Source organism: Variovorax sp. J2L1-78, assembly GCF_030317205.1.
In the GTDB taxonomy this organism is placed as follows: domain Bacteria; phylum Pseudomonadota; class Gammaproteobacteria; order Burkholderiales; family Burkholderiaceae_C; genus Variovorax; species Variovorax arabinosiphilus.
On sequence record NZ_JASZYB010000004.1, the window covers coordinates 108883 to 165134 of the forward strand.

The window sequence follows — 56252 nt, forward strand, 5'->3', positions numbered from 1 at the left end:
GTTGGGCGCATTGCTGGCCTCCATGCTGGAAGCACGCCTCCAGGTCATTGCACGGAGGCTGGCCGGCTCGCTCAAGGAAGCCAACACCCAGCTGGAATTTGCCAACGAAGAGCTTACCCGACGTGCCTTCTCCGACGCACTGACCGGGCTGCCGAACCGCCGCCTGTTCGAAGAGCGTCTGACGCACGCGGTTCAGCGCCTCAGGCGCCCAGGCGTGTCGGCGGAGGGGCGGCTGGCTGTTTTCTTCATCGATCTCGACGGCTTCAAGCCCGTCAACGATTCGTTCGGGCACGCGGCCGGCGACGAGGTTCTCAAGGCCACCGCCTCGCGCCTGACCGGACTGGTCCGAAGTGGCGACACCGTGGCTCGCATCGGCGGCGACGAATTCCTGGTCCTGCTCGACGAACTGGCCGACCGGGCGGCGTGCGAGCGGTTCGCCGGGCGCATCCTGGAGGCCATCGCGGAGCCCTTCATCGTTGCAGGCCAAGCGGTGAAGATCGCGTGCTCCATCGGTGTGGCGACCATGGAACGGGATGCCGAGGACGTCCGGCTCATCACGAATGCGGACGCCGCAATGTACGCCGCCAAGCGCGTCGGTGGCGCGGGCTTTGCGCTTTTCGAGGATGGCATGGTCGTGGATGCGGCGCTGCAGCTCACGCTGCAAAGCGACCTGCGCGGTGCGCTGGACCGCGGTCAGTTCGAGCTGTACTACCAACCGAAGATCGATGCCCGCAAGAATGTGGTCACCGGGGTCGAGGCGCTGGTGCGCTGGAATCATCCGACGCGCGGTGTCGTCGGCCCGCAGGAGTTCATTCCGACCGCGGAGCGAAGCGGGCTCATCGTGCGCCTCGGTCGGTGGGTGCTGGACGAGGCATGCCGACAGATCGCCGACTGGCAATCGCAGGGGCGCGACTTGAATGTGGCAGTGAACCTCTCCGTGATTCAACTGGCGGACGCCTCGCTGCTGGACGATGTGCGGGAATCGCTGGCCAGGCACAACGTGCCGGCATCGCGGCTGCTCTGCGAAGTGACGGAATCCCTTCTTCTCGAGAACACCCAGGCGACTGCCAGAACGCTGGTCGGCTTGCGCGCCCTGGGCGTGCACCTCTCCGTCGATGACTTCGGCACGGGCTATTCCAACCTGACCCAGCTCAAGGATCTCCCGGCCCGGCAGTTGAAGATCGATCGAACGTTCATCCAGGAACTGGAAACGCGGAGCGAGGCCCGTGCCGTGGTGGCATCGGTGATTCAGCTGGCGCACGCGCTGCATCTGACCGTTGTGGCCGAAGGTGTCGAGACCGCCGGCCAGCGAGACCTCCTCAAGGCGATGGGTTGCGATGAGCTGCAGGGCTACTTCTACGCCAGACCGATGCAGGCAGCGATGATGCAGTCCTGGTCGATCGATGCACCGTTGGCCCTCTCGCGCACGCTGATCGCCCCGCCGCTGGCCACGCCTGCCTGAGGCGTCGGCCCGCGCAGCCACCGGGCCCCGCCAGCGTCGGCGCTATCATCCCAACCATGCGTCTGCTGGTGCTCGTCCTCGCCATCGTCCTGCTGCCCCTGCGCGGCTGGCTGGGCGACGCCATGATGCTCGCGCCGGTGCAGCCGGCCACAGCCGGCCACGCGATGCACGCCACGGCCGATGGCGCCATGGCAGCGCATGCGATGCATGGCATGCCGTCGCCCGACAGCCATGACATGCATGCAGCCCATGCCGCGATGGACCCCGGTGCCACGCATGACGGCACCGACAGCCCCCACGCCGCGCACACCACTTGCGACACCTGCCAGTTCTGCCATTCCGTCGCGGTGACGGCCTGGCCCGAGGTGCCGATGCCGGCCGCAGCGCCGGCCCATGCGCCGATCGCAGGCACCATGCACTTCGCCAGCGCCGAAGCCGTTCAGGGCTTCAAGCCGCCCATTTCCTGATCTCCCTGCCCGCAGTCCGTCCGCAGTTCGCCCGTTCGGGGTGGCATGCGGCCGCTTCCTCGCTCGTGGAGATCCATCGTGTCCCTTGTTCATCGCCCCTTCCGGGGCCGGCCGCGCCGTTCTGACGGCGACCGTCCCCCGCTTTCCCTCACGCATCGTGCGGCGGCGGCCGCGCTCGCGCTCTCGCTGGCGGGGTGCGCCAGCGTTTCGCCCGACGGGGGCGAGCGCGACGTGCAGGCGCTCGTCGCGCGCAACCCCATCGTCGGCGACGCCGCACCGCGCCGCGCCCCCGACGACGCCAGTCGCCAGGCGGTCGACGCCCTGCTCGCGCAACCGCTCGACGCGCAGGCCGCCGTGCGCATCGCGCTGGCCCACGGCCCGCGAATGCAGGAGGCCTTCGCCACACTGCAGCTGAGCGACGCCGACCGCGCGCAGGCGGCATCGTTGCCCAACCCGGTGTTCGCCTTCGGCCGTCTGCGCGAAGGGCGCGAGCTGGAGCTGGACCGTGCCTTGAGCTTCAACGTGCTGGGCCTGCTCACCCTGCCCTGGCAGGCCCGCTGGGCCGGCCAGCGCCACGAGGTCGCCAAGCTGCAGGCCGCGCAAAGCGTGCTGCAGCTGGCGGCAGACACCCGCCGCGCCTGGGTGCGCGCGGTCGCCGCGCAGCAGGCGGTGGTCTACCTGCGCGACGGCCAGGCCGCGGCCGAGGCCGGCGCCGATCTGGCACATCGCATGGCACGGGTCGGCAACTGGAGCGCGCTGCAGCGCACGCGCGAACAGCTGCTGCTGGCCGACGCATCGGCCCAGCTCGCGCGCGCCGAGCAAAACGCGCTCGCCAGCCGCGAACAGCTGACCCGCCTGATGGGCCTGACGAGCGCGCAGTCGGCGTACCGCCTGCCCGACCGTCTGCCACCGCTGCCGGTTTCGATGCCCACGCTGACGGACGTGCAGGCCAGCGCGCTGCGCGACCGACTCGACGTGCGCGCCGCGCAGGCGCAGGCCGCGGCCACCGCCGATTCGCTCGGCCTCACGCAGGCCACGCGCTTCGTCGATGCGCTGGAAATCGGTGCCGTGCGCAACACCACCTTCTCGAACGACGCTGACGGTGGCCGCAGCACGCAGCGCGGCGTCGAACTCGCGCTGCCGATCCCGCTCTTCGACTGGGGCCTGGCGCGCAACGCACGCGCCGAGGCGCTCTATGGCCAGTCGGCCGCCCGCGTGCGCGCCACCGGCCTTCTGGCCGCGAGCGAGTCGCGCGAAGCCTACGGCGGCTGGCGCAGCGCCTGGGACGTGGCGCATCGCTACCAGACCGAGGTGCTGCCGCTGCGCCAGAAGGTCAACGACGAGATGCTACTGCGCTACAACGGCATGCTTTCGAGCGTGTGGGAACTGCTCGCCGAGACACGCGCCAGCATGTTGGCCGTGAACGCGGCCATGGACGCGCAGCGCGATTTCTGGCTGGCCGATACCGACCTGCAACTCGCGCTCACCGGCAGTTCGCCCGCAGGCCTCAACGCCCTGCAAACCTCCGGCGACAGCGTCGCCACCAACCCCGCAGGAGCCCACTGATGGACCGCCGCCACTTCTTCACCGGCGCGGCCACGGCCGTGGCCGCCGCCAGCGTCAGCCGCGTCGCGCTCGCTGCCTTGCCCGACGCGCACACGCAGTCGTCGACCGCTACCGCTGCCCCGCTGCTGCCGCCCGACGGCCGCCCCTACAACCCGGTCGTCACACTCAACGGCTGGACGCTGCCTTGGCGCATGAACGGCAACGTCAAGGAATTCCACCTGGTCGCCGAGCCGGTGGTGCGCGAGATGGCGCCCGGCTTCAAGGTCAACATGTGGGGCTACAACGGCCAGTCGCCCGGCCCGACGATCGAGGTGGTCGAAGGCGACCGCGTGCGCATCTTCGTGACCAACCGGCTGCCCGAGCACACCACCGTGCACTGGCACGGCCAGCGCCTGCCCAACGGCATGGACGGCGTCGGCGGCATCACGCAGCCGCACATCCCACCGGGCAAGACCTTCGCCTACGAGTTCGTCGCGCGCCGGCCCGGCACCTTCATGTACCACCCGCATGCGGACGAGATGACGCAGATGGCGATGGGCATGATGGGTTTCTGGGTGACGCATCCGAAGGCGCGGCATCCGCTGATCGCCGAAGTGCAACGAGACTTCTGCTTCCTGCTCGGCAGTTTCGACGTCGAGCCCGGCAGCGCGACACCCAAGGTCAACACCATGACCGACTTCAACACCTGGGCCTTCAACAGCCGCGTGTTCCCGGGCATCGACTCGCTCAACGTGCGCCGCGGCGACCGGGTGCGCATCCGCGTGGGCAACCTCACGATGACGAACCACCCGATCCACGTGCACGGCCACGAGTTCGAGGTGACCGGCACCGACGGCGGCCCGGTGCCGAAGACGGCGCGCTGGCCCGAGGTGACGACCGACATCGCGGTCGGCCAGATGCGCCAGGTCGAGTTCATCGCCGACGAGGAAGGCGACTGGGCACTGCATTGCCACAAGAGCCACCACACGATGGGGCCGATGGGCCACGAGGTGCCGACCATGATCGGCGTCGACCACCGCGGCATCGCCGAGAAGATCCAGAAGCTGGTGCCCGACTACATGGTGATGGGCGACAAGGGCATGGCCGACATGGGTGCGATGGAGATGCCGCTGCCCGACAACACGCTGCCCATGATGGCCGGCCAGGGCCCCTTCGGCCCTGCCGAGATGGGCGGCATGTTCACGCTGCTGAAGGTGCGGCGCGACCAGCGGCCCGGCGACTACCGCGACCCCGGTTGGTTCAAGCACCCGGCCGGCACGGTCGCGCGCGAAGTGCCCGGCGACAGCGCGCCGCCCGCCGCCTCACCGGCCACGCCCCCCGCCACGGGGAGCCCCGACGCCACGGTGCGCAGACCCGCCGGCCATGGCGGCCACGCGCATTGAACCCCTCCACTTTTTTCTCGAAGGATTCCAGATGAAGCTCTTACGAACACTTGTCGCGAGTGCCCTGCTCGCCGCGCCGGCCTTCGCCCTGGCGCATGAAGCGCACACGCCCCGCGCCGCGCAGGCCGCGCTGCCGCCCGAGCAGCAGGCCTGGGGCATCGCCGGCGAGCCCGGGGCCGTGCGCCGCACCATCGACATCGCCATGACCGACGACATGCGCTTCACACCGTCGGTGATCGAGGTGCGCGAAGGCGAGACCGTTCGCCTGCGCCTGCGCAACCGTGGCAAGGAACTGCACGAGCTGGTGCTCGGCACCCGCGCGACCATCGACGAGCACGCCGAACAGATGAAGAAGCACCCGACCATGGAGCACGACGACCCATGGATGGCGCATGTGAAGGCCGGTCAAACCGGCGAGCTGGTGTGGCACTTCAACCGCCCCGGCGACTTCGACTTCGCCTGCCTCGTCGACGACCACTACGAACTCGGCATGGCCGGGCGCGTGCACGTGCGGCCCGCCCGATGAAGCCGCCAATCGATACGGAGATCCTCATGAAAAGACGCGCGCTTCTGCGCCACACGCCCCTCGCCCTGCTCGCCGTCGGCACGCTGCTGTCGCCCCGCGCCTTTGCGGCCGCACCGATGGTCGACATCTGGAAAGACCCCAACTGCGGCTGCTGCCTCGACTGGGTCAAGCACCTCAACGCCAACGGCTTCGCCACACGCGTGCACGACGAAGGCAATGCCGCGGCGCGCCAACGCCTGGGCATCCCCGCAAAGTTCGGCTCCTGCCATACCGGCCAGGTCGACGGCTACGCCATCGAGGGACACGTGCCCGCAGCCGACCTGCGACGACTGCTCAAGGAGCGACCCCGCGCCGTGGGCCTCGCCGTGCCCGGCATGCCGATCGGCGCGCCGGGCATGGACGGCGCGGCGTACGGCGGCCAGCGCGACCCCTACGACGTGCTGCTGGTGCTGGCCGATGGTGGCTCGCGTGTCTTCAGCAGCCACCGTTGAACCCGCCGACGAAAAGACCCTCCATGACGCGACGATTCATCACGCCCCTGGCCCTCGGCCTGGCCACCCTGTCCCTCGCCGCCTTCGCCCAGGCGCCGCTGCCCGTGGTCGACGCCGAGGTGCGCAAGATCGACACCGAACAGCAGAAGATCACGCTGCGCCATGGCGAGATCGCCAACCTCGACATGGCGCCGATGACCATGGTGTTCCGGGTCAAGGAGCCGGCGCTGCTGCAGAAGCTCAAACCCGGCGACAAGGTGAGGTTCACCGCCGACAAGGTCGACGGCGCGCTCACGGTGATGACACTCGATCCGGCGAACTGAGCCTCAGGCCGCGGCGCGCCTGCGGCCGAAGCGCTGCGGGTCGAAGGGCGCCAGCGGCGTCTCCGGCGTCTGGCCGGCGAGCAGCTGCGCCGCCAGCCGGCCGGTGCGGGCCGAACCGCCCAGCCCGACATGGCCGTGGCCGAAGGCCAGCACCACGTCGGGCGTCGCAGCCGCCGGCCCGATGCAGGGCAGGCCGTCGGGCATGCTCGGCCGGTGGCCTAGCCAGTGGCGCACGCCGGCTGCCTGTGCATCGCGCGGCAAGGCAGGGAACATCGAGCGCAGGTGGCGATACAGGATGTCGGCACGACGCCAGTCGGGCGCCGCGTCGAGCCCGCCGATCTCCACCTGGCCCGCGGCGCGCAGGCCGCCGTCCATCCAGTGCGCGATCAGCTTGCCATCGGCTGCCATCATCGGCGTGCGCGGACCGACCCCGGGCGCGCCGACCATCACGTGGTAGCCACGCTCCGACTCCAGCGGCACCGGCGAGCCCGCCGCACGCGCGAGCCCGGCCGAGTGCGCGCCAGCGCAGATGGCGGCCGCGTCGCAGGCAATCTCGCCGTGGTCGGTCCGCACGCCCCGCAGCCGGCCACCCTCGATGCGAAAACCCGTGGCGCGCGCCACCACGCGCTGCGCACCCTGCTGCACGGCATGGCGCGCGAGTGCCGCCACGTAGGCACCCGGGTCCCGGCAGTGCCCGGCTTCCGCCACGAAGATGCCGAGCGTGTAGCGCTCGTCGAGGTCGGGCTCGTGCGCGCGCAGTTGCGCCGCTTCCCACTGCACCCAGCGCACCCCTGTGCGCTCGCGCACGCGCCACCCCAGCGCATCGCCCATGAACTCGGCCTGCGAGCGATAGACGTGCAGCAACCCACGGTGTTCGATCAGCTGCGGCACGCCGGCCTCGCGCGCCAGGTGCTGATGCAGCTGCGGCGCATCGACGAGCAAGGTGCGCAACGCATCGGCCGTGCGCTGCACCCGCGCCTCGGTGGAACCCGACAGCAGATAGCGCAGCAGCCAGGGCGCAGCGCGCGGCAGGTGGCGCCAGCGCACCGCCAGCGGACCGAGCGGGTCGGCCAGCCAACCCGGCACCTTGCGCCAGGCGCCCGGCAAGGCCGGCGGCACGACCGAATGGGAGGACAGCCAGCCGGCATTGCCGTAGCTGGTGGCGTGCTCGGCGCCGGGCTCGCCAGGCTCGATCACGGTGACGCGCAACCCCGCGCGCAGGGCTTCGATGGCGGTTGCACTGCCGACCGCACCGGCGCCGATGACGGCGACATGGCGCCCGGCTTCCGGGGATCGATGGCGCTCTGGATGTTCACGTACCTTCATCACGCCGATCGTACGTGGCGATCGACGATCGAACCGGTGCGCTGAACCTCAGTCGCGCAGGGCACGCACCAGCAGCACGGGCACCGGTGCCAGGCGCACGACCTGCTCGGCGTCGCTGCCGATGAGCAGGCGGTCGACCCCGCGCCGGCCGTGCGTGCCGAGCACGATCAGGTCGGCGCCCGACGTCGCGGCATGCTCGACGATGCGTTCGGACACCCGGTCACCGCAGCACTCGACCAGCACGGTCTCGACCGCGACCGGTGTGGCGGCCAGCCCGGCCTTCGCGGCGTCGAGCAGCGCCTGGCCGGCCGCGAGGAAGCGCGGGCGGATCTCCTGGACGTAGACCGCCGGCCGCTCGAAGCCGTTGACATGCGCGGCGTCGTCGACGATGTGCAGCAGCACGAGCGATGCGCCGCACAGCTGCGCCAGCTGCGCGGCCTCGGCCAGCGCGCGCTGCGACATCGCGCTGCCATCGAGGGGGACCAGGATCTTTCGGTACATGACAGAGGCCTCGGTAGGCCGGGATGCGGCGGTGGATGAAGGGCGTTCGCCCCCACTCTAGGGGGGGCGCCTCGGCGCGCGCTTGATGGCGATCAAGTCCGCCGAGCGGCCTCCCGGGCCCGGGACGGCCACGAGGCTTGCGGCATGATCGGCGCCATGCATGCTTCCGCGCTCCTCGAGCACTACGGCTTGCTCGCGGTGTTCATCGGCGGGCTGTTCGAAGGCGAGACGATCCTGATGCTCGGCGCCTATGCGGTGCACCAGGGCTACCTGTCGCTGTGGCCCCTCATCGCCTGCGGCGCTGCCGCGGCTTTCCTGGCCGACCAGTTCTACTTCCATCTCGGGCGGCGCCAGGGCGCCGCCCTGCTGGCGAAACGCCCGGCGATGGCCCGGCACATCGCGCGCGTCAACGGCTTCGTGTCGCGCCATCCGGTCGCCACCGTGTTCCTGATGCGCTTCGCCTGGGGCCTGCGGATCGTGCTGCCCGCCACCCTGGGCATGGGGCCGATGCGGGCACCGGTCTTCGCGGCACTGAGCATTCCTGCGTCGCTCGTGTGGGCCGCGGTCGTCGCCCTGTTCGGCCTCCAGCTCACGCAACTGCTGCACGGGCTCGTCGGCCATCTGCGACCGTACGAGCATGGCCTGATCCTGGCGGCGCTGGTGATCGCGCTGTCGGTCGCGCTGGCCCGGCAGTGGCGGTCGCGGCGATGAACGACCGCGCCGCCCGAAGGCCGCTGCGCCGCGCGAGCGGCCGGGCCACGGCGCGATTCAGTGCGCTGCAGATGCCAGCGCCGCGGCCACCGAGACCGCCAGCGGCGTCGTGGGGCGGCCGATGAGCGACGACAGGGCGCGACCGTCGTCGAACAGCGCGCCCTTCGACACCTCCACGTCGATCGCCGCCAACGCCTCCGGCCACGGTGCCGGGACGCCAGCGCCGCGCAGCGCCGCCGCGAAGTCGGCTTGCGGCAGGTTCCTGTAGGGAATGTCCTTGCCCGTCTGGCGCGCGATTTCCGCGGCGAGTTCGGCCAGGGTGTAGGCCGAATCACCGGCGAGTTCGTACGTCTTGCCCTCGTGTCCCGGCGTGGTCAGCACGGCCACCGCGGCAGCGGCATAGTCGGCACGCGCCGCCGAGGCGATGCGGCCGTCGCCCGCGCTGCCGATGAACGCGCCGTGGGCGACGGCAGCGCCGACGGAGCCCGTGTAGTTCTCGGTGTACCAGCCGTTGCGCAGGATCGTGACGACGAGGCCCGAGGCCTGCAGCAGCGCCTCCGTCTCGACGTGCTCGGGCGCCAGGCCCAGGGTCGAGCGGTCGGCACGGAGCAGGCTGGTGTAGACCACGCGCGTGACGCCCGCTGCCTTGGCCGCGTCGATGACATGGCGGTGCTGCGCCACGCGCTGGCCGACTTCGCTGGAGGAGATGAGCAGCAATGTCTCCACCCCGGCCAGCGCCCGGCTCAGGGTTTCCGGGCGGCTGTAGTCGGCCTCGCGGACGTCCACCCCCAGGTCGGCCGCCTTCGACGGGGTGCGAACCAGGGCGACGATGTCGGCCGCCGGCCGCTTGGCGCGAAGTCCCTCGATGACGAGGCGACCGAGTTGGCCGGTGGCGCCGGTGACTGCAACTTTCATGAGATGTCCTGTGAAGTGGTGAGAGCAGGCACTGTAGGATCTGCACGAACTTTTTGTAAGTACGCACATGAACGTAAGTATCCCAACCGTTCCACCGTCGCCCACCCAGGACACGTCGGCGCTGCTGGGCGCCATGCGTCGCGGCGAACTGCTGGTCGCCACCTGCCCGTCGCGCCAGGTGCTTCAGCACCTCACGAGCCGGTGGGGCGTGCTGGTCCTGCTGGTCCTGGAAACACGCATGCACCGCTTCAGCGCGCTGCGCCGGGCGATCGGCGGCGTCAGCGAACGCATGCTGGCCCAGACGCTGCAGTCGCTCGAGGGCGATGGCCTGGTCGACCGCACCGCCTTGGACGTCGTGCCGCCCCACGTCGAGTACCGCCTCACGCCCCTCGGCCTGGAGGCCGCAGAAAAGGTCCGGGGCCTGGCCGACTGGATCGAGACCAGCCTGCCCCGGATTCTTCAGGCCCAGACCGACCGTCGGCCGTAGCGCGGGACGGCGTCAGCCGGACGAGCCCTCGGCGCGGGTGAAGGACAGCAGCGCCGCGGCGTCGCGCGCGGCGATCCATTCCTCGTTGGTCGGTTCCACCGCCACGCCCACGCGGCTTTGCGCGGCGCTGATCCAGGGGGCATGGCGCGCATTGGCCGCATCGTCCAGCACCAGGCCGAGGTAGCCGAGCGCGGCACAGACGCGCTGGCGGATCGCCGCGCTGTGCTCGCCCACACCCGCCGTGAAGACCAGCAGGTCCAGCCCGCCGAGCACCGCCACCAGTGCGCCGATCTCGCGCACGATGCGGCGAACGTACAGCGCCAGGGCGGCACGCACGCGCACGCCGACCTCGTCGTCGCGGCCTTCGGCGGCCAGCAGCACGCGCGGCTCCGACGAGACGCCCGACACGCCCAGCAGGCCCGACGCGTGGTACAGCAGCTGCCCGACCTGCGCGACGCTGAGGTGCTCGACCTCCATCAGGTAGAGCACGACGCCCGGGTCGAGTGCGCCGGTGCGCGTGCCCATCATCACCCCGTCGAGTGCGGAGAAGCCCATCGTCGTGGCGACGCTGCGCAGGCCCTGCATGGCGCACAGGCTCGCGCCGCTGCCCAGATGCGCGGCGATCGTGCGGCCGCGCGCGCGCTCGCCATGCCGCTCGGGCAAGGCCACCGACAGGTACTCGTAGGACAGGCCATGGAAGCCGTAGCGACGCAGCCCCCGCTCCCACGCGGCGTACGGCAGCGGCAGCATCTGCTCGACCTCGGGCAAGGTGTGGTGGAACGCCGTGTCGAAGCAGGCGACCTGCGGCAGGGCCGGGTCCGACCCCAGCAGCGCAGCCATCGCCTCCAGCGCAAAGGGCTGGTGCAGGGGCGCCAGGGGAACGAAGGCCCGCAGGTCGGCCAGCACCGCGGCATCGATGCGTACCGGCGCCGCGTATTTGCGGCCGCCATGCACCACCCGGTGCGCCACCGCCGCCAGCGGGCGGCCGGCCAGCCGAGCGGTCACACGCTCGCGGATGTGCGCCAGTGCCGCGTGATAGGGCTGCTGCGCATCGAGGGCGACCGGCACCGGTGCGATGCCGGTCTCGCCATAGGTCGGCGCCGGGCCGCCGATGTCCTGCACCTTGCCGTTCCAGGCCGGCACGCGCGGCAGCGGCGACAGGCCGGCATCGAACAGCGCGAACTTGATGCTCGACGAGCCGCAGTTGAGCACCAGGACCAGGCGGCCCGCCGGTGGCGGGGCATCGGCGGGGTGGCGCGTGTCAGTGACGGCCATGGCCATGCTCGGAAGAGGCCGGTGCGCCAGCCGGCGTCGCCGTATGACCGGCGGCGTCGTGCCGGCCGCGCAGGCGCAACGCATTGCCGACCACCGATGCCGAACTCAGGCTCATGGCCAGCGCCGCCACCATCGGCGAGAGCAGCCAGCCGGTCCACGGATACAGCAGCCCCGCAGCCAGCGGCACGCCCAGGCCGTTGTAGACCAGCGCGAACGCCAGGTTCTGGCGCATGTTGGCGACGGTGGCCTGCGACAGCGCGCGCGCGGAGGCAATGCCGCGCAGGTCGCCCTTGACCAGGGTGAGCTGCGCGCTGTTCATCGCCACGTCGGTGCCGGTGCCCATCGCGATGCCGACATCGGCACGGGCCAGGGCCGGCGCATCGTTGATGCCGTCGCCGGCCATCGCGACGACACGGCCTTCGCGCTGCAGGCGCTCGACCAGCGCGAGCTTGTCGGCCGGCTGCACTTCGCCGTGGACCTCGTCGATGCCCAGGCGCGCGGCGACCGAGCGCGCGGTGGTGAGGCCGTCGCCGGTGGCCATCACGATGCGCAGGCCCGCCGCACGCAGCGTGGCCAGGGCCTCGGGCGTGCTGGCCTTGACCGGGTCGGACACCGCCAGCAGCCCGGCCAGCCGTCCATCGACGGCCAGGAACATCACGCTCGCGCCCTCGGCACGCAGCGCCTCCGCCTGCGGCAGCAGCGCATCGACCGCCACCTGGCCCTGGGCCATCAGCACCGTGTTGCCCAGCGCCAGCCGGCGCCCCCCGACGCTGCCCTGCACGCCGATGCCGGAGCCGGAGTCGAAGCCTTCGGGCGTGTCCAGCACCAGGCCGCGCTCGCGGGCGGCCTGCACGATGGCGGCCGCCAGCGGATGTTCGCTGCCCTGGTCGAGGCTGGCCGCCAGGCGCAGCACCTCGTCGGCCTCGAAGCCGTCGGCCGGCTCCGCGCGGTGGAAGGCCGGGCGGCCCTCGGTCAAGGTGCCGGTCTTGTCGACGATCAGCGTGTCCACCTTGCGCAGGTTCTCGATGGCCGCCGCGTCGCGGAACAGGATGCCCTGCGTAGCACCGCGCCCGGTGGCCACCATGATGGACATCGGCGTGGCCAGCCCCAGCGCGCAGGGACAGGCGATGATCAGCACCGAGACGGCGTTGATCAGCCCGAACACCCAGCGCGGCTCCGGCCCGAACAGGCCCCACGCGAAGAAGCTCAGCACGGCGATGGCCACCACCGCCATCACGAACCAGCCAGCCACCTCGTCGGCCATGCGCTGCATCGGCGCGCGCGAGCGCTGGGCCTGCGCCACCATCTGCACGATCTGCGACAGCACGGTGGCGCCGCCCACCTTCTCCGCCCGCATCACCAACGCGCCACCGGTGTTCAGCGTGGCGCCGATGAGCCGGTCGCCGGGGCGCTTGCTCACGGGCAGAGGCTCGCCGGTGAGCATCGATTCGTCGACCGCGCTGGCGCCCTCCTCCACCACGCCGTCCACCGGCACCTTCTCGCCCGGGCGCACGCGCAGCCGATCGCCGACATGCACGTGGGCCAGCGGCACGTCTTCCTCGGTGCCGTCGTCGCGCAGGCGGCGTGCGGTCTTGGGCGCCAGGCCCAGCAGCGACTTGATGGCCGCCGAGGTCTGCGAGCGCGCCTTGAGTTCGAGCAGCTGCCCGAGCAAGGTCAGCGAGATGATGACCGCCGCGGCCTCGAAGTAGACGGCCACGCGGCCCATGGCGACGAAGGACGCGGGGAACCAGCCGGGCGCCACCGTGGCGACCACGCTGTAGACGAAGGCCGCGCCCGTGCCGAGGCTGATCAGCGTCCACATGTTCGGACTGCGGTGCACCACCGATTGCCAGCCGCGCACGAAGAAGGGGCCGCCGGCCCACAGCAGCACCGGCAGCGACAGGACCAGTTCGACCCAGCTCTGCGTCGCCATGTCCATGAGACCGAGCCGGTGCCCGGCCATCGCGAGCACGAAGACGACGAGCGTCAGCGGCAGGGTCCACCAGAAGCGCCGCGAGAAGTCGCGCAATTCGGGGTTGTCGTCCTCCAGGCTAGGCAACTCGGGCTCCAGCGCCATCCCGCACTTGGGGCAGTGGCCCGGGCGGTCGCGTCGGATCTCCGGGTGCATCGGGCAGACGTAGACCGTGCCCGGGGTCGGCGCAGCGCCCGGGTGCGATGGGCGGGGGGATGGATGGTTCACGATGCTCCTCTGTGGTCGGTGCGCATTCAAGGGCGCGCGCTGCGGTAGCGATGCGCCAGCATCAACGCGATGGCGCACGAGGCGATGCGCGTCTCGCGCGAATCGGCACGGCTGGTCAGCACGATGGGCACCTTCGCCCCCATCACGATGCCGGCCGTCGCCGCATCGCCCATGTACTCGAGCTGCTTGGCCAGCATGTTGCCGCTTTCCAGGTCGGGCACCACCAGCACGTCGGCCTGGCCGGCCACCTCGGAGCAGATGCCCTTGACACGCGCGGCGGCGATGGAGACCGCGTTGTCGAACGCCAGCGGCCCGTCGAGCACGCCGCCGGCGATCTGGCCGCGGTCGGCCATCTTGCACAGCGCGGCGGCATCGAGCGTGGCGGGCATGGCCGGGTTGACCGTTTCCACCGCCGCCAGGATGGCCACGCGCGGCACGGCCACGCCGATGGCATGCGCCAGGTCGATGGCGTTGCGCACGATGTCGGCCTTCTCCGAGAGCGTCGGCGCGATGTTGATCGCCGCGTCGGTGAGGATGAAGGGCCGCGGGTAGGCCGGCGTCTGCATCAGGTAGCAGTGCGACAGCCGCCGCGCGGTGCGCAGCCCCGCGCCGGCGGCCAGCACGGCGCCCATCAATTCGTCGGTATGCAGGCTGCCTTTCATCAGCGCCTCGACCTCGCCCTTGCCGGCCATCTCGGCGGCGCGCGCGGCGGCCGCATGGCTGTGCGGCACGTCCTCGACCTCGATGCCCGCGAGGTCCAGGCCGGCCTCGGCCGCCACGGCCAGCAGCCGGGCGCGCGGCGCCACCAGCACCGGCACGATCAGGCCGGCGGCCTGGGCATCGAGTGCGCCACCCAGGCTCAGCGCATCGCAGGGGTGGACCACCGCGACACGGATCGCCCCCAGCGGCCGCACGTGCGCCAGCAGCCGCGGCAATCCGTCGGCCGTGCGCAAACGCACCTCGGGCAGGGTGGTGGCGGCGCGTTCGATGCGCTCGGTCGGCGCGAGCACCGTGGCCTCCCCGTCGATCACGGCCTCCCCCTGCTGGTTGGTGCAGCTGCAGGCCAGCGTGAGCCGCTTCCTTGCCTCGTCGCGCGTGCTCACGCACACACGGACGGTCAAGGTGTCGCCGACCCGCACCGGACGCAGGAACTTCAGCGTCTGGGCGAGATAGACCGTGCCGGGCCCCGGCAGGCGCGTGCCGAGGACGGCCGAGATCAGGGCCCCGCCCCACATGCCATGCGCGATCACGCCGTGGAATCGGGTGGACGCCGCGTACTCGGCGTCGAGGTGCGCCGGGTTGACGTCGCCGGACATCACCGCGAACAGCTGGATGTCCTCGGCCTTCAGCGTGCGCTCGATGCTGGCGCTGTCACCGACGGCGATCTCGTCGAAGGTGCGGTTGCGGACGATGGCGAGGTCTTGCAAGGGGCTCATGCGGACTCCAGGGCGCCGCGGCGCCGACGGTGGGTTTCATTCAGGCCATCAGCGCGATGGTCTTGCGGAAGCGCTGCAACGACAGGGTGAACAACGCACTGCCGATGACCAGCAGCCAGACGAAGGGTTTCCAGACGACATCGATCCCGGCGCCGCGGTACAGGATGGCCTGGCCCAGTTCGACGAAATGGGTGGTCGGCGCCAGCAGCATCACCGTCTGCACGACCTCGGGCATGCTCTCGCGCGGCGTCATGCCCCCCGAGAGCATCTGCAGCGGCATCATCGTGAGAACCATCAGCAGGCCGAACTGCGGCATGCTGCGTGCCAGCGTCGCGAGGTAGATGCCCATCGAGGTCGTGGCGAACAGGCACAGTGCGGCGCCGGCCAGAAAGAGCGGTACCGAGCCGTCGACCGGCACGTGCAGCAGCCCACGCACGACGAACTGCAGCGACAGCGCGACAGCGACCAGCACCACCGCGCCCATCGACCAGATCTTCGCCAGCATGATCTCGGCCGGCGTCACCGGCATGACCAGCAGGTGCTCGATGGTGCCGTGCTCGCGTTCGCGGATGATCGCGGCGCCGGCCAGGATGATCGACACCATGGTCACGTTGTTGATGATCTCCATCAGCGCGCCGAACCAGGCCTGTTCCAGCCCCGGATTGAAGCGCGCCCGCAGCGCCAGGTCCACCGGCAGTTGGGTGCTGCCGCGGTAGCGCTGCACGAATTCCCCCAGCTCACCCTGCACGACCTGCTGCACGTAGCCGCTTCCGGTGAAGGCCTGGCTCATGCGCGTCGCGTCGACGTTGAGCTGCAGTTCGGCCGTGCGGCCGCCCAGCACGTCGCGCTGCAGCCCGGCCGGGATGACCAGCACGAAGGTGTAGCGGCCGGCATCCATGCCGGCGTCCATCTCGTTCTGCGTGATCAGCTGCGGCGTCATGAACAGCGGCGGATAGAAGGCCGACACGATGCGTGCCGACAGCGGCGAGGCGTCCTCGTCGACCACGGCGATCGCAGCCTTGTTCAGCGTCTCGGGCATCGCCGCGGCCGAGGTATAGACCGCGATCGTGAAGGTGTAGGCGATCAGGATCAGCATGACCGGATCGCGCAGCAGGCTCCACAGCTCCTTGACGCCCAGGCGGTAGATGTTGGCGAGGTGGCGCTTCATGATTCCTGCTTCTTCAGGAGGAGGATGGCAACGCCGAGGATCACCGGCACCGAGGCCAGCAGCGGCCAGAAGCTCGCCTGCAGATCCGACAGGCCGAGCGCCTTGCTGAACACGCCGCGGCTGATCGTGAACATGTAGCTGGCCGGATAGACCTGGCCGATCAGGCGGCCGGCGCCTTCGAGCGACGACACCGGATGGATCAGCCCGGCAAACTGCGTCGCCGGAATCAGCGTGCCGATCATCGCGAAGAACATCGCCGCGATCTGGCTGCGCGTGACAGCCGAGGCCAGCAGGCCCATGCCGGTCGCCACGACGCTGAAGATGAGCGCCGCCAAGGCCAGTGTGGGGAAGCTTCCGCGCATCGGCACGTCGAAGACGGTAACGGCCAGCAGGGTCATCAACAGGAAGTTCAGCATGGCCAGCGCCACGTAAGGCAGTTGCTTGCCGAGCAGGAACTCGGTGCGCGTGACCGGCGTGACGTACAGATTGATGATGGAGCCCATCTCCTTTTCGCGCACCACCGCCAGCGCGGTGAGCATGGCCGGCAGCATCATCAGCAGCAGCGGGATCACCGCCGGCACGATGGCCGGCAGGCTCTTGACGTCGGGGTTGTAGCGAAAGCGCGTCTGCACCCCCACCGAGGCCGTGGTTGCCATGCCGCGCGCGCGTGCCTGCTCCGTGAGCCAGTGCTGGTGCAAGCCCTGCACGTAGCCGAGCACCGTTTCCGCACGCGTCGGCATGGCGCCGTCGATCCACGCGCCGACCTCGACGTTGCGCCCGCGCAGCGCATCGCGCCCGAAGCCCGGCGGGATCTCGATGGCCAGCGAGAGTTCGCCGCTTCGCATGCGGCGGTCCATGTCGGCGTCGTCGACGATCGGTGGCTGCTCGATGAAATAGCGCGATCCCGACAGGTTCAGCGTGTAGTTCTGGCTGAGGGTGCTCTGGTCGCGGTCGAGCACCGCGTAGCGCAGGTTCTCCACGTCCATGCTGATGCCGAAGCCGATCACGAACAACAGGATGAGCGAGCCGCCCAGCGCGAGCGTGGCGCGCACCGGGTCGCGCTGCAACTCCAGAGCTTCGCGCCACATGTAGCTCAGCAGGCGCTGCAGCGAGAACGCCGACGGCCGCGCGCGGGTCGTCGGCGCGGCCGGCGATGCGTCGGCGCGCATGGCTTCGACCTGTCCGGCCCCCGCCGTGTCGTCCGTTGCGGCCGGTTCGGTGCCGCCGCCGGCCTCGACCAGGTAGCCGATGAACGCCTCTTCCAGGGTCCGGGCGCCACGCTTGGCCACCAGCCGGGCGGGCGTGTCGCTGTCGAGCACCCGGCCCGCATGCATCATCGACATGCGGTCGCAGCGCTCGGCTTCGTTCATGAAGTGCGTGGAGATGAAGATCGTGACCTGGTCGCGCCGCGACAGCGCGATCAGCAGCCGCCAGAAGTTGTCGCGTGCGACCGGGTCGACACCCGATGTCGGCTCGTCGAGGATCAGCAGTTCGGGCCGGTGCACCATGGCCACCGCCAGGGACAGCCGCTGGCGCATGCCCAGCGGCAGGCTCTCGGGCAGGTTGTCCAGCACCTCGGCCAGGTCGAAGCGCCGGACCATGTCGTCCACGCGCTCGGACAGTTCGGCCTCAGGCACATGGAAGAGGCGTGCATGCAGCACCAGGTTCTGCCGCACCGTGAGTTCGCCGTACAGCGAGAAGGCCTGCGACATGTAGCCGACGCGGCGGCGCGTATCGATATCCTTCGGGTCGACCTCCTGGCCGAACAGCCAGGCGCGGCCTTCGCTGGCGGGCAGCAGGCCGGTCAGCATCTTCATGGTGGTCGACTTGCCGCAGCCGTTGGAGCCGAGGAAGCCGAAGATCTCGCCCCGCCGGATGCGGAAGTTCACTTGGTCCACGGCGGTGAAGTCACCAAAGCGCATGGTGAGGTCCTTGGCCTCGATCGCGATGTCGTCCTGCCCGTCCTGCGGCAGCGGCGGGATCTCGACCGGCGCGTAGCCCCGCTTCTTGTCCTCGGGCAACAACTGGATGAACGCGCTTTCGAGCGACGCGCTGCCGGTGCGTTCGAGCAGCGCGGCCGGCGTGCCGGTGGCGAGCACGCGGCCTTCGTCCATCACGATCAGCCAGTCGAAACCCTGCGCCTCGTCCATGTACGCCGTGGCGACGACGACGCTCATCTGCGGCCGCTCCGCGCGGATGCGTGCGATCAGCGCCCAGAACTGCGCACGCGCCAGCGGGTCGACACCGGTGGTGGGCTCGTCGAGGATCAGCAGGTCGGGGTCGTGGATCAGCGCGCAGCACAGGCCGAGCTTCTGCTTCATGCCGCCCGAGAGCTTGCCGGCCGGCCGCGCCAGGAAGGGCTGCAGGCCGGTGCTGCGCGTGAGGTCGTCGATGCGGCGGCGTCGCTCGGCGGCGGCATGACCGAACAGGCGTGCGAAGAACTGCAGGTTCTCTTCCACCGACAGCGTGGGGTAGAGGTTCTTGCCCAGGCCCTGCGGCATGTAGGCAATGCGCGGACACACGCGGTCGCGGTGCGCCTTGTTCGCCATGTCGCCGCCCAGCACCTCCACCCGGCCCTGCTGCACGGCCCGCGCGCCGGACAGCAGCGCCAGCAGGCTGGACTTGCCCACGCCGTCGGGCCCGATCAGCCCGACCATGCAGCCGGCGGGGATGTCCAGCGTGACGGCATCGAGCGCGCAGGCCTTCCCGTAGTGCTGGCTCAGCCCTTGGATGCGGGCGACATCGCTCACCAGGAAACCTCCGCGCTACGCGCTTCGGTGCTGTGAGCCTTGGGAGCGGCCCGGCGACTCACCGGCCGACCTTCACCACCAGCTGGTCCGGCCACTCGGTCTTGTCGTCGAGCTTGAGCCAGGCCACGCCCGGCAGGCCGGTCTTGACCTGCGCCAGGTTGCTCCTGAGCAGTTGGGGGTCGATCTGCGCCTTCACGCGGAACATCAGCTTCTGCCGCTCGCTGGCGGTTTCCACCGTCTTGGGCGTGAACTGCGCGGTGCTGGCGACGAAGCTCACCTTGGCCGGGATCACGAAACCGGGTGCGGCGTCGAGCACGATGCGCACGTCGCTGCCCAGCGCCACGCGTCCCGCCACGGTCTCGGGCAGGAAGAAGGTCATGTAGACGTCCGACAGATCGACCAGGTTCAGCACCTTGCCACCGGCCGCCAGCACCTCGCCGGGCTGGGCCACGCGGTACTGCACCCGGCCGTCGCGCGGCGCTGTCAGCGCGCTGTCGGTGATGTCGGCCTGGACGCGGGCGACGGTGGCCTCGGCCGCGCCGACGGTCGACTGCGCCCCGGCGACCTGGGCGCGCGCCGCGTCGATGGCCGCCTGGCCGGCGGCGGCCTGGGCCCGTGCGGCCGTGACGGCGGCCTCGGCGCTGCGCACGCGGGCGCGGTCGTCGTCGAGTTCCTGCATGGACGACGCGCCTTCGGTCGACAGCGTCTGCGAGCGCACCAGCCGGCGCCGGGCGGCGTCGAGCTCGCTCTCGCGTTGCGCCACCACGGCCAGCGCGGCGGCACGGTCGCTCTCGCGCGCGCTGACCTGGGCGCGGGCGCTGGCCACGGTGGTCAGTGTCTGCGCGTGCTGGGCGCGGGCTTCGTCGCGCTGCGCGTTCAGCACGTCGACCTGCATCTCGGCCAGCTTCTGGCCGGCCTTGACGAAGGCGCCCTCCTCCACCAGCAGGGCCTGCAGCCGGCCGCCGAGCTTGGCCGCGACGTCGATCTCGGTGGCCTCGATGCGGCCGTTGCCGCTGACGAAGCCCTCACCGGGGCCGCCGTTCTTCGTCTGCTGCCAGACATACCAGGCCCCTGCGGCCAGGGCCAGCACGATGGCGGCAGCGATCAGTTTTTGCTTGAGGGCGGGGTTCGGATTCATGGAGGTGTTCGGTGGATTCAAGGGGCCGCGGCGGCGTCGACATGCTGGGCACCGCCGCCCAGCGCGGCGTACAGGCCGATGCGGGCCGACAGCAGTGCACGGCGCGTCGTCACCAGCGACTGTTCGGCCGCGAGCAGGTCGCGCTGCGCGTCCAGCACTTCGAGAAACGCGGCCGCGCCATGGTCGTAGCGCAGCGTGGCCAGGCGCGCGCGCTCGGCCTGGGCCGCCAGGCCTTCCGAGCCGATGCGCACCTGCTCGGCGAGCCACTGGCGCGCCGACAGCGCATCGGCCACGTCGCGGAACGCGGCCTGCACGGTCTTCTCGTAGTCGGCCACGGCCAGGTCGCGCCGCACCTCCGCCAGGTCGAGTGAATTCCTGCGGGCACCGCCATCGAAGAGCGGCAGCGAGATGCTGGGCGCGAAAGTCCATGCCCGGCTGGCACCCTCGAACAGGGCGTCGAGCTGGGCGTTGGCCACGCCGGCGTTCGTCGTCAGTGCGATGCGCGGGAAGAAGGCGGCGCGCGCGGCGCCGATGTTGGCGTTGGCGGCGCGCAGCCGGTGTTCGGCCGCCAGGATGTCGGGCCGGTCGGCCAGCAGCGCGGAGGGCAGGCCGGCGTCCAGCGGCTGAAGCACAGCGCCATCGTCCAGCGGCGTGGTCGCCGGTGCCACGTCCACCGGGCCGCCGACCAGTTGCGCCAGCGCATGCGCCTGTACGGCCCGCTGCTGTTCCAGCTGGGCGCCCAGCGCGCGGGCCTGGGTCGACAGCGTCTGCACCTGGGCCAGGTCGAGTCGCGAGGTGGAACCGACCTCGAAGCGGCGCGTGAAGATGCGCAGCGATTCCGCGCGCGAGGCGATGCTGCGGCGGGCCAGCGCGAGGCGCTCGTCCAGTTCGCGCAGCAGAAGGTAGCCGTCGGCCACCTGGGCCACCAGCGACAGTGTGAGCGCGCGCCGCGCCGCGTCGCTGGCCAGGTAGCTCTGCAGGGCAGCATCCTGCAGGCTCTGCACGCGGCCCCAGAAGTCGATCTCCCAGGCATTGACGCCCAGCGCCACCTGGTACTGGCTGCCAACCACGGCCCGGCCGGTGGTGCTGAGCGACGCGGGCACGCGGGCGCGGCTGGCGTCGCCGCCGACACCAACGACGGGAAAGCGCTCCGCGCGCTGGATGCCGTAGGCCGCGCGCGCCTCCTGCACGCGCAATGCGGCCAGGCGCAGGTCGCGGTTGTTCTGCAGCGCCTGCGCGATCAGCTGCTGCAGCCGCGGGTCGGCGAAGTGCTCGCGCCAGTCCAGCGCGGCGGCGCGCTGACCGGGCGTGGCCGCGGGGTCGGTCAGGACGTCGGCGGGATACGTGACGGGATAAGCGGCGGGCACGGGCAGCGCCGGCGCCTGGAAATCGGGCGCCATGGACGCGCAGCCGACGAGCAGCAGGACGATGGCGAGAACGGAAGGCTTCAGCATGCGGTCGGACTCACAGGATGTGGAAGCCGGCATCCACATACAGCGTGCCACCGGTCATGGCTGTCGCCGCGTCGCTCGCCAGGAAGACGCACAGCGCACCGACCTCGGCGATGTCGACCCGCCGGCGCAGCGGTGCGCGCCGAACGGCTTCGTCGAGCAGCGCGTCGAAATTCGGGATGCCCGACGCCGCGCGCGTGGCCAGCGGGCCGGGCGAAACGGCGTTGACGCGGATCCCGCTGGGGCCCAGCTCGGCGGCCATGTAGCGCGTGCTGGCCTCCAGTGCCGCCTTCACCGGGCCCATCAGGCCGTAGTCGGGGATCACCTCTTCGGCGCCGACGTAGCTCATGGTCATCAGGCTGCCGCCGTCCTTCATCAGCGGCTCGGCCAGCCGGGCCATGCGCGCGAAGGAATGGCAGGAGATGTCCATGGCCCGGCCGAAGCCTTCGCGCGAGCTGTCGGTCACGCGGCCGTGCAGGTCGCTCTTGGGGGCGAACGCGATGGAGTGCAGCACGAAGTCGAGTCGCCCCCACCGCTGTTCGATGGCGGCGAACACGGCCTCCATCTGGCCGGGCTGCTCGACGTCCAGCGGCAGCGCGATGGGGGCCTGCAGTTGCTGCGCCAGCGGCTCCACATGCGGGCGCGCCTTGTCGTTGAACCAGGTCACGGCCAGCTCGGCGCCAGCATCGCGGAACGCGCGCGCACAGCCCCAGGCAATGCTCTGCGCGTTGGCGATGCCGACGACCAGGCCCTTCTTGCCCTGCAAGGCGGTGTTCATTTCATTTCTCCAGGACGTAGCTGCCCGGCGCGTCGGCAAGGGGCGGGTAACCCGTGGCGCCCATGCGCGGCGGTTTCACCCGCCGGCCCGACCGCCCCGCGAGCCATTGCTGCCACGCCGGCCACCAGGAGCCTTCGACGTCCGGTGCGGCAGCGAGCCACTCGTCCGGTGCGACGTAGCTGCCGCCGGCCTCGCGCCGCAGCATCTGGTAGTGGCGGTGCGGATGGCCCGGCGGACTGACGATGCCGGCGTTGTGCCCGCCGCTGGTCAGCACGAAGGTGATCTCCGTCGCCGTGAGGTAGTGCAGCTTGTGCACCGATCGCCAGGGGGCCACGTGGTCCGTCACGGTGCCGACCATGAAGAGCGGCAGTTCGATGTCGCCGAGCGCCACGGGCCGGCCGTCGACCGGATAACGCCCTTCGCTCAGGTCGTCGTCCAGGAACAGGCGGCGCAGGTACTGCGAATGCATCTTCGCGGGCATGCGCGTCGCGTCGGCGTTCCAGGCCATCAGGTCGTTCATGGGGGCGCGGTCGCCCAGCATGTACTCGTTGACCAGACGCGACCACAGCAGGTCGTAGGAGCGCAGCATCTGGAAAGCGCCGGCCATCTGGCCTGCCGTGAGATAGCCGGTCTCGGCCATCTGCGCCTCGAGCAGGCTGACCTGGCTCTCGTCGATGAAGAGCCCGAGCTCGCCGGGTTCGCTGAAGTCGGTCTGCGCCGCCAGCAGCGTGGCCGAGGCCAGGCGCTCGTCGCGGTCGCGCGCCATCGCGGCGGCCGCGATCGCGAGCAGCGTGCCGCCCAGACAGTAGCCCACCGCATGCACGCGCTGTCGCGGCACGATGGCCTGGACCGCATCGAGCGCGGCATGGAAGCCGGACTGCAGGTAGTCGTCCATGCCCAGGTCGCGTTCGTCCACGCCCGGGTTCTTCCACGAGATGCAGAAGACCGTGTGCCCCTGCGCCACCAGGTAGCGGATCAGCGAATTCGACGGCGAGAGGTCGAGCACGTAGTACTTCATGATCCATGCCGGCACGATGAGCACCGGCTCGGCATGCACGGTGGCCGTCGTCGGCGCGTACTGGATCAGCTCCATCAGCCGGTTCTTCAGCACGACCCGGCCCGGCGTGGCCGCCACGTCGCGCCCGACGACGAAGGCCTCGGTGCCGGCCGGCGCGGTGCCGGCGGCGAGCCGTTGCAGGTCCTCGGCCAGGTTCTGCATGCCGCGCAGCAGGTTGGTGCCGCCCTGCGTCAGCGTGCGGCGCAGCACCGTCGGGTTGGTGAGGAAGCGGTTGCCCGGCGAGAGCATGTCGAGCCACTGGCGGGCACAGAAGGCCACCACGTTCTCGTGGTGCTTCTCGACACCGGCGATGCCGTGCGTGGCGGCGTCCCACCATTGCTGGGTCAGGAGAAAGGACTGATGCCAGAGATTGAAGGGCCACTGGCGCCATTCGGGCTCGGCGAACCGACGGTCGCGGGCCGGGGGTTCGACCAGCGCGCGCGCCTCGCCCGGGCCCGCCAGCAGGCATTCGTGCAGATAGCGGGCGAGCTGCTGCGCCTGTTCGCCGGCCAGTCGCGCCAACGCCAGCTGCCGTCCGGGCGACACCGCCAGGTGTGCGCCCCAGTCCAGCCCGGCCAGCAGGGCCGACGCCGGGGAGAGTGCGCCGGTCAGGCGCGCCAGGGCGCCGTGCGCCACCGTGTCCAGATGCGTGGCAGGCGAAGATGGGGATGGCTCAGACATGCGCGGTCCTCAAGATTCCGCGGTCGACGCGAAACGGGGGGTGGAACGGAGACTCGGTCGCGCCGTCGGCCTGGAAAGGGCGGACATCGCGACCGTCCCCTAGCGTAGGAGCAACCCGTGCCCGCCCGCTTGATCCGCGTCAAGCGCCGGCCGATGCCCTCAGCGCCGCCGGCGGAAGCTCCACAGCAGCACGACCAGGCTGCCCACCGCGAGCACCAGCCCCAGCAGGCCGAACACCGGTACGCCGTACCAGGCCGGCCCCAGCGTGAGCAAGCGCGGGGCCAGGCCGAGGATGAAGGCGGCCGCCACGATGGCGATGGCCAGCCGCGTCGCCGCGCGCTCCATCGCACCGCTCACCCGATCGAGATGCTTGACCTCCAGCTCTGCCTGCACCTTGCCCTGCTTGAGGTGGTGCAGCACCAGCCGCAGCACCTGAGGCACCTCGCCGGCCACGTCGTAGAGCTGCGCGGCAGCCGCCTTGCCGCGGCGGCCGATCTCTTCGGCGGAATAGCGCGCGAGCATCTCGCGCCGGACCGGGGGCGCGACCGTCGCGACCAGGTCGATGGCCGGGTCGAGTCGCCGCAGCATGCCGTCGGCCGTCGCGATAGCCTTGAAGAGCAGCGCCAGGTCGGCGGGCAGGAAAAGCTGCGCGTCGCGGACCATGGCCATGAAGTCGTCGAGCGCCTGCACCAGGTCGTGCACGCCACCGGCGTGCCGCGCAACGAAGCGCTCGCTGGCGGCGGCGAGCGCCGGCAGGTCGGGTGTGCCGCCTTCGGACACCTCGAGCATCACGGCCGACAGCGCGTCTGCATCTCCCCGCACGATGGCGGCCAGCAGCGACAGCAGCTGCTGGCGGCGCCGCGGCGAGAGCCGGCCGACCATGCCGAAGTCGATGAAGGCCACCCGGCCATCGGACAACGCGAACAGGTTGCCCGGATGCGGGTCGGCATGGAACACGCCGCCCTCGAGCACCATCTGCAGGAAGGCTTCGGCACCGTGGCGCGCCAGCCGCGGACCGTCGGCACCGATCGCCGCAAGTGCGGCCGCATCACCGGGGGCCGCGCCCTCCACGAAGTCCATGACCAGCAGGCGTTCGCTGGTCCAGGCCCAATGGATGGCCGGGATCCACACGTCGCCGCGCTGGGCCATCTCGGCCGCGATCGCCTCGGCGTTGCGCCCCTCCTGCGTGAAGTCGAGTTCCTCGCGCAGCGCGGCGGCCAGGTTCGCCATCACGTCGCGCGGGCGATAGCGGCCGAGCCCGGGCCAGCGCTCGCTCGCCATCGCGACCAGCTGGTCGAGCAGGCGCAGGTCGGCATCGATGCGTCGGCGCAGGCCGGGCCTGCGCACCTTCAGCACCACCGCGCGGCCGTCGGGCAAGGCGGCCCGGTACACCTGCGCCATCGACGCGGCTGCGATCGGCTCGGCCACGAAGCCGGGGAAGACGGTGGCGGCCGGCGCGCCCAGGTCCTCCTCGACCTGCGGCTCGATCTCATCCCAAGGCACCGGCGTGACGCCGGCGTGCAGGCGCTCGAGTTCGCGTGTCCATTCCGGCGGCAGCAGGTCGGCGCGGGTGGCCAGCATCTGGCCCAGCTTCACGAAGGTCGGGCCGAGCTGTTCGAGCGCCATGCGCCAACGCTGCGGCGGCGTCGCGGCTTCGGCCGCCGGATGCACGCCGCCCGCCTGGCTGCCGGACAGCCACTGGCGCAGCGCGAGCCGGTCGGCGATGTCGCCGAGGCCGTGCCGCAGCAGCACCGTGACGATCTCTTGCAGGCGCTGGCGGTCGCGCACGGCGACCATGGCGGTTTGCAGCATGGGCATGACTTTCGGAAATCGATGAACACGAACGAGGCGCGAGCATAGGCGGTGCCGGCAGGCCAGCGCCGTATCATGCCGGCCGATGTCACACACCCCTTCCAACGCCCCGCCGCATGCCGGCGCCATCACCGATGTCGCCGGCATCGAGGTCGGTCACTTCAGCGACCCCCGCCGGCCCACCGGCTGCACCGTGGTCCTCACGCGGGAGGGCGCCGTCGGTGGCGTCGACGTGCGGGGCGCCGCGCCCGGCACGCGCGAGACCGACCTGCTGTCGCCCGGCAACCTGGTGCAGCAGGTGCACGGGATCATGCTGGCCGGCGGCAGCGCCTGGGGCTTGGCGGCCGCCGAGGGCGCGATGCGCTGGCTGGAGGAACGCGGCATCGGCCTGGACGTGCGTTTCGGCACGCTGCCGATCGTGCCGGCCGCCGTGCTGTTCGACCTGCCGATGGGCGACGCGCGCATCCGTCCCGACGCATCGGCGGGCTATGCGGCCTGCGAGGCCGCGTCGACGCAGACGCCGGCCGAAGGCAACGTCGGCGCCGGCAGCGGCGCGCTGGTGGGCAAGCTCTTCGGCGTCGACCGCGCCATGAAGGGCGGCATCGGGAATGCATCGATCACGGTCGGCGGTGTGACCGTCGGCGCCCTCATCGCCTGCAACGCGCTGGGCGACGTGATCGACCCCGACACCGCGCAGGTGGTGGCCGGCGCGCGCACCGCCGACGGCCGCGCGCTGCTCGACACGCGCCGCGCACTGATGCGCGGCGAACTGCCCAAGCCGCTGCTGGCCGGCACCAACACCACCATCGGCGTGGTCGCCACCGACGCGGTGCTGACCAAGGTGCAGGCCAACCGCCTGGCGATGGTGGCGCACGACGGCCTGGCACGCAGCATCAACCCGGTCCACACCATGAGCGATGGCGACACGCTCTTCGCGCTCGCCACCGGCCGCGTGCCGCTCGAAGGCGATGCGCCCGGCATGACGGTGCTCGGCGCCATGGCGGCCGAGGTGGTGGCGCGTGCCACGCTGCGCGCGGTGCTGGCGGCGCAGTCGGTGCGCCTCGGTGGCCTGCACATTCCGTCCGCCGCGGCACTCGTTGCCGCGAATGGGCAGCCATCACCACTGTGAGCAACGCACCATGTCCATGCCCAAGACCCTCAAGCTGATCCTGCTGTCGATCCGCGACCTCGTCGCCTCCGCGGGGCCGGTGGTCTTCCTCGTGATCGGCCTGCTGATCGCCGCGTACTGGTGGCTGCAGCCGCAGCCGCCCCGGCGCGTGACGCTCGCCACCGGCCCGGCCGGCAGCGCGTATGCCGAATTCGGCCAGCGTTATGCGCGTGCCCTGGCCACCAATGGCATCGAGGTCGTGCTCAAGCCGAGCGAAGGCTCGTCGGACAACCTGCAGATGCTGCGCAACGGCACGGCCGACGTGGGCTTCGTGCGGGGCGGCAGCGCCGATGTGGTGGCCGACGAAGAGGCCGGCCTCAGCTCGCTGGGCAGCCTGTTCTACGAGCCGCTGTGGATCTTCTACCGCAGCGACGCGGCGCGCACGGTGAACCGCAAGACGGGCACGCTCGAATCGATCGCGCAGCTCAAGGGCTTGCGCGTGAACGTCGACAAGCCGGGCAGCGGCGTGCCGGAGATCATGGAGCGCATGCTGCGCGCCAACCACCTCGACGCCAGCGCGCTGCAGCTGTCGAACCTGGAGCAGACACCGGCGACCGAAGCCCTGCAGGCCGGGCTGCTCGACGTGATCGTGCTGGCATCGGCACCGCAGTCGCCGCTGGTGCAGCAGCTGCTGCGCGCACCGGGCATCGCCTTGATGGACCTGGCGCAGAGCGATGCCTATTCGCGCCGCTTCCCCTTCCTGCAAGCCGTATCGCTGCCGCGCGGCGTCGTCGACCTGGCGCGCGATGTGCCGACGCACGACGTGTCGATGCTGGCGGCCACCACCTCGCTGCTGGCGCGCGAGCAGACGCACCCGGCGCTGCGCCAGCTCTTCGCGCAAAGCGCCCAGACGCTGCACGGCGACGCCGGCTGGTTCAATCGCGCGCGCGATTTCCCCAACACCCGCACCAGCGAACTGCCCGTGAGCCCCGAGGGCGACCGCGCCATCAACGGCACGCCGCCCTTCTGGCAGCGCTACCTGCCCTTCTGGGCCAGCAACCTGATCGAGCGCATGTGGCTGGTGCTCGGCGGCCTGGTCGTGCTGATGCTGCCGCTCAGCCGCGTGGTGCCACCGCTCTACCAGTTCCGGGTGCGCTCGCGCGTGTTCCGCTGGTACGGGCAGTTGCGCGACATCGAGACGCAACTGGAGTCTGAAGAGGCCGATCGCGAGGCCCTGCTGACGAAGCTCGACGACCTGGACCGCCGCGTCAACAAGGTGGCCGTGCCACTGTCTTATGCCGACGAACTCTATGCATTGCGCAACAACATCGCCGCAGTGCGCCAACGCGTGCAGGCGACCGTCGGCGTGCGCGCCAAGGCGGCAGCGTGAGGCTGCCGCAGCCCCGACTCAGAACTTGATCTTGACGCCGGCCTTCACGCCGGCGCTTTCCTTGCGGCCATCCGACGAGACGCCGGCCGAGAAGGAGGTGTCGCCGCCGGTGCTGGCACCGACGGAGTACGTCGGCCGATCGCCGGCCGTGTTCATGCCGCCATAGGTCGTGCTGCCGTCGGGGCGCTGAACGCCCACGGTGGCACCGTTGGTGACGACCGTGCTGCCGGTCGGCGCGACATCGGGGGCGACATAGATGATGCGCTTGTCGTCGCTGTCGATGGGCACCTTCACTTCCTCGGCCTGCACCAGGGAGGCGCCGGCCAGGAGGACCCACGGGAGAACGCTTGCGGATTTCATGCGGACCAGTGTCGCACGGATGCGGACGGGCTGGCGGTAAGCACGGGTCACCTTCCCCGTAGGACAAGGCCTCGGCCCCATGAAAAAACCGCCCTTGCGGGCGGCTCTTTCGACAGCACGAAGACGCTTACTTGAGCGCCTTGTAGCGCATGCGCTTGGGCTTGGCGCCTTCTTCGCCCAGACGCTTCTTCTTGTCGGCTTCGTACTCCTGGTAGTTGCCGTTGAAGAAGGTCCACTGGCTGTCGCCTTCGGCCGCGAGGATGTGCGTGGCGATGCGGTCGAGGAACCAGCGGTCGTGGCTGATGACCATCACGGTACCGGCGAATTCGAGCAGCGCGTCTTCCAGCGCGCGCAGGGTTTCCACGTCGAGGTCGTTCGACGGTTCGTCCAGCAGCAGCACGTTGCCGCCTGCGATCAGGGTCTTGGCCAGGTGCAGACGACCGCGTTCGCCGCCCGACAGCGTGCCGACCTTCTTCTGCTGGTCGGCGCCGTTGAAGTTGAAGCGGCCGGCATAGGCGCGGCTGGCCATCTGGAACTTGCCGACGTTGATGATGTCCAGGCCGTTCGAGATGTCTTCCCACACGGTCTTCTGGCTCGCCAGTTCGTCGCGGTGCTGGTCGACGAAGGCCATCTTCACGGTCGAGCCGATGACGACCTCGCCGCTGTCGGGCTGTTCCTTGCCCGCGATCAGCTTGAACAGCGTCGACTTGCCGGCGCCGTTCGGGCCGATGATGCCAACGATCGCGCCCGGCGGCACGGTGAAGCTCAGGTCGTCGATCAGCACGCGGTCACCGAAGGACTTGCTGACGTTGTGGAACTCGAACACCTGCTGGCCCAGCCGCTCCGCCACAGGAATGAAGATTTCCTGCGTTTCGTTGCGCTTCTGGTATTCCATGTCGCTGAGCTCTTCGAAGCGCGCGAGACGCGACTTGCTCTTGGCCTGGCGCGCCTTGGGGTTCTGGCGCGACCATTCGAGTTCCTTCTTCAGCGCCTTGGCATGGGCTTCTTCGCTCTTCTGCTCCTGCGCCAGGCGTTCGCCCTTCTGCTCCAGCCAGCTGCTGTAGTTGCCCTTCCATGGAATGCCGCGTCCGCGGTCCATTTCCAGGATCCACTCGGCCGCGTTGTCGAGGAAGTAGCGGTCGTGGGTGATGGCGACCACGGTGCCGGTGAAGCGCTGGAGGAACACTTCCAGCCACTCGACCGATTCGGCGTCCAGGTGGTTGGTCGGCTCGTCGAGCAGCAGCATGTCGGGCTTGGACAGCAGCAGGCGGCACAGTGCCACGCGGCGCTTTTCGCCCCCCGACAGCAGGCCGATCTTGGCGTCCCACGGCGGCAGGCGCAGCGCGTCGGCGGCGATTTCCAGCTGGTGTTCGGAATCGGTGCCGGCGGTGGCGATGATGGCTTCGAGCTCGGCCTGCTCGGCGGCCAGCGCGTCGAAGTCGGCGTCTTCGGCCCCGTAGGCGACGTAGACCTCCTCGAGGCGGGCCTTGGCCGCGAACACCGCGCCCATGGATTCCTCGACCGACTCACGCACCGTGTGCTCGTTGTTGAGCTTGGGTTCCTGCTCCAGGTAGCCGATCGACAACCCTGGCATCGGCAGCGCCTCGCCCTCGTACTCCTTGTCGACGCCGGCCATGATCTTGAGCAGGGTGGACTTGCCCGAGCCGTTGAGGCCGAGCACGCCGATCTTGGCGCCGGGGAAGAACGAGAGCGAAATGTCCTTCAAGAGCTGCCGCTTGGGCGGCACGGTCTTGCTGACGCGGTTCATCGAATAGACGTATTGGGCCATCTGTGTACTTGCGTTGGGTCAGGGGTGGTTGCGCGAGCGGCCGAGAAAATCGGGCGCGGCAAACCGTCGATTATCGACTCATGCGACAATCGCGCCTGTTGCCGGGTCCAGTTGCCCGCAACAACGGCTTTTCTGCCGGGGACAAGAAGGCTTCAGCATCGCGATGCGACAGCCCTCGGCTCCCACCCTTGATTCATCTGCCTGAACTGACCATGCTGCCCCAGCAAAGGGTGCGTGGAAGGCCGATGCCACTGCGCCGTGCAAGGCGCTATTGCTTCCAAATGACCTTTGACGATCTGAAGTTGGCCCCGGCCATCCTGAAGGCTGTGCTCGAGCACGGCTACGACACCCCCACCCCCATCCAGGCCCAGGCGATCCCCGTGGTGCTCGAGGGCCACGACCTGCTCGGCGGCGCCCAGACCGGCACCGGCAAGACGGCCGCCTTCACGCTGCCCATGCTGCACAAGCTCACCATGAGCCGCAGCGCCACCAACAAGTTCGGCGGCACCGGCATCCGCGCCCTGGTGCTCACCCCCACCCGCGAACTGGCCGCCCAGGTCGAGGAGTCGGTCCGCACCTACGGCAAGTACCTGCAGCTCGAATCCACCGTGATCTTCGGCGGCGTCGGCATGAACCCGCAGATCAGCAAGCTCAAGAAGGGCGTGGACATCCTGGTGGCGACGCCCGGCCGCCTGCTCGACCTGCAGCAGCAGGGCATGCTCGACCTGTCGCAGGTGCAGATCCTGATCCTGGACGAAGCCGACCGCATGCTGGACATGGGCTTCATCCACGACGTGAAGAAGATCCTCGCCCTGGTGCCCAAGGAAAAGCAGAGCCTGCTGTTCTCGGCCACCTTCAGCGACGAGATCCGCGACCTGGCCGCCAACCTGCTCAAGAACCCGCAGAGCATCCAGGTGACGCCGCGCAACACCACGGTGCAGCGCATCACGCAGGTGATCCACCCCGTGGGCCGCGGCAAGAAGAAGGCGCTGCTCGCGCACATCATCAACGAGCACAACTGGAGTCAGGTGCTGGTGTTCACGCGCACCAAGTTCGGCGCCAACAACGTCGCCGAATTCCTGACCAAGAACGGCATCGAGGCGATGGCGCTGCACGGCAACAAGAGCCAGAGCGCCCGCACGCAGGCGCTGGCCGGCTTCAAGAGCGGCGACATCCGCGCGCTGGTGGCCACCGACATCGCTGCCCGCGGCATCGACATCGACGAACTGCCGCACGTGGTGAACTACGAGATCCCGAACGTCAGCGAAGACTACGTGCACCGCATCGGCCGCACCGGCCGCGCGGGCAACAGCGGCGAAGCCGTGAGCCTGGTCTGCCTGGACGAGGAAGGCTTCATGCAGGAGATCGAGCGCTTCACCAAGCAGCAGATCCCGGTCGTGACCGTCGAAGGCTTCGGCCCCGACGAAGGCGAACGCGCCGAACCGATCGCCATGGGTCGCCAGACGATCTGGGGCGGCGCCGGCCGTCCGCCGAGCCGCGACGTGATGCAGGCCGCCGCGAAGGCCGCCCGCACCGAGATGCTGCAGCGCGTGCGCGACAACAAGGCCGGCCAGGGCGAACGCTCGGGCGGCGGCAATGGCGGTGGCGGCGGTGGTCAACGCCGTGGCGGTGGCGGCGCCCCGCAAGGCGCCCGCAACGGCGGTGGTGGCGGCCAGGGCCAGGGCGCCCGCGGCCAGGGCCCGCGTCCGCAAGGTCCGGGCCGCGGCCCGCAAGGCCCGGCACGCGCACCGCAGGGCCTGCCGCATGACGAGCGCCAGCCGCGCCATCACGGCAACAGCCACAGCCCGACCCAGGCCAACCAGGTGGCGCACCTGCGCGCCGAAGCCGTGACCGGCGGCGCCGGCCAGCCCGATCCGCTGCGCACCAGCGTCGACGCGACCTTCGGCGCAGGCCGTGGTCGCCGTACCGGCGGTGGTGGTGGTGGTGGCGGCTACGGCGGCAACCGCTCCGGCGGCGGTGGCGGTGGCGGCCGTTCGGGCGGCGGCTACGGTGGTGGCGGCGGTGGCCGTTCCTACGGCCGCTGATCGACCTCCATCGATCGACCAACGAAAAGGGCGCCTCGGCGCCCTTTTTCTTTTTCCTTTGCTTCATGCGCGCGCCGGGCGCGTCCGTGTCACTTGCCGCCTTCGCCGATCGGCTTGATCTCGCCCGCCTTGACGGCGCGCGAGACCTCCGCGTTGCGCGCCACACGGGCGGCCGTGCGCTCGCTCTTGGGCATCTTCGGGCGCGTCTCGGGCACCGCGCTGTAGAGCTCGCCCGGATTGGCATCCTTCGCGGCGACCGCCGCGTTCTGGCGACGCTCGGCCCGCGCCTGTGCCTTGGCCTGCGGGCTCACCTTGGCGCGGGGCTCGGGCTGCGGGTAGCCTTCGCCCAGCAGGGGGGTGCGCGCGGCCTTCTGCGCTTCCTGTTTGCGCTCGACGCGCACCGGGTCGGTGGGCGAGGTCTGGGCCGCGGCACCGAGAGCCAGCAGCTGGGCGCAGACGACGCCCACGGCAACAACGACGATCTTCATGGGAGCTCCTTCGCGGGTGGATCGGGCCGTGCAACGACGGCAGTGGCCAGGTCATCATGGCAGGCCCGGTGCGCTGGCGCCAGCCCCGCCCGGCCGAATCCGGACTCCTTCCAACGGGGGACACGCGGACGCCATCGATACCCGCGCCGCCGACGGCGCCAGGTCGCCGCACTTATCATCCGTCCCTCCCGACCACGATGAGAGACACGGCATGAATCTGGTGGCGATCGACTGGGGCACCAGTTCCTTGCGCGGCGCGCTGCTCGACGCCGGCGGCCGCGTGCTCGACGAGCGCAGCGCCCCGCGCGGCATCCTGAGCGTGCCGGCCGGTGAATTCGGCACGGTGTTCGAATCGCTCGTGGGCGACTGGATGCGCGGGCCCGGCCACCCACGCTGCCTGATCTCGGGCATGGCCGGCAGCAAGCAGGGCTGGGTCGAGGCGCCCTACTGCGCCTGCCCGGCGGGCCTGGCCGACATCGCCGCGAAGGTCATCCAGGTCGACACTGACCGCATCGCGCTGGTCCCCGGCCTGAGCGTCGAGCACGACGGCGTGCCCGACGTGATGCGCGGCGAAGAGGTCCAGATCTTCGGCGCCATCGCCCTCACGGGCCAACGCGACGGCCTCTTCGTGCTGCCCGGCACCCACAACAAGTGGGCCCGCGTGAACGATGGCCGCGTCACCGGCTTCCGCACCTTCATGACGGGCGAGTTCTATGCGCTGCTCGGCACGCACTCGATCCTGTCGCGCACCATCGACACCCAGGCGCCGCTGGACGAGGCGGCCTTCATGCTCGGCGTGGCGCAGGCCGGCAACAACGAAGGCCTGCTGCACAACGCCTTCGGGGCGCGCACGCTGTCGTTGTTCGGCCGCATGGGCGCGGCGGATCTGGCGAGCTATCTGTCGGGCTTGCTGATCGGCGAGGAACTGCGCACGCAGTCGCTGCATGCCAAGGGCGAGGTGGTGCTGATCGGCACACCGGCGCTCACGCGGCGCTACGAGCTCGCCCTGCACGCCAGCGGCGTGGCCAGCCGGACGCTGGGGGCCGAGGCCACCTGGGCCGGCCTGCATGCCCTGTCCCGCACCCTGTACCCCTGAACACCGGATGACCATGACGCCGCTCGACACCTTCCACGCCGCCATGCGGCAACTCCCGCTGGTCGCCATCCTGCGCGGACTGACGCCCGCCGAGGCGCCGGCCGTCGGCGACGCGCTGGTCGACGCCGGCTTCCGCCTGCTCGAGGTGCCGCTGAATTCGCCGCAGCCGCTCGAGAGCATCGCGCTGCTGCGCCAGCGCTTTCCCGACGCGCTGGTCGGCGCCGGCACCGTGCTCACGGCACAGCAGGTGCGCGAGGTGCATGCCGCGGGCGGCGCGCTGATCGTCTCGCCCAACTTCAACGCCGAGGTGGTGGCCGAGGCCGGCCGCCTGGGCATGGTCAGCCTGCCGGGCGTGGCGACACCGACCGAGGCCTTCGGTGCGCTGGCCGCGGGCGCCACGGGGCTCAAGCTGTTCCCGGCCGAAGCGGCCTCGCCCGCCGTGCTCAAGGCCTGGCTGGCTGTGCTGCCCCAGGGCACGCCGCTGATGCCGGTCGGCGGCATCTCGCCGACCAACATGGACGCCTGGCGCGCCGCCGGCGCCACCGGCTTCGGCATCGGCTCGGCCCTCTACAAGCCCGGCAAGGCCGCCGCCGAGGTGCGCGACGCCGCGCTGCAATTCGTCGCCGCATGGCAAGGCGCGGTTCGCACCTGAAATGAAACCCACCCCCGATGCGCCTGCGGCGCCTCCCCCTCAAGGGGGCGCACCCGGCGGCCTGGCAGAGCCAGTTCCGCGGGTGCCCTGGCCTCCGGCCGCGCCGGTTTCATCGCATGCGCATGAATCAATGAAACGAACCCCTCCCACACCATGCAAGACACAGTTCGCACGCCCGCCCTCCCCGAAAGCGCCGACGCGCAGTACGCCGCCCCGCGCGTGCGACAGCTGCGCGAAGACCTCGCGCTCGCGCTGCGCGCCGCCGCGCACCACGGCCTGTCGGAAGGCGTCTGCAACCACTTCAGCGTGATGCTGCCGGGCGCACAGGACCGCTACCTCATCAACCCCCGCGGCCTGCACTGGAGCGAGGTCGGTGCCGACGACATCGTGCTGATCGACGTGCGCGGCGAGGTGCTGGCCGGCCGGCACCGCGTGGAGCCGACCGCCCTCTTCATCCACGGCGCGATCCACCGCATCACCGGCCACGCGGTGGTGCTGCACGTGCATTCGCCGTATGCGACCGCGCTCACGCTCACGGCCGACCGTGCGCTCGACCCGACGCTGAGCCAGAACGCGATGCGCTTCATGGACCGCCTGGCGATCGACGCCGACTACAACGGCCTGGCCCTCGACGATGCCGAGGGCGAGCGCATCGCCCGCGCGATGGCCGGCAAGGACGTGGCCTTTCTCGCCAACCACGGCGTCGTGGTGGCAGGCGCCACCATCGCGCATGCCTACGACGACCTCTACTATCTGGAGCGCGCCTGCCTGCACCAGGTGATCGCGCAATCGACCGGCCGGCCGCTCGCGCCGGTGAACGCCGCGCTGGCCGCCCGCGTCGCCGCGCAGGTGCAGAGCGAGCGCGAGCAGTCGGACCTGTTCTTCGAGTCGCTCCGGCGCATGCTGCCGGCGCCCGCGGCCGGCCGCTGAGCGCCGTTGCGCTCGCTCAGAGCGCCATCTTCACGAACACCGGGTTCGCGTAGAACCAGAGGTCGCTGTAGTTGCGCGCGTTGATCGCGTTGAAACGGGCGGCCGCGTTCGGCACCGTGGTCGTCGAGATGGAGACATCCGGCAGCGGCTCGCCGGCCACCATTTCGCCGGGAACGTCCACACCCAGGTTGGTGCCGCGCAGGCGGAAGTACTGGTTGCCGCTGGCCGTCACCGTGTAGGTCACGGCGTAGTAGCCCTCGGCGTCCAGCTTCCAATCGTTGGCGGTGAAGCGTTTGACCACGCGCGTCGACGGATTGGTGTTGCGCGAATAGCCTGGCGTTCCGGCCACTTCGCGCCCGGTCACGTCGCCGGCGATCAGGTCGATGTGGTCGACCACCGGCTTCATGTTGGCGGGGATGCCGCTGCCGACCACGAACTCGTAATTGTTGCGCTCGGGGCTCTTGAAGCGGATCGTGACCGTCAGCTGCTCGCCGGCCTTGGTCGTCAGGTCTTCGCCCATCTCGGCGCTGGCCGTGGTGTTGGCCACGCGGAAGTCGAGCGCGTTGATCAGGTCGCCGTTGACGGCGAAGAGCTTGCCCTTGCGCATCGCCGCGAGCAGCGACTTCGGATCCTTGATGTCGCCAAACAGATAGTTCTTCGAATACTCGCCCGGTGCGTAGCCGCTGCTGTTGTTGCCGTTCACCGTGAAGTGATAGTCCGAGTCAGCCACGTTCCAGATGTGGCGGCCCTCGGACAGCAGTGCGTCCCAGGTGCCGCCCAGCGTCGCCACCAGGTAGTCGACACCGCCGTAGGTGCGCGCGACCAGGTTGGCCGGCGTGGGGTTGGCAGCTTGCGTGTAGCCGCCGCGGTCGGGCTCCATCTGGTTGCCGACCATGCCCTCGAGCGAGAAGACGATGTCCGGTGCGAGGTCGTTCATCTCGCGCAGCTGGTCGGCCGTGTACTTGCCGAGGTTGCGCGACGGGTGGTTGATCTGCAGGTAGCTCGTGTCGGGGTAGTTGTTCTTGAGCCAGGTGATCGCGCTGAGCGTTTCGGCATGCGTGTTGTAGCCCGTGCCGGCCTTCGGCCCCCACGCGGCGACGTCGGCCGCGGGGAACAGCGACGCGGCCCGGTTGGTGAACAGGTACTCGAACTGGCTCACCGCCTTGAGCGCCGCGGCGGACATCGGGTCGTCGGTCAGCAGGCCGACATTGCCATGGTCGTGCGCCGGCATGTCCCACTCGAAGGACGAGAAGATCGTCTTGTCGGCATAGGTACCCGCGGCTTGCAGTGCCTTGATGCGCGGCACCTGGTACTTCGCCATGCCTTCCGAGAACGGGATCTGCGCGCTCAGCGTGTGGCCGTCGTTGTCGTACGAAGACAGGCGCAAGTGGTCGGAGATCACCACCCAGTCGAGGCCGAAGGTCTTGAGCGCCTTGGCCAGCACCTGGTCGAGCGTCGAGATCTGCTGCGTGTCGTCCGACTGGTAGGTGTGGACATGCAGGTCGCCGGTGGTCCACTTGCCGCGTGGCACCGCCGGCGTGTCGGGCGGGGTGGGTGCAGGCGTGGGGTCGACGGGTGTCGTCGGCGTGGTGGGCGCCGTAGCGACGGGTGTCGCGGCGTCGGAGCCACCGCCACCGCACGCCGTCAGCATGACGGCGCTCATCAACAGAGTCGAGACCAGGGAAAGACGAAAGACGGAACGGGGCGACAGTGAGTTCATGCAGGTCGATGCGCTGCCCGACGCCATGGCCCCGGGCACGCATGCAGAGTGAAGAGAGGGACGGTGCGCTTGGCGCCTTCGCGCAAAACGGACCGGGGCGCAGTCTCTTTCCCCTGCGTGACACGGTGATGAACGCGGGCGCCCTTGCGCCCTGCCCCGTGCGACCGTTCAGGTCGCGCCGGTCAAGCCACTCACGCGCTCAGGCCGCGTACGCCGGCGTCGCCGACGAGAGGCTCTGTTTGATCTGCTTGCTGATGTCGTCGGCCAGGACCTCGAAGGCACCGGCCTCCACGCCTTCGAGCGTGACGCGCGCAACGTCGGCCGGCGACGACTTGGGCGCATCGAGCCCGCGCGTCATGTCGGTGTCCATGTAGCCGACATGCAGCGCGACCACCTGCGTGCCTTGCGCGCGCAGTTCGTTGCGCAGGCCGTTGGTGAGCGACCAGGCGGCCGACTTCGATGCGCTGTAGGTGGCCACGCTCGGGAACGACACCCAGCTCAACGCCGACAGCACGTTCACGATCGCACCGCCGCCGTTGGCCTGGAGGACCGGCGCGAAGGCGCTGGCCAGCGCCCACGGGCCGAAGAAGTTGACCTCGAACTCGGCACGCGCTGCCGCGACCGCGTCGGGCGAAGCGAGGAAACCCGACTTGAGCGAGATGCCTGCGTTGTTGATCAGCAGCGTGACGTCGCCGCAGTCGCGCACCGCGGCCGCGACCTGCGCGGCATTGCCGACGTCGAGCGGGATCGGCACCACGCCCGGCAGCGTGACGCTGGCCGGGTCGCGTGCGGCCGCATAGACCTTGCGCGCACCGGCCGCGAGGGCGGCCTGGGCGAAGGCGAGTCCGAGGCCGCGATTGGCGCCGGTGACGAAGACGACGGAGTCCTTGAGTTGCATGGTGTGCTTTCAGTGTGAGGAAAGGAAAGAAGAAGGTCGGCGCGTCACGGCTGCGCCAGGCGGTGCATCAGCCGCGACGGCGTGCGCGGCCAGCCGACGCGGCCGAACCAGCCGCCGCCCGCGATGGCCGATGCGATGACCACGCCATACACGACGAGCGCGATGCCCTGGGCGACGAAGACCTGGGTGAGATCCCCGCTCAGCCGCAGCGCCAGCCAGCCGCCGGCCCCGGCGACCGCGAGCCGCATCAGGTTGCCGACCACCGGCCACAGCAGGCGTCCTGCCCCTTGCGAGGCGAAGTACAGCACCAGCCCGACGCCGAAGAAGCCGTAGAGCGGGCCGACCGCGCGCAGGTACTGCGTGCCGGCTTCGAGCATCGCGGGGTCGTTGCCGAAGAGCAGCAGCCAGGGCCGCGGGAACAGGGCGGCCGCCAGGCCGATGCTCTCGGCCAGCAGGAAGGCGATGCCCGCACCGGCCCAGGTCGCGCGCAAGGCCCGCTCGCGCTGGCCGGCGCCGATGCAGGTGCCCACCATGGCGAGCAGCGGCGCGCCGAGGCCGAAGATCAGCGGCACCAGCAGGTACTCGAGCCGCGAGGCCGTGCCGTAGCCGGCGATGGCGCCGGGGCCGAAGTGCCCGGCCAGTGCCGTCGCGATGCCGATCGACAGGTTGGTCGAGACCGTGGCGATCGACGAGATCAGGCCCACGCGCAGGATGCCGCGGAAGATCGGCCAGCGCAGCCGCACGGTCGAGAAGGACAGCTTGAGCAGGCTGCGGCTCGATGCCATGTAGACCAGCAGCGCCACGATGCCCAGCAGGTAATAGAGCAGCAGCGCCACCGCGCCGCCCGCGATGCCCATGCCGGGGATCGGGCCCCAGCCGAAGATCAGCAACGGCGACAGCGGGATCAGCACCACCACGCCGGCCACCGTGACGTTGGCCGGCACCGACATGTTGCCGGTGCCGCGGATCACCGCCGCGAGCGAGTTGAAGATCCACACCAGCACCGCCCCGGCGAACACGACATGCGAGTACGTCAGGGCCGCTTCGAGCGACGCGCCGGTGCCACCCATCAGCGCATACAGCCAGCGCCCGCCGATGAGCAGCGCGAGCATGAAGGCGATGCCGAAGCCCGCCGCGATCACCATCGCGTGCACCGCCACGGCATCGGCCTCGTCGCGCCGCTGCGCGCCCAGCGCGCGTGCGACGGCGGACGCGATGCCGCCGCCCATCGCGCCGGCCGAGGTCATCTGCATCAGCATGACGATCGGGAACACCAGCGCCATGCCGGCCAACGCGTCGGTGCCGAGCTTGCCGACGAAGTAGGTTTCGATCAGGCCGACGGCGGCCTGCGCCACCATCACCAGCACGTTGGGCGCGGCCAGGCGCAGCAGCGTGGGGACGATCGGCCCTTCGAGCAGCAGGCGCGTGCGCGGCGCGATCTGCGGTGCGTGCCGCGTGTCGGCAGAGACGGTCGGGGTCGGGATGCTCATGACGGCCTCATGCCCGCGACGCGACGGCCGACGGCGACCGCACGCCGCCGGACACGGCTGGCCGGCGGATGATCAGCACCAACACCGCCGCCAGCAGGCAGGCAGCACCCGCCACGTACAGCGCCGGCGTGTAGGTCAGCAACAGCGTGCGCGCGAAGCCGGCGCCATAAGCCGCGGTGGCCGCACCCAATTGATGGGCCGCGAAGATCCAGCCGAAGATGAGACCCGCCTTCTGCGGGCCGAAGGCAGCGCCCGCGAGCTTGACGGTCGGCGGCACGGTGGCGATCCAGTCGAGCCCGTAGAACATCGCGAACAGGCCGAGGCCATAGATCGTGAAGTCCGAATGCGGCAGCCAGAACAGCGAGAGACCGCGCAAGCCGTAGTACCAGAAGAGCAGCTTGCGGTTGTCGTAGCGGTCCGACAGCCAGCCCGACAGGATCGTGCCGACGAAGTCGAAGGCCCCCATCATCGCCAGCACCGATGCGGCCGGCACGGCACTCATGCCGTAGTCGCCGCACAGCGAGATGAAGTGCGTCTGCACCAGCCCGTTGGTGCTGAGCCCACAGATGAAGAAGCTGCCGGCCAGGATCCAGAAGGTGCGGTTCGACGCGGCCTCGCGCAGCACCACGAAAGGCGTGCGCCAGTTCATGGCCGTGGCCGGCACGGCCGGCATCGCAGCGGCCTCCTTCGCGGTCTGGCCGAAGGGCAGCAGGCCGATGTCCGACGGCCGGTTGCGCACGAAGGCCAGCGCCAGCAGCCCGATCACGATGGCGCCCACGAACACCGGCACCACCGCGGAGCGCCAGCCCCAGTGTTCGATCATCCAGGCCGCGATCGGCAGGAAGGCCAGCTGCCCGGTGGCCGAGCTGGCCGCCAGCGCGCCGACCACCAGGCCGCGGCGCGCCACGAACCAGCGGTTGGCGACCACCGCGCCGAGCACCAGCGCGGTCATGCCGGTGCCGATGCCCAGCATCAGGCTCCACACGATGAAAAGCTGCCAGAGCTGCGAGGCCATCGTGACCATCGCCATGCCGAAGCCGACCAGCGCGAGGCCGGTGCACATCACCGCGCGCAGGCCGTAGCGTTCCATCAGCACCGCGGCGAACGGCCCCATCAGGCCGAACAGCGCGAAGCGCAGCGCCAGCGCGGACGACACCTGTTCGGTGCTCCAGCCGAACTCCTTGCCCAGTGGCTGCATCATCGCGCCGGGCAGGCCCAGCGCGGCCGACATCATCAGCATGGTGAGGAAGGTGACGGCGGCGACGATCCAGCCGTAGTGGATGCCGCGGCGTTGCAGCCAGGCGGAGAAGGGTTGGGCGAACATGGTCGTGGGGGATGTGAAGGGGCGGGGAAAAAGAGTCGTGCGGCGTGTCAGTCCAGCGCCTCGGCCTCGGGCGCCAGCAGAGCCAGTGAATCGTCGATGAGCGCATGCAGCGCGGCCACGCGCTCGATCCCCAGCTGCGCGTTGAGCTTCTGCTGCGCCGCCTTCCAGTGGCGCTGGGCCTCCTGGCGCTTCGCGACGCCGGCCTCGGTCGCCTGCACCAGCCGGCTGCGCGCATCGGCGCCAGGTGCCAGCACCAGCCAGCCGGCCGCGACCAGCGGCTGCAGGTTGCGGCTCAGCGTCGAGGGCGTCATCTTCATCCGGGCCGCCAGGTCGACGGGGCGGATCGGGCCCAGGCCCACGACGTGGCTCAGCAGCGAGTACTGGGTCGTCTTCATCCCGCACTGCATCACCTCGGCGTCGTAGTGCTGCGCGAGGCGCCGGGTGAGCTGGCGAACTTTGGAACTGGTGCAGCCCTGTAGCTTGATGTCGGTGCTCATGGCATATGATTGTAGCTGCAACTATTGCATATACATCAGTAAGGAGATTCGATGGCAGACGTCACCCCCCTCGACACCTGGATCGCCGAGGAGCGCGTGGTCCTTCAAAAGCTCGAGGCCGGCCCCGGCCCGGGCCTCGCACGCCTCGACGAGATCGCCGACAAGACGGGCCTCGAGGTGATGCAGGCAATGATCGACGGCAGGCTTCCCTATGCCGCGATCGCCAAGACGCTGGACTTCACGATCATCGAGGCCAGCGCCGGGCGCGCGGTGTTCCAGGGCACGCCGCTGGCGCAGCACCTGAATCCGCTGGGCACCATCCACGGCGGCTGGATCGCCACCCTGCTCGACTCGGCGCTCGGCTGCGCCATCCACACGATGATGCCGGCGGGCCGCAGCTACACGACGGCGGAACTCGGCGTGAACTATGTGAAGGCGGTCACGCCCAAGGTGCAGCGCGTGCGGGCCAAAGGCAAGGTGATCCACTGCGGGCGCCAGCTCGCCACCGCCGAGGCGCGCGTGGTCGGGCCCGACGGCACGTTGTATGCGCATGCGACCACGACCTGCCTGGTGTTCGAGCTGGCGCGCAAGCCAGCTTAAGTGAGCGCATGCAGGTGCGCGCGGCACCGAACTTGCTCTCGTTCGGGTCGCTACGAATCCACGCCTCCCATGCACATCGACTTCGCTACCCTCACCGAATACCAGCGCTACAAGCTCATGGCGAGCCTGATCGTGCCGCGCCCGATCGCGCTGGTGACCACGCTGGGCCCCGACGGCACCGTGAACGCCGCGCCCATCAGCATGTTCAACATGGTCGGCGAGGAGCCGCCGATCGTGATGATCAGCATGAACCGCCGCAGCGACCGGTCGCTCAAGGACACCGCGCGCAACATCGAGCGCACCGGTGAATTCGTGGTGCACCTGGCCGACGAGGCGACGGCCTGGCAGATGCACCAGTGCAGCGTCGAGCATCCACCGCATGTGAGCGAGCCGGCGGTGGTCGGCTTCACCACGCTGCCGAGCACGTCGGTGGCGCCGCCGCGCATCGCCGAGACACCGGTGGCCTTCGAGTGCACGCTGTTCGAGAAGATGCAGACCGAGAGCCGCAAGGTCTTCATCGGCCAGGTGCGCTGGCTGCACGTGCGCGACGGCCTGGTCGACGCCGCCACCTGGCGGGTCGACCTCGACAACTACTTTCCGGTGGGGCGCTTCGGGGGTGAGCTGTACGTGCGCACGCGCGATCGCTTCAAGGCCGCGCCGCCGGGCCAGCCAGCGGCCGAATAAACGGCGGTGCCGTAGGCTCAATGGCCCCGGGGTCGGTGGGTTCTTTGATAATGATTCGTATCGGCAACACGCAGCAGCCCGCCAGGGCCGCGCAGCGCCGACATTCGCCATCCAGGAGACCTCCATGACCGACCGCCGCCGCGCGACCGGCCGCAGCACGCTGCGCGCCCTCAGCCTCTTCGCCACCACCGCCTGCCTGGCCGCCGCGGCGCTGCCCGCGCAAGCCGCGGATGAACTGACGCTCTACACCACGCGCGAGCCGGGCCTGATCCAGCCGCTGCTCACCGCCTTCACCGCGACCACGAAGATCCAGGTGAACACCGTGTTCGTGAAGGACGGCCTGCTCGAGCGCGTGAAGGCCGAAGGCGCCCGCTCGCCGGCCGACGTGCTGATGACGGTCGACGTCGGCAACCTGCTCGACCTGGTCGACGGCGGCGTGACGCAGCCGGTGAAGTCGGCCGCGCTCGAATCGGCCATCCCGGCGAACCTGCGCGGCGCCGACGGCCATTGGTTCGCGCTGTCGATGCGCGCCCGCGTGCTGTACGCCGACAAGGGCCTGAAGCTCGGCGCCTTCCGCTACGAAGACCTCGCCGACCCGAAGTGGAAGGGCAAGGTCTGCATCCGCGCCGGCCAGCACCCCTACAACACGGCGCTGGTCGCGTCGCTGATCGCGCACGACGGCGAAGCCAAGACCGAGCAATGGCTGCGCGGCGTGAAGGCCAATCTGGCGCGCAAGGCGACCGGCGGCGACCGCGACGTGGCGCGCGACATCCTGGGCGGCATCTGCGACATCGGCCTGGCCAACTCGTACTACGTGGGCCAGATGAAGTCGTCCAAGGAAGGCAGCGACGCGCGCAAGTGGGGCGACGCCATCCAGGTGGTGCGCCCGACCTTCGCGAACGGCAAGAGCGGCGGCACGCACGTGAACATCAGCGGCGCGGCCGTGGCGAAGAACGCGCCGCAGCGCGCTAATGCCGTGAAGCTGCTGGAGTTCCTGGTGTCGGACTCGGCGCAGTCGCTCTATGCGCAGGCCAACTACGAATACCCGGTGCGCAAGGGCGTGGCGCTCGACCCGATCATCGGCCAGACCATCGGTGAACTGAAGGTCGACCCGCTGCCGCTCACCGAGATCGCCAAGTACCGCAAGCAGGCCAGCGCGCTGGTGGACAAGGTCGGCTTCGACCGGTGATCGCCATGCCGCGCGGCCTGCGCGCGGCCGGACCGCTCTGGCGCATCGCCACGCTGCTCGTGGCCCTCGGCGTGCTCGCGCCGGTGGCCTCGCTCGCCTGGCTGGCGCTGGGTGCGGACCTCTCGCACTGGGCCCACCTGCTGCAGTTCGTGCTGCCGCAGGCGGCGCTCAATACCGCGCTGCTGCTGGCCGGCGTCGGTGCGGTGGTGCTGGTGATCGGCACCGGCTGCGCCTGGCTGGTGAGCAGCTGCGACTTCCCCGGCCGGCGCGTGCTGCACTGGGCGCTGCTGCTGCCGCTGGCGATGCCGACCTACATCGTGGCCTTTGCGTACCTCGACCTGCTGCACCCGATCGGCCCCGTGCAGGGCGCGATCCGCTGGATGCTCGGCTACGACAGCCCGCGCCAGTTCCGCCTGCCCGACCTGCGGTCGATGGGTGGCGCGATCTTCGTGCTCGGCGTCGTGCTCTACCCCTATGTCTACATGACAGCGCGCGCCATGTTCATGACGCAGCCGGCACACCTGATGGAGGCCGCACGCACGCTGGGTGAAAGCCGCCTGGGCGCCTTTCGCCGCGTGGCGCTGCCGCTCGCGCGCCCGGCCATCGCGGTGGGCCTGAGCCTGGCGCTGCTGGAGACGCTCAACGACATCGGCGCGTCCGAATTCCTCGGCATCCAGACGCTCACGGTGGCGGTCTACACCACGTGGATCACCCGCTCCGATCTGGCGGGCGCCGCGCAGATCGCCTGCGCCATGTTGCTGGTGGTGATCGCGCTGGTCCTGCTGGAGCGCCACGGGCGGCGGCACCAGCGCTTCGGCTCGGCGCAGCGCATGCGCGCCATGCAGCCGCGGCCGCTGCACGGCATGGCCGCCTGGATGGCGACCATCGCGGCCTCGGGGCCGGTGCTGGTCGGCTTCGTCGCACCGGCCGCCTACCTGGTGTGGGAAAGCATCAAGCGCCTGCAACTCGGCCAGGGCATCTCGCGGGGGCTGGTGACCAGCCTGGGCAACACGATCGCGCTGGCGCTGGGCGTCACCGTGCTGGCGGTGGCAGTGGGGCTGGTGGTCGCGTGGACGGCGCGCAGCCACGCGTCGGCGCCCAACCCCGCGCGCTGGCAGGCGCGCGCCGCGACGCTCGGCTACGCCCTGCCCGGCACGGTGCTCGCCATCGGCCTGCTCACCCCCGCCCTGGCGGTCGATGCGCGCGTGGCCGGCTGGCTGGGCCTGCCGGGCCTGCCGCTGATGGCGCTGGGCATGGTGCTGGTGGTGGCCTGCGTGATCCGCTTTCTGGCGATGCCGGTGGGCGGCATCGAGTCGGGGCTGGCACGCATCCCGCCGGCGCTCGAACAGGCGGCGCGCCTGCTCGGCGAGAACGCGACCGGCACGCTGCGCCGCGTCCACCTGCCGCTGCTGCAACCGGCCATCGGCGCCAGTGCACTGCTTGTCTTCGTCGACGCGATGAAGGAACTGCCCGCCACGCTGCTGCTGCGGCCCGCCAACTTCGACACCCTCGCCACCTGGCTCTACGCCGAGGCGGCGCGCGGCACCTACGAGGAAGGCGCGCTCGCGGCGCTGGCCATCGTGGCGGCCGGCCTGCTGCCGGTCGTGCTACTGGCGCGCACGCAGTTCCGCCAGGCGCCCGCCGCCGGCCACCAGAATCCACACCCATGACCGCCGCCCTGCACATCCAAGACCTTCAGCTGGGCTACGACGGCGCGCGCGGCCTGCACACCGTGGTCGACGGCTTCTCGCTCGACCTCGACGCCGGGCGCATCGGCTGCCTGCTCGGCCCCTCGGGCTGCGGCAAGACGACGGTGCTGCGCGCCATCGCCGGCTTCGAACCGGTGCGCGCCGGGCGCATCGAACTGGGCGGCGTGCTGCTCTCCGCGCCCGGCACGCACCGGCCGCCGGAACAGCGCCGCGTGGGCATGATGTTCCAGGAGTACGCGCTGTTCCCGCACCTCACGGCGGCGCAGAACGTGGGCTTCGGGCTGCGTCGTGCAACGGCTGCTGAGCGACACGCGCGGGTGGACGCGATGCTGACGCTGGTGGGCCTGGCCGAGGCCGGCGCGCGCTTCCCGCATGAACTGTCGGGGGGGCAGCAGCAACGCATCGCACTGGCCCGCGCACTGGCCCCGTCCCCTGCCCTGCTGCTGCTCGACGAGCCCTTCTCCAACCTCGATGGCGCGACCCGCGAGCGCCTGACCGCCGAGGTCCGCGACATCCTCCAGCAGGCCGGCCAGACCGCCATGCTGGTGACGCACAACGAGCGCGAGGCCCAGGTGATGGCCGACCGGATCGGCACGATGCACAACGGCCGCCTGAGCCGTTGGGTGTAGGCCGAACGACCCAGTTCACGCGCAGCGCGAAGGGCGGCGGCGCCAGCCTTTATATTGCGGTGCAGCGTCGACCCCGGCGCCCTCTTTCAGGACATCGCCGCATGAAGCTCCGCTTTCTCACGCCCGCCGACACGCCGCTGGCCAGCGCCGACACCCAGCTCCTCGAGGCGCTGCGCGCGGAGCTGCTGAAACGACCCGACGTCGTCGAAGTCAGGGACGTCGAAGAAGCCGACGCGCTGATCCTGCACGAGCCCTGGGCCTTCCGCGAATGGCGCTACATCGACAAGCTGGTGGCCGATCCGATCGTCGGGCGTTTTCCGCAGAAGGTCTACACGCTGAACGAGGACGATGCCGCCGCGGGCCTGCTGCGCGGCATCTACACCTGCCTGCAGCGCAGCCGCTTCGATCCGAAGCTGCACGCGGCGATCCCGTTCGTCGCACAGCCGAACGAAGAGGTCGCGGCCCAGGCGGGCACCCCACGCCCGCCGGCCACCCTGCTGGCCACGTGGCGCGGCAATCCCAAGTCCAACCGGAAGCTGCGCCAGGGCCTGCTCGACGTCTGCGCCCGTTCGCCGGTGTTCAAGGCCGAATCCACCGAAAGCTGGCTCAACCACGGCGCGGATGAGAAGCGGCGCTACGTCGAGCTGCTGCGCTCGGGCAAGTTCTCGCTGTGCCCCGGCGGCTGGGCGCCTGCGTCGATGCGCGTCTTCGAAAGCATGGCGCTGGGCGTGGCGCCGGCGATCCTGGCCGACGAGTTCGTCGAGCCTGCGGGTCCGGACTGGCACACGCTGTCGGTGAAGGTGCGCGAAGCCGAGCTGTCGTCGCTGCAGCAGACGCTCGAGGCCCGTGCCGCCGACTACATGGCGATGGGCGAGGCCGCGCACCAGGCCTGGCAGGCGTACTTTCGCCCCGACCGGATCATTCCGTACTACGCCGATGCCCTGCTGGGCCTCATCCGCAACACCCGCACCGACGGCTCGGCCGCCGCGGAGGTCGCCCGCTGGCGGTCTCCGCAGATGGCGCGGCTCAACGGCTGGACGCTGCCGCAACGCATCGCCAACAAGGTGACGCGCGTGCTGGAGAAGATCGGCCGCTGATCAGCGTGCGTGCGCCTCGGCCCAGCGCACGATGTCGGCCGCGCCCATGGCGCCGGCCTGACGGGCGATCTCGCGGCCGCCCTTGAAGAGGGCCTGCGTGGGGATGCTGCGGATATTGAAGCGCGCGCCCAGCGCCGGCACGGCCTCGGTGTCGACCTTGGCGAGGCGCATGCGCGGCTCCAGCCGGGCGGCTGCCGCCTCGAAGCCCGGCGCCATCTGGCGGCAGGGCCCGCACCAGGGCGCCCAGAAATCGACCAGCACGGGGATGTCGTTGCGCGCCACGTGACGCTCGAAGCTGGATTCGTTGAGCGCGGTGGAATGGCCGGTGAAGAGCGCTTGATGGCAGCTGCCGCAGTCCGGGGCACTGCCCGTCTGGTCCGCGCGCACGCGGTTGGTGGTGTGGCAGTGCGGGCAGACGATGTGCAGCGTGTCGGTCATGAGGGCGACTCCGGAAGGACGATGTTCAACGGTGCAACTGAGGCCCACCCGCGGGCTTTGCAAGCCCCCGGCGCGGCGCGACCGCGGTCGGCGTCGCACAATCGGCGGTTCGAACACCAGCGGACCCACGAGATGCGACTCCTCCACACCATGCTGCGCGTCGGCGACCTGCAGCGCTCCATCGACTTCTACACAAAGGTGCTGGGCATGCAGCTGCTGCGCACCTCCGAGAACCCGGACTACAAGTACAGCCTGGCCTTCGTCGGGTACGAAGGCAACCCGGCCCAGGCCGAGATCGAGCTGACCTACAACTGGGGCACCGAGCACTACGAGATGGGCACCGCCTACGGCCACATCGCACTGGGTGTGCCCGACGCCTACGCGGCCTGCGACAAGATCAAGGCGGCCGGCGGCAACGTGACGCGCGAAGCCGGCCCGGTGAAGGGCGGCACCACCGTGATCGCCTTCGTGACGGACCCGGACGGCTACAAGATCGAGCTGATCCAGCGCCAGGAAGGCGCCGAGGGCGGCGGCCTGCGCTGAGCGCGCCTGCCGGCCTGCCGCGTCACTTCATCTTCGACGCCTGCCGGAAGCAGCCGATCATCTTCTCGGTGCTCGGCGTGCGGCGCTTGCCGCGCATCGTGATCAGCCCGACCGGCGGCAGATCGATCGGCACCTTGAGCGGCAGCACCTGGAGGCTCCCGCCGGCTTCGAAGTGCCGCGCCACCGACCGCGCCATGAAGGCGGCCGCGTCGCGCTGCCACAGGAAGCTCATCTGCGCGAGGAAGGAGGCGGACTCGATGATGTCCGCCGGCGGATGCACGCCATCCCGGAAGAACATCTGGTCGAGCTTGACGCGCAGCGATGCCCAGGGCGGTGGCATCACGCAGGGCACACGGGCGAGGTCGGCCCACCCGAGACGGCGCTTCACGAGCAGGGGGTGGCCGGGGCGCACCACCACCGCCATGGGCTCGTCGTAGAGCGCCTCGGTTTCCAGGTCGGGCGCGGCATAGCCGGGCTCGAGCCGGCCGACGAACACGTCGAGTTCGCCCAGGCGCAACTTGGGCAGCAGCCGTGTCAGGTCGCCCTCCTCCACCAGCACCGTGGTCAGGGCCGAGCTCGCCTTGAGCATCTCGACCGCGCGCGCCACCAGCACCGGCATCGCCACCACCATCGCGCCGACGCTGGTCCGGCCGGCGGCACCGCTGGCCACCGCGTCGATCTCGTCGCGCGTGCGGCCGTAGTCGGCCAGCACCGAGCGGGCGAAGCGCACCACGCTGTCGCCGTAGGGCGTGGGCTCCGTGCCGCGCGTGGAGCGGTCGAAGAGCGCCAGCCCGAACATCCGCTCGATTTCGGCGAGGGATTTCGAGACGGCCGGCTGCGTCACCGACAGGAACTCGGCCGCGCGGCCCAGGTGCCTGAACTGGTCGAGCGCCACCAGCATCTGCAAGTGCCGCAGCTTGAGGTTGGAACGCAGAACGCGGTCGATGTCGCTCATGGGAGGTCTCCTGGGTCCGTTCGCTTCATAACCTTCACGACATGAAGAGAGTCGCCTATTTCATTGGAATGCAATGATTCTCTCCGGAAGAATCGGCCCCGCCCATCCAACAAGAATTCTGGAGACAACGATGAAAACCACCACGTCCGTGGCGCGGCGCCACTTCGTGCTTGGCGGGCTCGGCGCGGCTGCGCTGATCGCCGCGCCGGCACGCGCGCTTGCAGCCGGCTATCCCGAGCGTCCGATCACCTTCATCTGCCCCTGGCCGGCCGGCGGCACCGCCGACCGGTCGATGCGCACGATCTGCCAGATCGCGGGGAGCGAACTCGGACAGCCGATCGCGCTCGAGAACCGCGCGGGTGCATCGGGCATGCTGGGCACCAAGGCGATGGCCTCGGCGAAGCCCGACGGCTACACGATCGGACAGATCCCCATCTCGGTCACGCGCTTCGCGCAACTCGGCACGGTGCAGATCGACCCGCTCAAGGACCTCACCTACCTCGCGCGCACCTCGGGGCAGACCTTCGGCATCGCCGTGCCGGCCAATTCCCCCTTCAAGTCCCTGAAGGATGTGGTGACCCAGGCCAAGGCGAAGCCGGGCATCCTCACCTATGCCCACGCCGGCATCGGCGGCGCCACGCACGTCGGCATGGAGCAGTTCGCGCAGGCCGCCGGCGTCAAGTTCAATGCCATCGCCTACAAGGGCGGCTCGGCCGCCTTGCAGGACGTGCTGGGCGAGCAGGTCGACATGCTGGCCGACAGCAGCTCGTGGGCGCCGCATGTCGAAAGCGGCAAGCTGCGCCTGCTCGCGACCTGGGGTGAAGCGCGCACCCCACGCTTCAAGGACACGCCCACGCTCAAGGAACTCGGCTTCGACGTCGTGGTGGAAGCACCCAACGGCATCGGTGCGCCCGCCGGCCTGCCGCCCGACGTGGAAAAGCGCCTGCGCGATGCCTTCCGGGTCGCGGTCCAGAGCGACGACTTCCGCAAGGTGGCCGAGAGCATCGACGCACCGGTCATGTACCAGGACGGCCCGGATTACCGCAAGTACGTCCAGTCGGTGTACCGGCAGGAGACCGAGCTGATCCGCAAACTGAATCTCAAGGAAATGATGGCGAAAGGCTGACGCCTGCCTCGCCATGCCGCATGAACCACAGCCCCCTGCTCCGCCTGCATCCGAACGACAACGTGCTGGTCGCCAAGGCATCCATCGGCCTGGGTGAGTCGATCGCGACCTTCGGCGTGCGCGCACGCGCCCAGATCCCGGCCGGCCACAAGATCGCCGCCTGCGCCATCGCAGCCGGAGAGCCGGTCAGGAAGTACGACACGGTCATCGGCGTGGCGTCGCGCGACCTGCAGGCGGGCGACTACGTGCACAGCCACAACCTCACGCTGGTCGACTTCTACCGCGACCCGGCCTTCTGCACCGACGTGCGCCCGGTGGCCTTCGTGCCGGCAGCCGAGCGCGCGACCTTCATGGGCTTCGTGCGGCCGGACGGCGGCGTGGGCACGCGCAACTTCATCGGCATCCTGTCGTCGGTGAATTGCTCCGCGACGGTGATCAAGCACATCGCGGCGCACTTCACACCCGAGCGGCTCGCGGCCTACCCGCACGTGGACGGCGTGGTCGCCTTCGCGCAAACCAGCGGCTGCGGCATGTCGTCGCCCAGCGAGCACTTCGACGTGCTGCGCCGCACGCTGGCGGGCTATGCACGCCACCCGAACCTGGCGGGCGTGCTCATCGTCGGGCTGGGCTGCGAGCGCAACCAGGTCGATGCGCTGGTCGACTCGCAGCAGCTCGAACCCGGCCGGTTGATGCGCACGCTGGTGATGCAGGACGTCGGCGGCACGCGCAAGACGATCGAGGCCGGCATCCGCGCCATCGAGGACATGCTGCCGGATGCCGACGCGGCACGGCGCACGCGGGTCGGCGCACATCACCTGAAGATCGGGCTCGAATGCGGCGGATCGGACGGCTTCTCGGCCATCTCGGCCAACCCGGCGCTCGGTGCCGCGATGGACGTGCTGGTGCAGCACGGCGGCACCGCTATCCTGTCGGAGACGCCGGAGATCCATGGCGTCGAATTCATGCTGACGCGGCGTGCCATCACGCCGGCCGTCGGGCAGAAACTGCTCGACCGGCTGGCCTGGTGGGAACGCTACGCGGCCGGCCAGAACGCGCAGTTCAACGGCGTCGTCGGCCACGGCAACCAGGCCGGCGGGCTGGCGAACATCTTCGAGAAATCGCTCGGCTCCGCGATGAAGGGCGGCACCACGCCGCTGCGTGCGGTGTACGAGTACGCGGAGCGGATCGAGGAGCACGGCTTCGTCTTCATGGACTCCCCCGGCTACGACCCGGTCGCGGCCACCGGCCAGATCGCCAGCGGCGCGCAATTGATCTGCTTCACGACCGGACGCGGTTCGATGTTCGGCAGCAAGCCCGCCCCCACCATCAAGCTCGCGAGCAACACGCCGATGTACCGCCGGCTCGAGGAAGACATGGACATCAACTGCGGCGTGGTGATCGACGGCGACATGAACGTGCCAGAGCTCGGGCAGCGCATCTTCGAGCAGATCCTTCGCCACGCGTCCGGCGAACCGACGAAGAGCGAGACGCTCGGCCTCGGTGACCACGAATTCGTGCCGTGGCATCTCGGCATCGTCAGCTGACGCGCTCCTCCAATCCCTGAAGAAAATCATGCCCGCTCACAACCCCTTCAAGACCGCACTCGCCGCACGCCAGCCGCAGGTCGGCCTCTGGCTGTCGATGGCCGACCCGTACATGGCCGAGGTCAGCGCGACCACCGGCTTCGACTGGCTGCTGATCGATGGCGAACACGCGCCCAACGACCTGCGCTCCACCCTGGCCGCCCTGCAGGCCGTGGCGCCGCATCCCGCGCAGCCGGTGGTGCGCGCGGTGAACGGCGACACCGCGCTGATCAAGCAGTTGCTCGACATCGGCGCGCGGAGCCTGCTGGTGCCGATGGTCGACACGGCCGAGCAGGCCCGCGCACTGGTGTCGGCCACGCGCTATCCGCCGCGCGGTATCCGGGGTGTGGGCAGTGCCGTGGGGCGCGCCTCGCAATGGAGTGCACGCGCCGACTACCTCGACACCGCGGACGACGAGGTCTGCCTGCTGGTGCAGGCCGAGACGGTGACGGCGCTGTCGAACCTGGCGGCGATCTGTGCGGTGGATGGCGTCCACGGCGTCTTCATCGGCCCGGCCGATCTCGCTGCCTCGATGGGACACCGCGGACGGCCGGGGCATCCCGAGGTGCAGGCGGCGATCGAGGCGGCCATGCGGACCATCGTGGCCTCGGGCAAGGCCGCAGGCACGCTGACCTCCGACCCGGCGCTGGCGCGGCGCTACCTCGACCTGGGTTGCACCTTCGTCGCGGTGGGCGTCGACGTGCTGCTCTACGCAGGCGCGGCGCGCAGGCTGGCCGCCGACTTCCTTCGGCGCCCAGCGCCGCCGGTCGCGATCGCGCAGGAGCGCGGCGCCTACTGAGCCGCGCGGGTACGGGTCATTCAGCAGCCCAGCCGGTCGGCCAGCACCCCGATGTCGGCGACGTGCAGCTCGTTGCCGGCTTGTGGCGACACATCCTTCGGCTGCGCCGCACCGAACTCGTTCGGACGCTCGATGTAGGCCGTGCGCAGCCCGCAGGCACGCGCCGCGGCCAGGTCGTCATGGTGCGCGGCCGCCAGCATCACCTGCCGCGGCGCGATGTCGAACACGCCGGCCACGCCCAGGTAGGTGCGCGGGTCCGGCTTGTAGGCCTTGAAGACCTCGGCGGAGAGCACGCAGTCCCAGGGCAGGCCGGCATGCTTCGCCATCTCGGTCAAGAGACCGATGTTGCCGTTGGACAGCGTGCACACGATGTATTTCGACTTCAGCCGCGCGAGGCCGGCCACCGCGTCGGGCCAGGCCGGCAGGCGGTGCCAGGCGCGGTTGAGTTCGCGCTTGTGCGCCGCATCGAGCCGCGTCACGCCGAGATCGCGCAGCACGTTCTCGAGGATGCTCAGGTGCAGTTCGTCGAGCAGCGTGAAGCCGCCCTCGCCCGCCGCGATCCGTTCCATCACGCCCCGCATCGCGGGCTGGTAACCGGCGCGCCAGGCCAGCGCGAAGGCGCCGCCGTCGACACCGGGCAGCAGGCGCTCGACCTCGGCCGCAATGCCGCCGTGCCAGTCGACCACGGTGCCGAACACGTCGAAGGCGATGACCTTCAGGTCGTCGACGTCGGGCTGCGCCTGCATGGCGTTCAGCGCGCCAGTTGCGTGGCTTCGCGCGCCAGTTGTTCGATGCGCGCCCAATCGCCCTGCTGGATGGCGTCGGTCGGCACGATCCACGAGCCGCCCACGCAGGCCACGTTCGACAGCGCGAGGAACTCCGCCGCGTTGCCCGCGTGGATGCCGCCCGTCGGGCAGAAGGTCACGTCGCCGAACGGCCCTTGCCAGGCCTTGAGCATCGGCAGGCCGCCGGCCTGCATCGCGGGGAAGAACTTGAGCTGCTGGTAGCCGTCCTCCTGCGCCATCATGATTTCGCTGCCGGTCGCCACGCCGGGCAACAGCGGCAGGCCGAGGTCACGGCAGGCCTTGCCGACCGCGGACGTGTAGCCGGGGCTCACGCCGAACTTCGCACCCGCCAGCACCGAGGCCTGCGCGTCGGACGCGCTGCGGATGGTGCCGGCGCCGGCCACGGCCTCGGGCACGTCGCGGGCGATGGCCTCGATGCACTGCAGCGCCTGCGGCGTGCGCAGCGTGACTTCGAGCATGCGGATGCCGCCGGCCACCAGCGCGCGCGCCAGCGGCACGGCATGCGCCACGTCGTGCAGCACGATCACCGGGATCACCGGCGCATCGCGCATCACGTCGAGCGCGGTCAATTTGTCGGGGTTTACAGCCATGAGCAGGCTCCTTCTTCTGCGGTGAGCGCATTGCGGCGCATGCCGGCGAACAGTTCGCGGCCGAGGCCGCGGCCGTCCGCCAGGCGTTGTTCGTCGGGCATGGTAGCCGTCTCGCGTTGCGCCCATTCGTCGTCCGGCAGCAGCACCGCCAGGGTGCCGGCCACGCCGTCGAGCCGGATCACATCGCCGTCGCGCACCTTGGCGAGCGGACCGCCGGCCGCTGCTTCGGGCGAGACGTGGATGGCCGCGGGCACCTTGCCCGACGCGCCGCTCATGCGGCCGTCGGTGACCAGCGCCACGCGGAAGCCCTTGCCCTGCAGCACCGACAGCGGCGGCGTGAGCTTGTGCAGCTCGGGCATGCCGTTGGCCTGCGGGCCCTGCCAGCGCACCACGCAGACCACGTCGCGGTCGAGCTCGCCGGCGGTGAAGGCCTTCTGCAGCGCCGCCTGCGAGTCGAACACCCGCGCGGGCGCTTCGATCACGTGGCGGTCGTCGGGCACCGACGAGACCTTGATGACGCTGCGACCCAGGTTGCCGGTGAGCAGCTTGAGCCCGCCGGTGGCGCTGAACGGTGCCGACACGGGACGCGCGACGGCGTCGTTCTTCGACGGCGCCGCCGAGTGCCAGTGCAGCACGCCCTCGGCCGAGGGCTCGCCGGCCATCGTGGGGATGTTGGCGAACTCGGCGATGCCGCCGGCCCGCACGGTCAGCACATCGGCGTGCATGAGCCCGGCGCCGACCAGTTCGCCGATCACGTAGCCGGGGCCGCCGGCGTCCTGGAAGGCGTTCACGTCGGCGCTGCCGTTGGGATAGACCCGCGTGAGCAGCGGCACCACGTCGGACAGTTCGGAGAAATCGTTCCAGTCGATCACGATGCCGGCGGCACGCGCCACCGCCACCCAGTGGATCAGGTGGTTGGTCGACCCGCCGGTGGCCAGCAGCGCCGCCATCGCGTTGACGATGGCGCGCTCGTCGACCAGCCGGCCGATCGGCGGGCACCGGAACGCTGCCGGCGACGCCTTGCCGAGCACCGTGCGCACGGCCTCGCGCGTGAGCGCCTCGCGCATCGCGTTGCCGGGCTGGATGAAGGCGGTACCGGGCACGTGCAGGCCCATCGCCTCGAGCAGCATCTGGTTGCTGTTGGCGGTGCCGTAGAAGGTGCAGGTGCCAGGCGCGTGGTAGGCAGCCATCTCGGCCTCCATCAGGCCCGCGCGGCCAACCAGGCCTTGCGCCGCCTGTTCGCGCACCTTGGCCTTGTCGCTGTTCGACAGGCCCGAGGGCATCGGCCCGGCCGGCACGAAGACGGTGGGCAGGTGGCCGAAGTGCAGCGCGCCGATCAAGAGGCCGGGCACGATCTTGTCGCACACGCCCAGCATCAGTGCGGCGTCGAACATGTCGTGCGTGAGGGCGACGGCCGTGCCCATCGCGATCACGTCGCGGCTGAACAGGCTCAGCTCCATGCCCGGCGTACCCTGCGTGACGCCGTCGCACATGGCCGGCACGCCGCCGGCCACCTGCGCGGTGGCGCCGAGGCGACGGGCCTCGTGCTTGATGATGTCCGGGTAGCCCTGGTACGGCGCGTGGGCCGAGAGCATGTCGTTGTAGGCGGTGACGATGCCGATGTTTGGCGCGCGCTCGGCGACGATCTTGAGCTTGTCGTTGACCGGCACGCCGGCCACCGCGTGGGCCACGTTCGCGCAGCCCATGCGGTCGGAACCGCGGTCTCGGCGCCCGTAGGCGTCGATCTGTTCCAGGTAGGCCGCGCGGGTCGGCGCGCTGCGTTCGCGGATGCGCCGGGTGACGGCTTGGACGGT

Annotated in this window: 51 protein-coding genes (2 of these 51 only partly in view); 25 read left to right on the forward strand and 26 right to left on the reverse strand. The window is 70.3% G+C overall.

The genetic code is table 11. The annotated features are described in order from the left end of the window. The 7 genes from QTH86_RS23205 to QTH86_RS23235 all read left to right on the forward strand — a co-directional run. On the forward strand, positions 1 to 1462 hold the 3' portion of the coding sequence (locus tag QTH86_RS23205; protein ID WP_286648529.1) for a putative bifunctional diguanylate cyclase/phosphodiesterase. The gene continues 812 nt to the left of window position 1, outside the view; only the last 1462 of its 2274 coding nucleotides appear in the window; the start codon falls outside the window, past its left edge; it ends in the stop codon at positions 1460 to 1462. A gap of 56 nt (positions 1463 to 1518) precedes the next feature. Further along, positions 1519 to 1929 carry a hypothetical protein gene (locus QTH86_RS23210; RefSeq protein ID WP_286648530.1) on the forward strand — a complete coding sequence of 137 codons (411 nt, stop codon included), beginning with the start codon at positions 1519 to 1521 and terminating at the stop codon, positions 1927 to 1929. Between the two features lie 78 nt (positions 1930 to 2007). Then, positions 2008 to 3495, forward strand: coding sequence for a TolC family protein (locus tag QTH86_RS23215; protein WP_286648531.1), 1488 nt, complete (start codon positions 2008 to 2010; stop codon positions 3493 to 3495). Then, positions 3495 to 4877: a multicopper oxidase family protein gene (locus QTH86_RS23220; RefSeq protein ID WP_286648532.1), complete on the forward strand. Its 1383-nt coding sequence runs from the start codon at positions 3495 to 3497 to the stop codon at positions 4875 to 4877. The genes QTH86_RS23215 and QTH86_RS23220 overlap by 1 nt, the downstream gene beginning before the upstream one ends. A gap of 31 nt (positions 4878 to 4908) precedes the next feature. Then, the gene (locus QTH86_RS23225; protein ID WP_286648533.1) at positions 4909 to 5403 is read left to right on the forward strand and encodes a cupredoxin domain-containing protein; all 495 of its coding nucleotides are present in this window, start codon (positions 4909 to 4911) and stop codon (positions 5401 to 5403) included. A gap of 26 nt (positions 5404 to 5429) precedes the next feature. Beyond that, complete coding sequence (locus QTH86_RS23230) at positions 5430 to 5894, forward strand: DUF411 domain-containing protein (RefSeq protein WP_286648534.1); 465 nt, start codon at positions 5430 to 5432, stop codon at positions 5892 to 5894. 23 nt (positions 5895 to 5917) lie between these two features. Continuing rightward, a complete protein-coding gene (locus tag QTH86_RS23235; RefSeq protein WP_286648535.1) occupies positions 5918 to 6217 on the forward strand; it encodes a copper-binding protein in 300 nt (99 codons plus the stop codon). Positions 6218 to 6220: 3 nt separating this feature from the next. Here QTH86_RS23235 and QTH86_RS23240 read toward each other — a convergent pair whose 3' ends face one another. Next, on the reverse strand, positions 6221 to 7543 hold the full coding sequence (locus QTH86_RS23240) for an NAD(P)/FAD-dependent oxidoreductase (protein ID WP_286648536.1): 1323 nt from the start codon (positions 7541 to 7543) through the stop codon (positions 6221 to 6223). A 48-nt stretch (positions 7544 to 7591) separates the two neighbouring features. After that, positions 7592 to 8044: a universal stress protein gene (locus QTH86_RS23245; protein WP_286648537.1), complete on the reverse strand. Its 453-nt coding sequence runs from the start codon at positions 8042 to 8044 to the stop codon at positions 7592 to 7594. Positions 8045 to 8200: 156 nt separating this feature from the next. Between QTH86_RS23245 and QTH86_RS23250 the strand changes: the two genes are divergently transcribed. After that, positions 8201 to 8755, forward strand: a complete 555-nt coding sequence (locus QTH86_RS23250) for a DedA family protein (RefSeq protein ID WP_286648538.1) — start codon at positions 8201 to 8203, stop codon at positions 8753 to 8755. Positions 8756 to 8812: 57 nt separating this feature from the next. Here the strand turns inward: QTH86_RS23250 and QTH86_RS23255 are convergent, their stop codons facing one another. Then, positions 8813 to 9670, reverse strand: coding sequence for an SDR family oxidoreductase (locus tag QTH86_RS23255; RefSeq protein ID WP_286648539.1), 858 nt, complete (start codon positions 9668 to 9670; stop codon positions 8813 to 8815). Between the two features lie 67 nt (positions 9671 to 9737). Here QTH86_RS23255 and QTH86_RS23260 point away from each other — a divergent pair, with 67 nt between their 5' ends. Beyond that, positions 9738 to 10157 (forward strand): winged helix-turn-helix transcriptional regulator, encoded by a 420-nt coding sequence (locus tag QTH86_RS23260; RefSeq protein ID WP_444814053.1) that lies wholly within the window; start codon positions 9738 to 9740, stop codon positions 10155 to 10157. Positions 10158 to 10169: 12 nt separating this feature from the next. Here the strand turns inward: QTH86_RS23260 and QTH86_RS23265 are convergent, their stop codons facing one another. From QTH86_RS23265 to QTH86_RS23310, 10 genes are all read right to left on the reverse strand, one after another. Next, a complete protein-coding gene (locus tag QTH86_RS23265; RefSeq protein ID WP_286648540.1) occupies positions 10170 to 11432 on the reverse strand; it encodes an acetate/propionate family kinase in 1263 nt (420 codons plus the stop codon). Next, positions 11419 to 13635 carry a copper-transporting P-type ATPase gene (locus QTH86_RS23270; protein ID WP_444814110.1) on the reverse strand — a complete coding sequence of 739 codons (2217 nt, stop codon included), beginning with the start codon at positions 13633 to 13635 and terminating at the stop codon, positions 11419 to 11421. Before QTH86_RS23270 ends, QTH86_RS23265 begins: the two co-directional genes overlap by 14 nt. Before the next feature lie 23 nt (positions 13636 to 13658). Further along, positions 13659 to 15068, reverse strand: coding sequence for a bifunctional enoyl-CoA hydratase/phosphate acetyltransferase (locus QTH86_RS23275; protein WP_286648542.1), 1410 nt, complete (start codon positions 15066 to 15068; stop codon positions 13659 to 13661). A gap of 40 nt (positions 15069 to 15108) precedes the next feature. Continuing rightward, the gene (locus QTH86_RS23280; RefSeq protein ID WP_286648543.1) at positions 15109 to 16236 is read right to left on the reverse strand and encodes an ABC transporter permease; all 1128 of its coding nucleotides are present in this window, start codon (positions 16234 to 16236) and stop codon (positions 15109 to 15111) included. After that, complete coding sequence (rbbA, locus tag QTH86_RS23285; RefSeq protein ID WP_286648544.1) at positions 16233 to 18986, reverse strand: ribosome-associated ATPase/putative transporter RbbA; 2754 nt, start codon at positions 18984 to 18986, stop codon at positions 16233 to 16235. Before rbbA ends, QTH86_RS23280 begins: the two co-directional genes overlap by 4 nt. 58 nt (positions 18987 to 19044) lie before the next feature. Further along, positions 19045 to 20124 (reverse strand): HlyD family secretion protein, encoded by a 1080-nt coding sequence (locus tag QTH86_RS23290; RefSeq protein WP_286648545.1) that lies wholly within the window; start codon positions 20122 to 20124, stop codon positions 19045 to 19047. A 17-nt stretch (positions 20125 to 20141) separates the two neighbouring features. After that, complete coding sequence (locus QTH86_RS23295) at positions 20142 to 21578, reverse strand: efflux transporter outer membrane subunit (protein WP_286648546.1); 1437 nt, start codon at positions 21576 to 21578, stop codon at positions 20142 to 20144. A 10-nt stretch (positions 21579 to 21588) separates the two neighbouring features. Further along, complete coding sequence (fabI, locus tag QTH86_RS23300) at positions 21589 to 22353, reverse strand: enoyl-ACP reductase FabI (RefSeq protein ID WP_286648547.1); 765 nt, start codon at positions 22351 to 22353, stop codon at positions 21589 to 21591. A gap of 1 nt (position 22354) precedes the next feature. Then, on the reverse strand, positions 22355 to 24091 hold the full coding sequence (locus QTH86_RS23305; RefSeq protein WP_286648548.1) for a PHA/PHB synthase family protein: 1737 nt from the start codon (positions 24089 to 24091) through the stop codon (positions 22355 to 22357). 159 nt (positions 24092 to 24250) lie between these two features. Further along, complete coding sequence (locus QTH86_RS23310; RefSeq protein ID WP_286649427.1) at positions 24251 to 25909, reverse strand: ABC1 kinase family protein; 1659 nt, start codon at positions 25907 to 25909, stop codon at positions 24251 to 24253. A gap of 79 nt (positions 25910 to 25988) precedes the next feature. Between QTH86_RS23310 and QTH86_RS23315 the strand changes: the two genes are divergently transcribed. Together QTH86_RS23315 and QTH86_RS23320 are read left to right on the forward strand one after the other, a co-directional pair. Continuing rightward, positions 25989 to 27032, forward strand: a complete 1044-nt coding sequence (locus QTH86_RS23315) for a P1 family peptidase (RefSeq protein ID WP_286648550.1) — start codon at positions 25989 to 25991, stop codon at positions 27030 to 27032. A 10-nt stretch (positions 27033 to 27042) separates the two neighbouring features. Next, the gene (locus tag QTH86_RS23320; protein ID WP_286648551.1) at positions 27043 to 28401 is read left to right on the forward strand and encodes a TAXI family TRAP transporter solute-binding subunit; all 1359 of its coding nucleotides are present in this window, start codon (positions 27043 to 27045) and stop codon (positions 28399 to 28401) included. Between the two features lie 18 nt (positions 28402 to 28419). On the opposite strand, the gene QTH86_RS23325 is transcribed toward QTH86_RS23320, so the two are convergent. Both QTH86_RS23325 and ettA read right to left on the reverse strand, forming a co-directional pair. Next, positions 28420 to 28761: a hypothetical protein gene (locus QTH86_RS23325; RefSeq protein WP_286648552.1), complete on the reverse strand. Its 342-nt coding sequence runs from the start codon at positions 28759 to 28761 to the stop codon at positions 28420 to 28422. Positions 28762 to 28888: 127 nt separating this feature from the next. Continuing rightward, positions 28889 to 30550 carry an energy-dependent translational throttle protein EttA gene (gene ettA / locus QTH86_RS23330; protein WP_286648553.1) on the reverse strand — a complete coding sequence of 554 codons (1662 nt, stop codon included), beginning with the start codon at positions 30548 to 30550 and terminating at the stop codon, positions 28889 to 28891. 281 nt (positions 30551 to 30831) lie between these two features. On the opposite strand from ettA, the gene QTH86_RS23335 reads away from it, so the two are divergent. Further along, positions 30832 to 32595: a DEAD/DEAH box helicase gene (locus QTH86_RS23335; protein ID WP_286648554.1), complete on the forward strand. Its 1764-nt coding sequence runs from the start codon at positions 30832 to 30834 to the stop codon at positions 32593 to 32595. Between the two features lie 89 nt (positions 32596 to 32684). On the opposite strand, the gene QTH86_RS23340 is transcribed toward QTH86_RS23335, so the two are convergent. Further along, the gene (locus tag QTH86_RS23340) at positions 32685 to 33083 is read right to left on the reverse strand and encodes a hypothetical protein (RefSeq protein ID WP_286648555.1); all 399 of its coding nucleotides are present in this window, start codon (positions 33081 to 33083) and stop codon (positions 32685 to 32687) included. A 211-nt stretch (positions 33084 to 33294) separates the two neighbouring features. Between QTH86_RS23340 and QTH86_RS23345 the strand changes: the two genes are divergently transcribed. From QTH86_RS23345 to QTH86_RS23355, 3 genes are all read left to right on the forward strand, one after another. Continuing rightward, entirely contained in the window at positions 33295 to 34179 is an 885-nt protein-coding gene (locus QTH86_RS23345) for a 2-dehydro-3-deoxygalactonokinase (protein WP_286648556.1), read from the forward strand. Between the two features lie 7 nt (positions 34180 to 34186). Next, positions 34187 to 34831, forward strand: coding sequence for a 2-dehydro-3-deoxy-6-phosphogalactonate aldolase (locus QTH86_RS23350; RefSeq protein WP_286648557.1), 645 nt, complete (start codon positions 34187 to 34189; stop codon positions 34829 to 34831). 153 nt (positions 34832 to 34984) lie between these two features. Continuing rightward, on the forward strand, positions 34985 to 35761 hold the full coding sequence (locus QTH86_RS23355) for an aldolase (RefSeq protein WP_286648558.1): 777 nt from the start codon (positions 34985 to 34987) through the stop codon (positions 35759 to 35761). Positions 35762 to 35777: 16 nt separating this feature from the next. Here the strand turns inward: QTH86_RS23355 and QTH86_RS23360 are convergent, their stop codons facing one another. The 5 genes from QTH86_RS23360 to QTH86_RS23380 all read right to left on the reverse strand — a co-directional run bounded on the left by QTH86_RS23360 (position 35778) and on the right by QTH86_RS23380 (position 41690). After that, positions 35778 to 37424: a CehA/McbA family metallohydrolase domain-containing protein gene (locus QTH86_RS23360; RefSeq protein WP_286648559.1), complete on the reverse strand. Its 1647-nt coding sequence runs from the start codon at positions 37422 to 37424 to the stop codon at positions 35778 to 35780. Between the two features lie 256 nt (positions 37425 to 37680). Further along, the gene (locus tag QTH86_RS23365; protein ID WP_286648560.1) at positions 37681 to 38379 is read right to left on the reverse strand and encodes an SDR family oxidoreductase; all 699 of its coding nucleotides are present in this window, start codon (positions 38377 to 38379) and stop codon (positions 37681 to 37683) included. A 44-nt stretch (positions 38380 to 38423) separates the two neighbouring features. Next, on the reverse strand, positions 38424 to 39869 hold the full coding sequence (locus QTH86_RS23370; RefSeq protein WP_286648561.1) for an MATE family efflux transporter: 1446 nt from the start codon (positions 39867 to 39869) through the stop codon (positions 38424 to 38426). Positions 39870 to 39876: 7 nt separating this feature from the next. Continuing rightward, complete coding sequence (locus QTH86_RS23375) at positions 39877 to 41193, reverse strand: MFS transporter (protein ID WP_286648562.1); 1317 nt, start codon at positions 41191 to 41193, stop codon at positions 39877 to 39879. 47 nt (positions 41194 to 41240) lie between these two features. Next, the gene (locus QTH86_RS23380; protein WP_286648563.1) at positions 41241 to 41690 is read right to left on the reverse strand and encodes a MarR family winged helix-turn-helix transcriptional regulator; all 450 of its coding nucleotides are present in this window, start codon (positions 41688 to 41690) and stop codon (positions 41241 to 41243) included. A gap of 51 nt (positions 41691 to 41741) precedes the next feature. On the opposite strand from QTH86_RS23380, the gene QTH86_RS23385 reads away from it, so the two are divergent. From QTH86_RS23385 to QTH86_RS23410, 6 genes are all read left to right on the forward strand, one after another. Continuing rightward, the gene (locus QTH86_RS23385; RefSeq protein ID WP_286648564.1) at positions 41742 to 42290 is read left to right on the forward strand and encodes a PaaI family thioesterase; all 549 of its coding nucleotides are present in this window, start codon (positions 41742 to 41744) and stop codon (positions 42288 to 42290) included. Positions 42291 to 42359: 69 nt separating this feature from the next. Further along, the gene (locus tag QTH86_RS23390; RefSeq protein WP_286648565.1) at positions 42360 to 42974 is read left to right on the forward strand and encodes a flavin reductase family protein; all 615 of its coding nucleotides are present in this window, start codon (positions 42360 to 42362) and stop codon (positions 42972 to 42974) included. Positions 42975 to 43098: 124 nt separating this feature from the next. Continuing rightward, complete coding sequence (locus QTH86_RS23395; RefSeq protein ID WP_286648566.1) at positions 43099 to 44163, forward strand: Fe(3+) ABC transporter substrate-binding protein; 1065 nt, start codon at positions 43099 to 43101, stop codon at positions 44161 to 44163. Positions 44164 to 44168: 5 nt separating this feature from the next. Further along, positions 44169 to 45833 carry an ABC transporter permease gene (locus QTH86_RS23400; RefSeq protein WP_286649112.1) on the forward strand — a complete coding sequence of 555 codons (1665 nt, stop codon included), beginning with the start codon at positions 44169 to 44171 and terminating at the stop codon, positions 45831 to 45833. Further along, a complete protein-coding gene (locus QTH86_RS23405) occupies positions 45830 to 46501 on the forward strand; it encodes an ABC transporter ATP-binding protein (protein WP_286648567.1) in 672 nt (223 codons plus the stop codon). The genes QTH86_RS23400 and QTH86_RS23405 overlap by 4 nt, the downstream gene beginning before the upstream one ends. Positions 46502 to 46602: 101 nt before the next feature. Beyond that, entirely contained in the window at positions 46603 to 47598 is a 996-nt protein-coding gene (locus tag QTH86_RS23410; RefSeq protein WP_286648568.1) for an exostosin domain-containing protein, read from the forward strand. Here the strand turns inward: QTH86_RS23410 and trxC are convergent, their stop codons facing one another. Next, positions 47599 to 48036 (reverse strand): thioredoxin TrxC, encoded by a 438-nt coding sequence (trxC, locus tag QTH86_RS23415; RefSeq protein WP_286648569.1) that lies wholly within the window; start codon positions 48034 to 48036, stop codon positions 47599 to 47601. It lies immediately after the preceding gene. A gap of 132 nt (positions 48037 to 48168) precedes the next feature. Between trxC and gloA the strand changes: the two genes are divergently transcribed. Then, the gene (gene gloA / locus QTH86_RS23420; RefSeq protein WP_286648570.1) at positions 48169 to 48579 is read left to right on the forward strand and encodes a lactoylglutathione lyase; all 411 of its coding nucleotides are present in this window, start codon (positions 48169 to 48171) and stop codon (positions 48577 to 48579) included. Positions 48580 to 48601: 22 nt separating this feature from the next. On the opposite strand, the gene QTH86_RS23425 is transcribed toward gloA, so the two are convergent. Further along, entirely contained in the window at positions 48602 to 49534 is a 933-nt protein-coding gene (locus QTH86_RS23425) for a LysR substrate-binding domain-containing protein (RefSeq protein ID WP_286648571.1), read from the reverse strand. Between the two features lie 130 nt (positions 49535 to 49664). Between QTH86_RS23425 and QTH86_RS23430 the strand changes: the two genes are divergently transcribed. The 3 genes from QTH86_RS23430 to hpaI are packed head-to-tail and all read left to right on the forward strand — an operon-like array spanning position 49665 to position 53042. After that, a complete protein-coding gene (locus QTH86_RS23430; RefSeq protein WP_286648572.1) occupies positions 49665 to 50660 on the forward strand; it encodes a tripartite tricarboxylate transporter substrate binding protein in 996 nt (331 codons plus the stop codon). A gap of 20 nt (positions 50661 to 50680) precedes the next feature. Beyond that, positions 50681 to 52204 (forward strand): UxaA family hydrolase, encoded by a 1524-nt coding sequence (locus QTH86_RS23435; protein WP_286648573.1) that lies wholly within the window; start codon positions 50681 to 50683, stop codon positions 52202 to 52204. 28 nt (positions 52205 to 52232) lie between these two features. Further along, positions 52233 to 53042: a 4-hydroxy-2-oxoheptanedioate aldolase gene (gene hpaI / locus QTH86_RS23440; protein ID WP_286648574.1), complete on the forward strand. Its 810-nt coding sequence runs from the start codon at positions 52233 to 52235 to the stop codon at positions 53040 to 53042. Between the two features lie 20 nt (positions 53043 to 53062). Here the strand turns inward: hpaI and QTH86_RS23445 are convergent, their stop codons facing one another. The 3 genes in view from QTH86_RS23445 to edd are tightly spaced (at most 5 nt apart) and all read right to left on the reverse strand, a layout consistent with a single transcriptional unit that may run on beyond the window. Continuing rightward, positions 53063 to 53788: a haloacid dehalogenase type II gene (locus QTH86_RS23445; protein ID WP_286648575.1), complete on the reverse strand. Its 726-nt coding sequence runs from the start codon at positions 53786 to 53788 to the stop codon at positions 53063 to 53065. A 5-nt stretch (positions 53789 to 53793) separates the two neighbouring features. Beyond that, positions 53794 to 54438: a bifunctional 4-hydroxy-2-oxoglutarate aldolase/2-dehydro-3-deoxy-phosphogluconate aldolase gene (locus tag QTH86_RS23450; protein WP_286648576.1), complete on the reverse strand. Its 645-nt coding sequence runs from the start codon at positions 54436 to 54438 to the stop codon at positions 53794 to 53796. Beyond that, positions 54429 to 56252: the 3' portion of a phosphogluconate dehydratase gene (gene edd, locus QTH86_RS23455; RefSeq protein WP_286648577.1), read on the reverse strand. It continues 15 nt past the right edge of the window; 1824 of the gene's 1839 nt are visible here — the last part of the coding sequence; its start codon lies beyond the right edge, outside the window; its stop codon occupies positions 54429 to 54431. The genes QTH86_RS23450 and edd overlap by 10 nt, the downstream gene beginning before the upstream one ends.

Coding starts and splice junctions, on each gene's coding strand:
- QTH86_RS23410 (WP_286648568.1), top strand. CDS start 46,603: ATGAAGCTCCGCTTTCTCACGCCCGCCGACACGCCGCTGGCCAGCGCC.
- QTH86_RS23250 (WP_286648538.1), top strand. CDS start 8,201: ATGCATGCTTCCGCGCTCCTCGAGCACTACGGCTTGCTCGCGGTGTTC.
- QTH86_RS23245 (WP_286648537.1), bottom strand. CDS start 8,044: ATGTACCGAAAGATCCTGGTCCCCCTCGATGGCAGCGCGATGTCGCAG.
- QTH86_RS23400 (WP_286649112.1), top strand. CDS start 44,169: ATGCCGCGCGGCCTGCGCGCGGCCGGACCGCTCTGGCGCATCGCCACG.
- QTH86_RS23280 (WP_286648543.1), bottom strand. CDS start 16,236: ATGAAGCGCCACCTCGCCAACATCTACCGCCTGGGCGTCAAGGAGCTG.
- QTH86_RS23370 (WP_286648561.1), bottom strand. CDS start 39,869: ATGAGCATCCCGACCCCGACCGTCTCTGCCGACACGCGGCACGCACCG.
- QTH86_RS23340 (WP_286648555.1), bottom strand. CDS start 33,083: ATGAAGATCGTCGTTGTTGCCGTGGGCGTCGTCTGCGCCCAGCTGCTG.
- QTH86_RS23295 (WP_286648546.1), bottom strand. CDS start 21,578: ATGCTGAAGCCTTCCGTTCTCGCCATCGTCCTGCTGCTCGTCGGCTGC.
- QTH86_RS23210 (WP_286648530.1), top strand. CDS start 1,519: ATGCGTCTGCTGGTGCTCGTCCTCGCCATCGTCCTGCTGCCCCTGCGC.
- QTH86_RS23275 (WP_286648542.1), bottom strand. CDS start 15,068: ATGAGCCCCTTGCAAGACCTCGCCATCGTCCGCAACCGCACCTTCGAC.
- QTH86_RS23360 (WP_286648559.1), bottom strand. CDS start 37,424: ATGAGCGCCGTCATGCTGACGGCGTGCGGTGGCGGTGGCTCCGACGCC.
- QTH86_RS23405 (WP_286648567.1), top strand. CDS start 45,830: ATGACCGCCGCCCTGCACATCCAAGACCTTCAGCTGGGCTACGACGGC.
- gloA (WP_286648570.1), top strand. CDS start 48,169: ATGCGACTCCTCCACACCATGCTGCGCGTCGGCGACCTGCAGCGCTCC.
- QTH86_RS23450 (WP_286648576.1), bottom strand. CDS start 54,438: ATGGCTGTAAACCCCGACAAATTGACCGCGCTCGACGTGATGCGCGAT.
- QTH86_RS23230 (WP_286648534.1), top strand. CDS start 5,430: ATGAAAAGACGCGCGCTTCTGCGCCACACGCCCCTCGCCCTGCTCGCC.
- QTH86_RS23305 (WP_286648548.1), bottom strand. CDS start 24,091: ATGTCTGAGCCATCCCCATCTTCGCCTGCCACGCATCTGGACACGGTG.
- QTH86_RS23240 (WP_286648536.1), bottom strand. CDS start 7,543: ATGAAGGTACGTGAACATCCAGAGCGCCATCGATCCCCGGAAGCCGGG.
- QTH86_RS23345 (WP_286648556.1), top strand. CDS start 33,295: ATGAATCTGGTGGCGATCGACTGGGGCACCAGTTCCTTGCGCGGCGCG.
- QTH86_RS23445 (WP_286648575.1), bottom strand. CDS start 53,788: ATGCAGGCGCAGCCCGACGTCGACGACCTGAAGGTCATCGCCTTCGAC.
- ettA (WP_286648553.1), bottom strand. CDS start 30,550: ATGGCCCAATACGTCTATTCGATGAACCGCGTCAGCAAGACCGTGCCG.
- QTH86_RS23350 (WP_286648557.1), top strand. CDS start 34,187: ATGACCATGACGCCGCTCGACACCTTCCACGCCGCCATGCGGCAACTC.
- QTH86_RS23235 (WP_286648535.1), top strand. CDS start 5,918: ATGACGCGACGATTCATCACGCCCCTGGCCCTCGGCCTGGCCACCCTG.
- QTH86_RS23385 (WP_286648564.1), top strand. CDS start 41,742: ATGGCAGACGTCACCCCCCTCGACACCTGGATCGCCGAGGAGCGCGTG.
- QTH86_RS23425 (WP_286648571.1), bottom strand. CDS start 49,534: ATGAGCGACATCGACCGCGTTCTGCGTTCCAACCTCAAGCTGCGGCAC.
- trxC (WP_286648569.1), bottom strand. CDS start 48,036: ATGACCGACACGCTGCACATCGTCTGCCCGCACTGCCACACCACCAAC.
- QTH86_RS23435 (WP_286648573.1), top strand. CDS start 50,681: ATGAACCACAGCCCCCTGCTCCGCCTGCATCCGAACGACAACGTGCTG.
- fabI (WP_286648547.1), bottom strand. CDS start 22,353: ATGAACACCGCCTTGCAGGGCAAGAAGGGCCTGGTCGTCGGCATCGCC.
- QTH86_RS23335 (WP_286648554.1), top strand. CDS start 30,832: ATGACCTTTGACGATCTGAAGTTGGCCCCGGCCATCCTGAAGGCTGTG.
- QTH86_RS23265 (WP_286648540.1), bottom strand. CDS start 11,432: ATGGCCGTCACTGACACGCGCCACCCCGCCGATGCCCCGCCACCGGCG.
- QTH86_RS23320 (WP_286648551.1), top strand. CDS start 27,043: ATGTCCATGCCCAAGACCCTCAAGCTGATCCTGCTGTCGATCCGCGAC.
- QTH86_RS23325 (WP_286648552.1), bottom strand. CDS start 28,761: ATGAAATCCGCAAGCGTTCTCCCGTGGGTCCTCCTGGCCGGCGCCTCC.
- QTH86_RS23355 (WP_286648558.1), top strand. CDS start 34,985: ATGCAAGACACAGTTCGCACGCCCGCCCTCCCCGAAAGCGCCGACGCG.
- QTH86_RS23260 (WP_444814053.1), top strand. CDS start 9,738: ATGAACGTAAGTATCCCAACCGTTCCACCGTCGCCCACCCAGGACACG.
- QTH86_RS23220 (WP_286648532.1), top strand. CDS start 3,495: ATGGACCGCCGCCACTTCTTCACCGGCGCGGCCACGGCCGTGGCCGCC.
- QTH86_RS23255 (WP_286648539.1), bottom strand. CDS start 9,670: ATGAAAGTTGCAGTCACCGGCGCCACCGGCCAACTCGGTCGCCTCGTC.
- hpaI (WP_286648574.1), top strand. CDS start 52,233: ATGCCCGCTCACAACCCCTTCAAGACCGCACTCGCCGCACGCCAGCCG.
- QTH86_RS23225 (WP_286648533.1), top strand. CDS start 4,909: ATGAAGCTCTTACGAACACTTGTCGCGAGTGCCCTGCTCGCCGCGCCG.
- QTH86_RS23430 (WP_286648572.1), top strand. CDS start 49,665: ATGAAAACCACCACGTCCGTGGCGCGGCGCCACTTCGTGCTTGGCGGG.
- QTH86_RS23380 (WP_286648563.1), bottom strand. CDS start 41,690: ATGAGCACCGACATCAAGCTACAGGGCTGCACCAGTTCCAAAGTTCGC.
- QTH86_RS23315 (WP_286648550.1), top strand. CDS start 25,989: ATGTCACACACCCCTTCCAACGCCCCGCCGCATGCCGGCGCCATCACC.
- QTH86_RS23375 (WP_286648562.1), bottom strand. CDS start 41,193: ATGTTCGCCCAACCCTTCTCCGCCTGGCTGCAACGCCGCGGCATCCAC.
- QTH86_RS23390 (WP_286648565.1), top strand. CDS start 42,360: ATGCACATCGACTTCGCTACCCTCACCGAATACCAGCGCTACAAGCTC.
- QTH86_RS23395 (WP_286648566.1), top strand. CDS start 43,099: ATGACCGACCGCCGCCGCGCGACCGGCCGCAGCACGCTGCGCGCCCTC.
- QTH86_RS23290 (WP_286648545.1), bottom strand. CDS start 20,124: ATGAATCCGAACCCCGCCCTCAAGCAAAAACTGATCGCTGCCGCCATC.
- QTH86_RS23310 (WP_286649427.1), bottom strand. CDS start 25,909: ATGCCCATGCTGCAAACCGCCATGGTCGCCGTGCGCGACCGCCAGCGC.
- QTH86_RS23365 (WP_286648560.1), bottom strand. CDS start 38,379: ATGCAACTCAAGGACTCCGTCGTCTTCGTCACCGGCGCCAATCGCGGC.